Origin of the sequence: Nostoc sp. DedQUE05 (assembly GCF_034530955.1) — a bacterium.
Taxonomy (GTDB): domain Bacteria; phylum Cyanobacteriota; class Cyanobacteriia; order Cyanobacteriales; family Nostocaceae; genus Nostoc.
The window spans coordinates 1-57,225 of sequence record NZ_JAVRCB010000034.1 but is presented as its reverse complement, the minus strand read 5'-3'; the positions used below and the strand labels follow the sequence as shown (position 1 = coordinate 57,225).

Sequence of the window (57,225 nt, the reverse complement as noted above, 5' to 3'; positions counted from 1 at the left end):
TAGTGCCATTATTTGGATACTGCTGGGTTCCGGTAGTACCATTATTTGTTCCACTAGTGCCATTATTTGGATACTGCTGGGTTCCGGTAGTACCATTATTTGTTCCACTGCTGCCATTATTTGGATACTGCTGGGTTCCAGTGCCATTATTTGGGTACTGCTGTGTTCCAGTACCATTATTTATTCCACTAGTGCCATTATTTGGATACTGCTGTGTCCCACTAGTACCAGTTCCACTACCACTAGTGCCATTATTTGGATACTGCTGTGTCCCACTAGTACCAGTTCCACTACCACTAGTACCATTATTTGGATACTGCTGCGTTCCAGTGGTAGAATCACCTCCTGTAGATTGCCCTGCTTGAGAGTACAATCTATTACCTATGGGGGCTTGACTAGTCTCCAAATTTCTAGAGATGGGTTGGGGCAGAGCGTATACTGGAAGACTTATTAAAGCACCAGTACTAGCAACTCCCACGAGGCTAGCAAGCATTTTGAGCAAATTTTTACTGTGGTTTAAGTTCATTGGTATCTCCTGAGCCTGAGTTTGAAGTTAAATGGTTCTTATGCTACTGTTTCTAAGCAATTTGTTGAAATATAGAAGAAGTTTTTCTATTTTTCAACTCCAAGCAAGGATCTAAATCAAAAGTATTGAGCCGATAAGTTGTTATTTAATTAACTAAGTTAGCTGAATTTATTTTCTTAACCTTCTGCCTAAAGTATGGTCTGGTATTAAATTAATTTGTGATGTTCTAGACAGTATTTGTTTAGTTAATTATTAATTAATCTCTTTCTTTAGATATATGTTTAATTTACTAGTTTGCTTACTAAAAAATAATGTTTTAAATTTCATATAGCCTTTCCTAATCTAGCGAGCCTTAACCTCACTCCTAACCTCTCTCTTTGGTAAAGCTATCTATTACCCGAATCGTGAGTTTTTATTTTTACTAAAGAGTTATATATTTTAAAATAAGCTAATTAATATTTTCCGAAAAAATCGGATTTTTTTTGTTTATAATCTCATCAATTTTGACAGTTATCGAAAAAGGCAGAGGGCAGAATGAATAGTGTCTTCTGCTCTCTGCCTCATGCCTTCTTCAATTAGATAACTTGAGAATCCTTTTTATTTTTTATTAGTAAATAAAATGCGTTTGCCCTGCCACTAACTCTAGATAAATTGTTATTGTTGTTTATTGTCTTTTTGAAATAAATGTGCGGAGACGTTGTAATACTACGCCTCTACATCAGCCGTGCAAATTATCTTATCTAAATCGTATTGGTTTTTAGTTAGCTGGTGAATAAACACGTCAATTATTTTCAAATCTAGTCGAACAACCTAACACAAGTAATTTCTTCTGCTTACGCTTCTTCTTATTTTTGAGAGTAATCAAATAATTATCAACGTAGCGAAAAGCAGCTGCACCGTCGTAATCAGCAATGGCTATAGCTTGCAAGAAAACCTTTGAGGGAATTTCAAACCCTAAATATTTTTCTGTTAAGATTAATAAATCTTCATCTGTGGCAGGAAAGGTAGTTTCTTCTGTATCTTCAGAATCAGAAAATATATCATCAATTAATGCTTTATACACTTTGTACCTCCCCAAAAGCATAAGATGCAAAGCCTGTAATGAAATTTAGCTGCTGATCGCGAGTTTGTAAGTTAACTGGGAGTTCAGTACCAGCACATCCGATTTCCCGTAAAATTTCCAAACAATAAGCACCGAGTTGAGTGTATGGAGCTTGCTCTAATTCTTGAGCTACTTCTAGAGCCATCTCCAGATTGACTTGGATAACCGTCTTTACAGGGTTGGTCATAAATCCGCCCTCATAAACTGGATGCTCTAAGTTTTGATCGCAAACACAAATAGCGTAACGGTGTTTTTGCGGAATTTATGAAGAGGGAAAATTAAAGTATCAGCGCATTTGCGGTAATGTACCCAAAATTATGCAAACCAGACCCAGAGTAGGCAATTTCTATCTAAGTGCGATCGCCTGCCATAATACGTATAAATATCTACAATTATTCTCAGATTATTGCCAATATACTTACTTTTTGTGGGGTAAGCCACAAAACCCACCCCACAATATTGGATAATTTATTTGTTATAAATCCCTGATATCTAGTCTTGCACAGTAGTTTAACAAGAAAGGCAAAAGTCAGTGTTTCAACTCCTGCCTTCTTCAGGCTTTGACCTTAGCTTTAGACCAGACACCATTTTCATCTTCTTCATATTGTTGGTGAATAGTCTCCCAAGCAGCTTGTTCGGCTGTGAACTCGTCACTTTTTTCATTGAGTACAGCATTATATCGTTCAATGAATGTACTCTGAGCTTCATCAGAAAGATGAGCGCGAACTTCAAAAGACAAGTCTGCTGGACTGTTGCACTGTCCAGAACAAGAACGATCCAGAGTTTTCTCAATCGTGTTAATTTCTTCGCCACCAGCACTTTCGAGCAGCAATTGAAATTCGCCAGTGCGATCGCTTGGGACTTCTGCCATCACGAAAAATTCGCCAGCTTGTAAGCGAGTTTGGTAGATAGCCGCTTTATCTTCTGGCATTCCCAAAGTAGTCAGAACCGATACTAGACCGGCACCTGCACTACCTGCGATCGCTCCACTAGCAGCCCCCAAGAGCACTGCACTAGACAGATTCCCCAGTATACATAAATGAACCAGCCGCGTAGGCGGAATTTCCGACTTGAGCGGACTGGCGTTAAGTGGGATTGGCGCATGAACCAATTTTCAATTCCCAAATTGGCAAGGTGAATGAGTAGATCCAGGCAGATTAATTCTTTCACATCAATTGAGGGAGGAATCGCTCCTCCCTCAATTGATTTCACATACAGCCTTCCTGAACTCAGATGTTATGAGCTATACACCTACGGGAGTCTTAGCCCCTGCTGCTGGCTGTCTGCCATCTGCATCTAGTGCCTCGCCTTCAATAAATGAACGCAGCATCCAAGCTATTTCTTCATGCTGTTCGAGTAGTCCAGTCAAAAAGTCAGCAGTTCCTTGATCGTGGAAGTTTTCACTAGACTGATCTACATGGTCTCTCAAATTACGAATAACCTGCTCGTGATCGTCCACTAAATTAGCTACCATCCCTGTTGCTGTGGGCACATTACCACCATGTTCCTTGAGGGTAGCAAGATTGAGAAATCCTTCCAATGTACCAACTGGATAACCGCCCAAAGCGCGAACCCGCTCTGCCAAAGCATCAATATTTAGAGTCAGCGTTTGGTAGTGTTCTTCCCAAAGCTGGTGCAAAGAGCGGAACTGAGGGCCAACGACATCCCAGTGATACTTTTTGGTTTTCACCAGCAGTAAATAGGCATCTGCTAAATCCTGATTCAACAGATTAATTACACCTTGACGCTGTTCGTCTGTCAAACCAATGTTTATCGCACGCATTATTTTCCATCCCTAAGCAAACTTATTTATTAACTTGCCAAATTTTCCATATAATCCGCATCAACCAAAGGAAACATTATTGAGTTTAGATTAATCATCACATTTCATAGCTATACTTACACCTTAATAGGGATGAACATATTTTTATATTTAATTTCAGTTGCGATCGTCACATTAAAAAGTAGTAATGGGTCATTGCATGAAAGCCGTGACCCATTACTACCAAAAAATTACCAAGGTATTAACTCTGTTACTTACCTGTAACTTTTTCTAAGAAACTCTTTGCTTTTTCTTCTACAGAGGTAGCACCCTGTGAATTTTCTGGACGCTTCTGCTTGTCGATATCAGCGGCTCCCTGAACCTCATTAAGTCCTTCGTTAGTCTCCTTTTGAGTCTTTTCCAATCCTATCGGTGGTTCTTTACCGGCTTCGTCAGTTTTGCGCTGAATGTCAAGCAGTTGTGTAGTACCTTCTGTGGGATTACTTTGGTAGCTATCGATTGCAAAAGCAGGAAAAGCATTAGAGAATAATACTAGAGCACAAGTAAAAGCTACTACTAAAAAACGTACTGGACGGAAAATAGATAAAACAGAAGTAATCATCTTCATTTGAAATCCTCGATAACAGCTTTAACAACGCAGAACTTTTAGTGAAGGAGCGAAGCATATACCTTTACTTACTCAGCAATTTTAAGCAATAATAAAACTGCAAAGCTCCGCTTCAATTTAGAAGTTCTTGAAAAACGAACCTGACGAAGAGATTTTTTGTATTTCTGCATCGAATTAGTAAGGGATAATAAGCAAATACCACCTTAATTCTTTAGCAAAATTATTAGATTTCATAATTGAAATCCTTCATTTCAGTTCCCTGTTTACACTTGTACTTTGAAAAAGCTAGGGTATGCATCAATCTCTAGAATGAAGTTTACTACATCTTTAGTTATAATAAAATCAGTCTCTAGGTATATCGACTTAATCTAGTTTTTTCAAGCTAATGGCTATACTATTTATGTTCAGTTAGCTGGACTTTATCAAATTAAAGTAATTGAAGGAAGATGCACCTTAGAGGACATTTGTAAAGTATCAATTTATATAAATACTGTGCTTAATCCCCTTTAATAAGTAAAAGGAGAAAAATAAATCTTTTTTTTAAATTTGATAAGTCTGCCTTATAACCTCTTCTATTGAATTTACGTGATGAAATATTTCTATTAATTCATGGGATCTTGTTTTTCGCTTTTCCAGCAGCATTTTTAAGGGCGTTAAATAACGAACATCTGGGTCATCTCCTAAAGCAACTTCGGCTGCTTGGAAGATTTTTGTCGCATTTTCAAAAATATCTTCGTTTTCAAACGCTTCTTTTGCAGAAAGTTGGTGTAACGCTGCATCGGGTACAGTTGCTCTACCCAGTAAGGTTTTATCTAACACCAAACCTTTCAATAATACCAGCAAAGCCGCATAGATTAAAAAATTATCACAACTATCACAAGCCTTAAATTCGATGCGTCCCACTTCCGCCGGAATCCGAGCAATTTTTGTTAAGGCAGGTATGCTATTAATAAGTTGTTCTTCTTTTTGGACAAAAACCAGAGTAGCCGGTCTTTTGCCAGTTCTGATAAATGTTCGTACCGATAGTCCATCCCATAAACCTCCATTATAAAAGGGAGAGCTATAACTAAAAGGAACGATATAGGGACTGTAATAAGTTAACTTTCTGCCAATATCAATTACATCTTCAGTTGGCAAATCTGCCACAGAAATATTTAAATCTGGCCCATAAGATACCATGTGAATATTAGCAGTTTGTTCCTCAGGATAAGCTTCTAGCTGTTTAATTTCATAATTGTTTAATGGGGGTTGAGGCTCAAAAGCTGGATGGTAGGGATTAAAACTCACCAAAACTGGTGATAAGCCAAAGTCAGCGGCAACCTGACGTAGCAAGTTAAAACTTTCTGATAATTCAGTAATAGCGCCTAGAATATTAGAATGGATAGTTGTTCTAATTTCAATACCTTTAACATGACAGTCTATGACTTCATCAGAATCCGCAAATCTTTCAAATCCCTCAATGTACCATCTCTTCATCTTAATACCCGCATCGCCAACGCGGAGTTGAGGATAATCACTAGGGTATGTAGGTAGCCTTGCAATAATTTGATTGAAATCAGCAAATTTTGTGTGGGAGAAATCAGCAAATTTTCCCTCATTGTTCAAAAACGCAACTTCATGTTCAATGCCAAAGAAAAACATTATATACCTTAATTTTTTAGAGTTAACCTAATTTCACTAATGCCAAGCGATCGCAATTCCATAGAGAAGCAAGTAACATCAGTAAACGATTCATTAGAGAAAAGCGTCGGCGATATTTAGCTGGCAGATTCGCATACTTAGAAAACTCCATGATTCTGTAGCGTAAATTACAGTCTTTAACCTGATAAATATTTGAGATACTCCAATTAAATTTACTTTAAGTAGAAAAATTCTCAATAATGGTACAAATGAATTTTACCTTAAGACCGACTATTGCGATTTGAAAACTTCTCTGATTTATTTTTCTGTGCTGCTTCCACTATCTTCATAGTCACTGGTTAGGGTAGCGTAGTAGTGACTGAGGAAAGCTTGAGACATAGAGTTTATGACAAGTACCGTTCAATCCCCATACAGCAGCGAACAGATTGCCGCTTGGTTGCGTGGACTGCTTACTATTGCTTGGGCTGATGGTAATTTTGACGATCGAGAACAGGAATTAATTGCCAGCATCACCGAAAATGAATTAGCTCCTAAGATTAAATTTGACTCACTAGAGGTAATTACGCCAGAGGAATTAGCCGCAGCGTTGGGTAAAGGTACACCAGCTGCCGAAAATTTCTTAAGGACAGCGATAATGGTAGCGATCGCAGATGGTACTTATTCTCCCAGCGAAGATGAGGTTCTGCAACAGTTCTGTCAAGCTTTGGAACAGCCAGAGAAGTTACTCGAAGCCCTTCGCCCCACTCTGGAATACCCAGAGCAAATTACCCCCACTATCGCCAGCACAGGGCTGACAAAGCGTCAAATCAATGCCCTACACTCTCTGCAAGACTGGCTTGATGGGCTAGATATCCAAGACCCAAGAGTAGCCCGCTTTTTGTGTAAAATGATTCCCGCCCAGTGTCCCTTTGAACGGGATGTCACCCTATTTGGACGCAAGATTGTGCATATTCCACCGATGTGTAAAATTAACCCGTTATATGAGCAACTGGTAGGCTTACGTTTCCGCGCCCTCTCCTATTTAGCAGATAAATGCGGTGAAGATGTATCGCCATATATTTGAGTAGGGAGTGAGAGTGGGAGTGGGGAGCAGGGGACAAGGGGGCAGGGGAGCAGGGGAGCAGGGGAGCAGGGGACAAGGGGGAGAATAAAAAATTACCTCTTTCTCCTCTGCCCAATGCCCAATGCCCAATGCCCAATGCCCAATGCCCAATGCCCAATGCCCAATACTTCGACTCCGCTCAGTACAAGTGCCCAATGCCCAATACTTCGACTCCGCTCAGTACAAGTGCCCAATGCCTAATAAATAGTTCTGTAGTTGAGTGAAAAATCTAACTCTGCTTTTGGGAATACTTGATTTATTCACCTGACTAATCTAGAACTCAGGCATTATCAATATGAAAGGGATTAAACCATCTCTATATTTTGTACCCTTTTCCTTACCTTTGTATTTGCTTTCTGCTTTAACAGCACAGGTACAAGCTCAGTCGTACCATGCCAATAAAACTTGGCAAATTAGTCAAACATTTAAACCACCACAGCGGGGAAAACTTCCCGCAAGTGCTGGTGGTTCTACCCGTGGTAGCTCTTGCCTAAAAGGCAAACAACTAATAACTCCCTTAATACCTCCAGATAAATTAGGGCTGACATTTGCTCAACATCCAACATTTTTCTGGTATATACCTCCATCTCAACTCAAAACAGCCAAGTTTCTGCTCTTGACTGAAGACCAGAACGTATTTTATGAAACCTCTTTTACACTTCCAAATAAATCGGGAATTATTAGCTTTAAACTTCCTGACAGTGCCCCTGCACTCGCTGTAGGTAAAACTTATCATTGGTATCTAACAATTATTTGTGATAATCAAGACAAGAGTGAAAATCCGACTGTAGATGGTTGGGTGGAACGCACTCAACCAGGAGCAACTTTGTCAGAGGCATTAGCAAAGGCGAATTTGTACAAATTGCCCACTATCTATGCAGAAGCTGGAATTTGGCATGAAGCGCTGACTAGTTTGGTGCAGCTACGCCGGACTGAGCCGAATAATTTCAAAGCGAGGTTGGATTGGAAACAATTTTTCAAGTCTGTAGGTTTGAGTGCGATCGCTTCCGAACCATTGATTGATTGTTGCACATTTACGAAACAAGGGCACGGCGCATTGGGCAGAGGGCATTAAGCTGAGGAAAAATTCTTAACTCCTAACTCCTAACTCCTAACTCCTAACTCAGCACTCAGCACTTAGCACTCAGCACTAAATATTATGTGGACAAAGCTGAAACCGCACATTTGGCAATGGCGGGGTGTTTTACTTGCTGTTCCCAATATTACAGCCCTGGTGATTGCAATACGCTTGACTGGATTACTGCAATTGTTGGAATTGGCAGCACTAGATCAATTTTTTCTCCTTCGTCCAGGAGAGTCGGCTGATACCCGCATTGTCATAGTTGAGATTAATGAGGCAGATGTCCGCAAGCAGGGACAGTGGCCTATGCCTGATGGAAAACTTGCTAGTTTGTTAGAAAAAATCAAACAGCAAAAACCCAGAGCGATTGGTTTAGATATTTATCGTGATTTACCTGTAAATCCCGGTCATCAAGACTTACTTAAGGTGTTTAAGTCTACTCCTAATTTGATTGGAGTCCAAAAAGTCTCTGATACTATTGATAGTTCGGCGGTTGATTCATCTCCAGAACTGAAGAAACTTAATCAAATTGGGTCGAATGATTTACCCATAGATGGAGATGGCAAAATTCGACGAGCATTATTGTACGTAAATTTAAATAATGACGAGATTCTGGAAAGTTTTGGGTTAAAACTGGCATTGTTGTACTTGAAACCTGAAGGTATTACTGCCAAGCCATCGGCAACTAACTCTAATTACTTGCAGTTAAATCGGGGTATTTTCCCGATTTTTGAAGCTAATGATGGAGGTTACGTCCGAGCTGATGCCGGGAGTTATCAAGTGCTGTTGAACTACCGAGGACGGATACAGCAGTTTACTAAAGTATCTCTTACCGAAGTGCAAGAGAATCTTATTCCAAGAGATTTAATGCGAAATAAGGTGGTATTAATTGGTGCTACTGCTGAGAGTTTGAAGGATCTATTCTATACACCTTACAGCAGTAATGTCTTGACTGACCCAGAACGAATGGCGGGTGTGACAATTCATGCTAATTTGATTAGTCAAATTTTAAGTACGGCGATGGAAGGCCGTCCATTGATTAAGTGTTTACCTGAGCCGCTAGAATGGCTATTAATTTTAATCTGGTCAATGATTGGTGCTAGCTTGTGTTGGCTGCAACGCCACAGTAGCAACCAGAAAACCCTCATGGCTATTAGTGTTTTGTTGGCAGGTGGCGGTTTAATTGGTGGTAGTTTTCTGGCGTTTTTGCTTGGTTGGTGGATTCCCGTTATACCTTCATTGCTGGCTTTTGGAGGTTCTGCGATCGCACTTACTCAGTATATTGCCCAAAGTGCTACCGAGATGCGAAAAACCCTCGGCCGCTATCTAACTGATGAAATCGTCGCCAATATCTTAGAAACTCCATCTGGGTTAAAGCTAGGAGGAGAACGCCGAAAGGTTACAGTTCTCGTATCTGATTTAAGAGGATTCTCGGCTATTTCTGAACAATTGCCCCCGGAAGAAGTAGTAAAGATTTTGAATCTTTATCTGGGAACAATGACAGATGTGATTAACCAGTATAAAGGCACGATTAATGAGTTTATGGGTGATGGGATTTTTGTGATATTTGGTGCGCCAATTAGTCGCAAGGATGATTCTGAACGAGCGATCGCTTGTGCGATTGCGATGCAATTAGCAATGCAGCAAGTGAATGAACAAAATCAGCAAATGAATTTTCCAATTCTGGAAATGGGAATCGGTATTAATACAGGCGAAGCCGTAGCGGGAAATGTTGGTTCTCAAAAACGCGCTCAATATACAGTTATTGGCAGTCATGTTAATTTGGCTGCTCGAATTGAATCTTATACAGTGGGAGGACAAATTTTAATTTCCGAAAATACCTGTAAGGATGCCAATATTGACTTACAAATTGCTGGGCAATTACAAATAGAACCCAAAGGCATAAAACACCCTGTGACAATTTGTGAAATTCGTGGCATTGGTGGTAAATATAATTTATTCTTGCCTAAACATGATGAAGAAACGATCGTTCTTACTCAAAAAGTACCTGTAAAATACTCCATTTTGCAGGGAAAACATGCAGTTGGAACAGTATTTATGGGGGAATTGATTAGCCTCTCAGAAAAAGGAGCGCAGCTGCGATCGCCACATTCTTTAGAACTCTTGAGTAATCTCAAACTCCAGTTATTGATTGAGGCAGAAATGGCTACAGAAGAAGATATCTATGCCAAGACGATCGAACAGTCTAATGTTGACGAGCATCTTTTTCTGCTTCGGTTTACAGCAGTTCCCCCAAAAGCTGACGCAATTCTCAATGCACTGCGTCAGCTAGGGTGAGATTAAAGCATCAATCTTGAAATGGTAACAAATGGAGGTGTATCTAAATAGGGTAAACCGAAAAAGTAAGTAGTTTAGCTTTTTCTAAAACAGTAACAATTGTTGCTGATACAACCAAGCGATCGCGGTAAGATTTTGGACTTAAGCCCGATCCAACTCCAATAACTCATAATTTTCAACGAATAATTAATAATTCGTAATTTCTGCTATGTAGCAACTCACTTGAGTTCTGGAGTTCAAAATATGATTTCTTCTAAAACTGAGATTCAATTACATCCTAAGAACAAATGACAAACGGAAACAAATTTCAAAGATTAGTAGAACTTGCAAATGATTATGGAATTATTTGCGAACCAACACCTGAAGAATGTTTGATTGCATCTTTGCCTGGAGACGATGATTTCTTATTAGCTTTTACTTGGTCTGGTACAGTTGAGGGAGAGCCGCCAGAGCATGAATTAATCGCAGTTAGCGTACAAGATATAGTCAAAGAAGTTACCGTTGCAGCTTGGCAGATTCCTTTTTATTTATTCGGAAACGTTTTAAGGCAAGCTCAGATGCTTGTCGCTGCCCATAAAGATTTTGTTAGCTAAAAGACAAGCTACATCTCAAAACTGCTATCCCTGTCAACTGTTTGTGGCAGGGATTTTTATTTCAACTACTGCTTTAAAGATTTATAAAATATTTTCTGTTGAAAGCTTAAAAAGATCGCTCAAAGTGTACCTGATTATAATGCGATCGTGCGCTTGGAAAAAAATGCGACAAATAAAGCATTTGTAGAGACGCGATGAATCGCGTCTTTACCCAAGGATGTGTTCCAATCATTACAATCATTAATTGAGTTCGTATAATCAAGCGGACTTGATAAAATTTGCATCAAAACTACCGCAAAGATGAGCATCTCTGCGGTAGTTCTAAGTTAAGGTCTATTAAAGTAAAGCAAAAATAGCCAAGTCTAGCTTAATTTGGTACTTTGAGTTATCCTTAATTCTAGAAAGTTTGAGAGTTGTTGGACTTGACTAACCCATTGTTTCCACTACACTCAACATGAAATTAATCCGTTGCTCAAACTCTAGATTTTTAATCAACGCGACAAATTCATCCGTTTCACCAGGTAGTTGATAGTCAGAGGGCACTTGAATTATGCTTCCATCCTCCATTCCTTGTGCCAGCAGAAACCAAACGTCTAATTTGGCATTGGGACTTAGACTATTATAGGTTTGGCTGATATCGTTAGCTGCACCATTAATAATGTCGCGTTGTGCTTGCAGTTGCTCTTCTTTTGACAAATCCAGGAATTTGTCAAACACTGCTTTAGCAGGCGCTTCAACGCTTGGAGGAGGTGCTGGTTGTAGCTGCTCTTTAAGATCGAGATAACCGAACCAAAGTAGGGCTAGTTGAGTATCTACATCAAAGCGTTGAAAAGTTTCTAAAGCTGGTCTTGTTGCTTCATCAATTGTGTAAGTCATAAAAACTCCAACTAAGTTAAAAGTATTCTGCTTTCAATACTTCATACAACTTAACGAACAAATATAGATAGATAACCCTACTTAGGGTAGGTATAGGACTTATTACATAAGACAGATAGAGATAACTGAAATTGCTAGTTACAAAAATGCCTGTTTCGATGTATGTAAAAGCTAAGTAACGTCTGTGACTTTAAGAGGATGTCTAAAAAGTTTTTTTGTATACACCTACCTTTGGAGATCCCCCTAAATCCCTCGATAAATTGGGGGATTTTAAAACTATTATTCTCCCTTTTTTAAAGGAATTAGGGGGAATCAACAAATATTTGAGACTTCTTAGGCACCCTCCAAGCGATCGCTTGAAGGGGTTCTTGATTATGTAGTATAAGATGTAGCAATGAATATTTGCGTCATACTGTAGTGCGATGGCGTACCCGCCCTTTCCGGTGGCGACATCAAAGGAAAACAAACAATCATGTTAGATTTGCTGATTCAAAACGGGTTAATTTTCGATGGCTTAGGCTCTCCACCTGTTCGCAGAGATATCGGCATTCAAAACGGCCACATTGTCACCCTCACACCCTCCTTAACTACCCCAGCGCGTGAAGTGGTTGATGCTTCTGGGTTATGGGTGACACCTGGATTTATCGACATTCATACTCATTACGATTTAGAGTTAGAAATTGCACCAGGATTGAGCGAATCAGTGCGTCATGGTGTTACCAGCGTTGTTATTGGTAACTGTAGCTTGTCTGTTGCGATCGCCCAACCCCAAATCCTAGCTGATATTTTTCAGAGGGTAGAGACACTTTCCCATCGACTGATTGCAAAATGGCTACAAAAGTCGGTTTCCTGGCAGACACCAGCAGAATATTTACAGCATTTGCAACAGTTACCCCTTGGCCCCAATGTTGCCCCAATGTTTGGACACAGTGCTTTACGCGCTTATGTGATGGGATTAGAACGCAGTTTAACCGTTCAGCCGACAAAATTTGAACTAAAACTTATGCAGCGCATAGCCAGAGATGCAATAGATGCTGGTTTTATTGGCATCTCTATTGATATGTTTCCTTGGCATCGGATGAGTGGAGAATGGCAAGGTTGTACAATTCCCTCTCAACACGCCAAATTTAAAGAATATGCAATGTTAGCAGATTTATGTCGGCATAGCCAACGTGTTTTTCAAGTCACGCCCAACTTACAACGACTTGCTTCCTTTGTAGAAATTCTGCGTATGGGTTCAGGAATTGGACAAAAACCACTGCGGCTAACTGTCCTCTCAGCCTTAGATGCCGTACACGATCGCAAACTATGGCGAATATTTTCCCCACTACTTTTTATTTGGAATCGGCTTCTAAATGGGAATGTCCGCTTTCAAACCTTAACGGAACCCTTCACCATTTACTCTGATGGATCTGTGACTCCCTTATTTGAAGAATTCTCCACAGGCGCACAACTCAATGGCTGTCAGTCACGAGAAGAAAGACAACAACTATGGGCATCGGAAATGTTTCGTCGTCAGTTTCGCCAAGAATGGCTGAGTAAACGGCGTAAATCATTCCATCGTCAGTTAGATTTGATCGAAGTTATTCACTGTCCCGAAGCAAGTTGGCAAGGGTTAAGTTTTGCCCAAATTGCTCGTCAAAAGCAACAAGAACCAGTGGATTTATTTATCCACGCATTACAAAAATATGATACAGATTTACGCTGGGTGGCGACAGGAGCGAACGATCGCCTAAAACCCCGTTTAGCGATGATGCAGCATCCGCATATTTTGCCTGGTTTTACCGATGCTGGCGCTCATGTTCGTAACCTGGGCTACTATGATGGAGCTTTATCTTTGCTCAAACAAGCAGTTGTAACGAAATTCCTTTCACCGGAAGCTGCGATTTGCCGCGTTACCGGAGAACCTGCTGGTTGGTTTCGTCTTGATACGGGAGTTATCAAAGTTGGTGCGAAAGCGGATATAGTTTTACTCGATCCTAATGCTTTAAATCAGCCAATTAGCCCGCAGGTGCAGATATCAGATCCAGTTTTAGATGGTGAACCTCGGATGGTTAAGCGTGGTTCGGATGAGATTGTGCAAGCTGTTTATATTAATGGGGTTCGGGTTGTTTGTCGGGGGAAAGTGAGCGATCGCTTGGGGCGTGAAAAGTTGGGAACTGTTTTGTTTCCTTGTTGAATTATCTCACGCAGAGACGCAGAGGCGTAAAGAGAGGTTTGAGACTTTAGCATTGAATTGCTTTTATTTGACATCAGCAATGACTTGCCCAATATCTTGTACATTGAATGTCATTAATAGCATTAAGTGACAAAGAAGGAAATTAGATAATATTTTTTACTTGGTAAGATAATGCTATTCACTAGCAAAGAACATATTATGAGTTATTCCAGAGGATCTTTTGACCTTGTTGGTCACAATATTATCTTTATTCCAGAGGGATATATTGATCATCTACCACCAATTAATAACATTATCATTAAAGCCACTCATCCAGAAGAACAATGGATTGAAGATGTTACTGAGCAAATTGGCGATTGGCGAGCAAAACTTAGAAGTACTTACATTCGTTGGTCTTTAGCAATCAATGGTTTACATGTAGCAGCAGAAAAATATGCTGATCCAGAGTGGGCAAAGCAACATAGATTTGTTGTGGAATCTCTACGTCCAGATGATAGCGTGATTGCTAACTGGGATGGTCAAACTGCTTCAGAGGCACACCGTAAAACAGTACCTATGTTGACAGCATTTGGAATTATTGACTTATATGCAAATCTTGAAGAAGTAATTTTTTCTCTGTACCGTACATATCTCAACTACCATCCCAACAAAATTCTTGAAGGTGATGATTTTAAAGAGCTTCGGCAGTTGCAACGACAAGCAAAGACAGATGCTTCACAGCGTGCAGTTTGGGAAAAGGCTTGGCAAGAACAACTCAATAGGTGGCACAGAAAGAAGCTTTATGATGGACTTGGTAAAGTATTTAAGGCATTTTGTAACAGCGCAGCTATTAAGGCTCCATCAACTTATGAACACACAACAGTTGAAACGTGGGCAGAGTTTATTGAAATCATAGCGCTTTTACGTAATGCACTTATTCATGGTGCAACTACTGTTTCTGAAGAATTGGCTGCTGTATGTGCTAGACCGTATGCAAGTACGTTTGATTTTACAGAGGGAAAACCTCTAGTAATTAATCTTTACCATCTTCAAGGAGTAGACTTATTTTGTGAGCAATTATTGACTGCCCTCAATCTTTCACTACTCGAACTTGTTTATGGATCTGTAGGGAAAAATTACTATACCTACGGTGGGTAAAGCGATCGAGTAATGACTTGTAAATTTAAACCGTGAAAAATTATTCTATTCTTATGAATTTAAAACTCCAGACCGACGACAATGACAAGCTACAGGAAAGCACTAGTATAAACATAAATAAAGAAACAGAAAAGGAAAAAGTTCTATGTTATCATTGTCAGCGCACTGCTACGAATGGTATTAAATGTAAGGGTATTTGTGTAGCTGATAATGACTATTAAGGTATAAATTTTATGTCTTGGCTAAGTTGAGTAAGCTAGGATATAACAAAATCTTTACTTTACAAGCTAGGCTACAAATGATGGACGAAAAAAAAGGTATCCCAATATATCTAGATGAAGCTAAACGTAAATTTGCCGAATCGACCTTAGAGGAAGTAGAAGTCACTGCTTGGCATCCATCCAATCCTCCAGCAATACACCTTTGGCGATGCTTTGAGACGCTGAAGGATATTGAGAACTTGCTGAAAGGGACTGCTATCCTTACCAGTGAGGAAGAACGCCGACGGCGTATCAAAATACTAGTGACACCTCTATATTCACTTTGTATAGCTATACGAGATATTTGCAACTATTTAAACTCATCTCAAGAGATGAGAAGTCAATTTAATAAAGCTCAAAGAGCAGAGATTAGTAAACTTCTCAATAATTTTCTAAAAGTTGTTCCACTTGACGAAACGAGTGCTATTCGAGGTGTGCGAGATCAACTATCAGCTCATGTAGACAAATTGATGCCTTATGAAGCTAAAAGTATTTTTGATAAAGCTAGAAATCATGAGATTGGCACTTGGTTACATGAATGTATTATTACGTTGAGTCAATTACTACCTCTTGAAGTCTTTGGATGGACTACAGATGACTGTCCTGAAGGTTACTTCCGTGTGATGAGTGTAGAACCTTGGTTAGTTACCTTCAAACTTGAGAATGGTGAGCCAAGTATGATTGCTGGGCTTCATATTGCTACATCACCTAAAAAATTAGTCTTAGAAACCTGCGATGAAGTTGTAAAAAGCTCACAGTGGATGTTTCGTGCGGAAGATCCGCGTCTTATTTCTCTTAAAGAAGAGTTTAGTGATTCCTCTGAATCCTTATAACAAGTGCGTTGCACAGAAATAAAGGAACTTATTTGTACTTAGTTTAATGTTATTTATATCCTATTAATACGATGGCTATCTGTGTTAACACTGAGTTATTGATAGAGCGATCAAAATCTTCGTACTAAAACAAGGATTAATTCTAAAAGGTTTTGATATGAGTTATAATCCTCAACAAGATTTGAAAAATCGGATTAATAATAAAATTAAAGATCATCCTTTTACAGACTATTGGGATATTTTTATTCTTAAACATCAACATCCAATTAATATTACTCTACACATTCTAGGAATATTATTTTTTTACAGTTTACTCTTTTATACTTGGAAATTGCAAAATTTTTGGTTACTCTTAGGATTACCGTTAACTCAATTATTGGGATTATCTGGACATTTTTTATTTGAGCGTAGCCATATTGATTTACAAGATGCTGTATTTTCTTGGCGGGCATCTTATTGTTTAGGTAAAATGTTATTTAGGATTTTGACGGGTAAATATCGAGATGATATTCGCCAGCGACAGGAAATATTAAATAATTATTTATCAAACAATTATGAAATTATTCAATAATTGGGATGTAATTGCTAAGGGTTGGTATATTGCCTGTGCTAGTCATGAAATCCCTAAAAAAACAGCAAAATCTGTAGAAGTATGCGGTCAAAAAATTGCCATTTTTAGAGGTGAAGATGGACAAGTACGGGCTTTGGATGCTTCTTGTCCTCATTTGGGGACAGATTTAGGAATTGGGAAGGTTGATGGTAATTGGATTCGCTGTGCATTTCATCATTGGGCATTTGATGAAACAGGGCTTTGTCAAAATATTCCCTGTCAATCAGAAATTCCTACTCAAGCTAAATTACAAGCTTATGCAACAGAGGAAAAGTATGGATTTATCTGGATTTACCCAGATGCTAAAGCACCAGAGGGAGTGGCTGATTTTGATGAATTGAAGGGAAAAGAAATTGTTGCACAAGCTGATATTGCATTTGCCAGAAGTTGCCATCATCATATTTGTATGATGAATGGGATTGATGCTCAACATTTAAAAACAATTCATCATTTAGATATCAAAATGGATTTGTCGCTACATCGCAGCGAATTAGGCACACAAATAGACTTTACAATGCGGGGACAATTCCCTCAAACTACTTGGAGAGAAAAGTTAGGTCAAAGATTTCTTGGTTCTACATATCAATATTCAATGCGTTATGCTCATGGTTGCATTGGTTTGTTAACAATGATGAAAGATGTCAGGCTTTTTCCCCCACTGTATATGATATATGCTTATACTCCAATTTCATCTGGAAAAACGATAATTCAACCGATTTATGTAACTGAAAAACGTCAAGGTATTCTAGGGTATCTGCAAAGTCAATTTTTGTTATTCTGTACTCGGTTAGCTTACTATATGCTCAGAGATGAGGATGGCAAAATTTACGATAATATTCGCTTTAATCCGAAGTTGCTCCTTAGTATCGATCGGCCATTAGCTGAATATATGGAGTATGTAAATCAGCTAGAACCGTCTCGATGGTCAAAAAATAGGGGTGTAAAATAGTAGACTGGGTTAGCGATCGCTTAACTCAACAAAAGCTTTGATAATGTTGCGTTTTGTTTCTCAATCTAAATACATCTTAATTATTTTGTAGAGTAGGCGATTTCCATTAACTCTTATTGAGAGGGTGCAAGATGTGAATACGGAATTATAACGTAAATAACCATTCTGGAATCTGTCACATTACACCGTAAATTTACCATAATGGTCGATAAAGTTTTAATTAAATATAATACAAATCGAATTTAAGTAATTTACGAGTAATGAAGAGTTTGCTGATTCCTGTTCAAAATTTGCAGCGAAGCGATCGCACCGCCATGTATGCGTTGCTGCAAAATCACTTTCAAGGTATAACCTGGGATGGCTTTAAAATCGATCTAGAGCGCAAAAACTGGGTTTTGTTGTTAAGAGATGAAACATCTAATATACTCAAAGGATTTTCAACTTTGATGTTATGTCAAAAGACTTTTTTGGGAGAAAAAATTAGTGTGGTATATTCCGGCGACACTATCGTTGATCCTAGTGCTTGGTCGAGTACAACACTACCACGTAGTTGGATTGCCGCTATTAATTTTCTTCGTCAACACTATGCAGAAAATAAACTTTACTGGCTGCTAATTTGCTCTGGTTTTCGCACTTATCGTTTTCTCCCTACTTTTTGGCAAGATTTCTATCCGCGTTATGATGTTACAACACCTGCCGATGTTACAAATCTGATGGTGAGTTTAGCACGCGAATACTATGGTAGTTTATACCAAGAATCAACTGGTATCGTCAATTTTCCGCATCCCCAAATTCTCTGTGAGGAGTTAATTGAAATCCCCACAGGAAGACAGATTAACCCCCATATCCAGTTTTTTGAAGACAAAAACCCCGGCTATAGATTAGGTGATGAATTAGTTTGTTTAACTGAAATTAACTATGACAATCTCACTCGTGCTGGAAAACGGATGTGGGAGTCAAAATCATCGTTACAAGTTGTGCAAGATTGTGTCGTCATTTAACTTTTATGGTATCTAAAAACCCACAATCAAACTTTAACAACCCAACACAATTTATAGAGGGATGGTACTGGGCATTAGCATCCAAAAAATTAAAAATTGGCAAGGTAAAAGCTATAACTTTGCTAGGTAGAAATCTGGCAATTTATCGGGGAGTTAGCGATCGGGTAGTAGCTATAGATGCTTATTGTCCACACATGGGCGCTCATTTAGCAGAAGGTAAGGTAGAAGGTGATGGAATTCGCTGCTTTTTTCATAATTGGAAGTATGACAGTCGCGGAATTTGTGTAGATGTTCCTTCTCTGGGAAAACCGCTACCTGTGTGTATTAAAACTTGGCATACAGCGGAAAAGTACGGCATGATTTGGGTTTGGGTAGGAGAAGAAAAGCCAAGTTCGCTGCCTTTTGTACCAGAACTAGAACAAACAGATTGCGATTACATATTGGGGACTAAATTTGTCAAAAACTGCCATCCCAATGTCTTACTAATTAATGCAATTGATGCTCACCATTTCAATACAGTACACAATTTACCTTTAGAAATTGTATTTGATTCTCAAAACCTCAACCCTAGCGCTATTACCTTCAGTAACACTACACGCGGAGGGGATGATTCCTGGTTAATTCGCCTGATTCGTCCTCTATATCGCAACGAAGTTACTTATAGTATGTGTTACTGGTATGGCAGTACTGGCACTGTGACGCTAGGCCCGGATTTCCTGCACTTCTACATTATATTTACACTGCGAATGATAGAAGGTGGTAAAACTGAAGGGCAAACAATTCTTGTCACTCCTAAGCGTCCAGGATTTTGGGGATGGATTTTAAATCGTGGTTTATTATGGTTAACTCAGCAAGTTGGTAATTACTTTGCCAAAGGGGATACACAGGTATTTCAGACAATTCAGTTTGATTTAAAGACTCCCACTAAAGCAGATCAATCTATTCTGGAATTTATTCAGCACGTTAATCACCAGAAAGCTTTAACCTGGGGAACTTGGGAAACTGTTAATTATCCAAATATTCAAACCCTATCAATACCTAATAGTAATTCGCTATGAAGATGCAATTAATTATTAAACGAACCGCCAAGTACGCCAAGAGAGAGAAGGAGTAATTATTAAGTGTAAACTTACGGAGAATTAGTATAACCCTGAATTCACTTTAATTGAACAAAAAAAATGGATTTAAAATATAATATTGTTGGTTTTGACCTACCACACACAGATTCTGATGACCGTTTGCGACGGATATTGACAGCAGCATTACCCAATCAGAATAATTATGATAATTATCCACAATTAAATTATTGGAATGCTGATTTTTTTAACTTACATCAAGTCAAAATTTTTCAACAATCTAATATTACTGAACAATCTGCTATTCTAGAACTTGCCAACCGCAGCCTGTTAGAAGAATCATATTTCATCGAGAAAGCAGGGGTTGGCTACATGGCAAAAATGGTACTGTTAGCAGAAACAGTTGAAGAACGAATGCTTTATGGATTGTTTACGGCTGATGAAGCTACCCACCTTCACCAAATTAGCCATTTTTTACCAGAAATGGAAGTAACTAATACGGACGATCCGTTTTTGCGCTTACTATCAGAAGTGGTTGAAAGTGCAGATAAAACAGTTTTATTGTTTGTCCTGCAAGTTGTTTTAGAAGGATGGGGTTTAAGCCATTATCGGCGTTTAGCTAAGGAATGTCGCCATCCAGCTTTAGCAGAACTTTTTTCCAGTTTTTTACAATCTGAATCCCGTCATCATGCTACGGGAACCACCTTGTTTAATCAAATTACTGTTTCAGCATTCAGTCAAACAACAATTCTTGATGTATTGGCACAGTTTTTGTTTATGGTACAGGTGGGGCCGCAAAGTTTACTTATAGCAATCGAACAAGTGAAAGGACATCTGACGCGATCGCAAAAAATCCAAGTTTTAGAAGAACTAGATACAGAAACCCACAGTGGAACGCGATTACAAATATTGCGATCGCTCATGGGGGGAACATCAGCCCAGTCTATCCTGCAAAATTTAGAAGAACGCGGAGCTTTTGAACCACTCCCCGCCCATCAATGCGTGTAATAAATATCAATCTTATCTCTGCGTTAAATAAAAACGGATATGGAAAAAACTATTCATCGCAAATTACAAATCAACCACACCCGCAACAAACAGCAAGATCATACTGCTTTAATGGATGAAGCAGTCACCAAGTTTCGCTACGAAGATTGTCAAAACGAGTATTGGAATCCAGAGGAATTTTCCCTGCTATATGGTACACCTTTATGGGAACAGTCTACTCAACATCAGCGTATAATTTTGAACCAACTTTACTGGGTAGCTTACTACTCACAAATTGTTTCTGCCGAAATTGCAACTATATTTTTCAATCAAACCAGTGCAGCCGGACTTTACGCTCAAGAAGATTTTCGCTTAATCTGCGATACATTAGATTTGGAGTCTTCCCAAGAGCGATCGCACATTAACGCTTTCCGCACAATTGCCAAACAGGTTGAACAAGCGTTGTTTGGGGAACTTATCTTTACCTACCCCATGCGCGGCCCCTTTACAGAAACGATGGTTTATGCTGACACCAATGCTCTAAAAACTTGGTGGAAAAAAATTCAACTTCAATACTTTGGGCTGATTTCTGCGAATAATACTTTTTTGGCTTGTCAGTATTTTACAGTCCGGGGAGTGCGGACACTAAACGGCAAGTTAGTACAGCACAAACTCAGCAATTATTATCAAAAACATCCTCATCCTGAAGCTGCTCCAATCTCTGCTAAAGTCTCCTATTATCACTTTATGGATGAAAGTTTTCATTTCAATAGTTCGACAATTATATCTCACGATGTTGTCACTTGTCTGAAGCCACCGACTGCATTTGAGCGACTGGTAGCTAATTTAGGATTGCTGGGATGTCAACGCGATCATTTTCATTTTTCGGCTGCGATTAACGGGATATTTTGGTACGATCCGGCGCTGTATAATAAGATTTATCGGGTGTTGCGATCGCCTATTTTTGAGATGAGTGACAAAGATGCTAAAGAAATGATGCGGCGTTGTTTTACGCAGGAGTCGGAAGGATTACAGCGCAGTTTTTCAACTCATCAGGAGGCAATGAAATCTTATCAAGTGTATGTTGAAAAGCTCGATTATCTTTGGCAACCTAATCGGGATATGTCACTGATGGCTACTAATTCAATTTCTCGATATTTGGCAACTCAACAAAGGGCTTTTCAAAGTTTTGAACAGCAAGGGGATTTATTTTTAGCTCACGCAAAGACGCAGAGCCACAGAGAAGAATGGGAGAGTGTTGTTTAGGTAAAAATGTTGCGTATTATGGCTGATTTATGTAAGATATCGTTTCCGGGAAGTGATTTTGTTCCTATCACTTTGAAATGTCATCAAAGTTTATCTGAACATCTCACGATTCAGAATTCACCTGTTTTGTTTGGTTGTCGGACTGGTATTTGTGGCACTTGTTTGGTTGAGGTTATTGGTGATATTCCCCCTCCTCAACCTGATGAACAGGAAATGTTGGAGACTTTAACAGCTAATAATCCTGATGCGCGGTTAGCTTGTCAGCTTGATATTACAGATAATGTTGAAATTCGGAAGATGGAAGGATGAATTAGTTAAACTTAGTTTAAAGACTTAGTTTAATAAAATTATGGAAACTGTAAAAGTTACTTTATTATTTCTTCTAAAATCTCTACAGCTTTTTTGACATTCTTATACCAAGTCGATACATTATTGTAGCTCATACCGACACTTTTACCATGAGCTATTTTGTGACGATTAATAACTACACTATCTATAGAGTTTTTTATTTCATCAACAATTTTACTCTCAGCTTGAATTTTGTTAGTGAATTCGCTTTCCCAAGTAGGGCTAAATTTGCCTAATATTTCTGTAATTCTACTTGTTTTACAGTTTGTTATATCTTGTATCTGTTTTGTCACAAATTTTTGAATGTTTGGTGAAGCTTTGTTTTCACAATATTTTTCTAATAAAACTCTCAAAGATTCTTCAATGAATCCTGATATCAAGATACATAGATACTTTGACCATTCACTTTGAATCTCTGGTTCTGTGAAAGAAGCAAATTTTTTAAAGAGATTATCTATTTTCTGACGATGAGCTAATATAGATTGATTCATAACTGCGTATTTCTATAAAGCTCTTCAACATACTCCAGCCTCGTCATTAGATTTTTTCTACTTGTGGTAGAAGGTTTAGCAAATGACCAGAAATGCTTGTCATTAATCAGCAATTCATAAAACTTTTTAAATTTTGAACATTCCAAACCTTTATCTAACTCTTGAGCAGTTATCACCATCACGCTATCAAAAAGAATTTGGAATTTGTTTCTCTCATAAAAAACTTTAGAGCCTATACAATTTTTAAGAAAATATATTGTATTTAAAAATATATTTTTTATCTCAGTTTCAGTAATTATATTTAAATCTTTATTTTTCAACATAAATTGATTGAGGAAATTGGTCATATTGCCTGAATAATTTTCTCCATCGAAATGTAGAGATAAAAATCTTAATATATGCTCTTGTTCATCAGCCCGAATATCATCCTTTCCATAAAGCTCTTTCCAGGTTTTATTTTTTGATAAATCTTGAAGCAATTCACTAAAAGAACCATGATAGAGAGCATTCCGAATCTCCTGTGGTTTTAAGGCAGTTCCAGTAGTATTAAGTCGTTTAAATAGATAAAATATTCCACGTGGATCATAATTTTCAGATATGATTATGCAGTGGATTATTGCATTATTAAGCTCACGACGCTCCGATAAAGGTAATGTGGAATAAGTTAAGCCTTCTAACTGTGAGACAACACCTTTAAGCTTAAATACTTTCCCATTTGGAAAAGATTCTTGAAAGAAATACTGTAAAGTTCTCAACCTCTGCTGTCCATCTATAACAAGATATTTTTTGGAAAACTTATCTTTAGCAAGAAAGAGTGCAGGGCTAGGAAGACCAAGTAGCAAGGTTTCAATAAAGCGTGATGCTTCTCCTTCTTCCCAAACATACTTTCTTTGAAACCCTGGAATAATAAATTCTTCTTCTTCCATGCGTTTCACTAATGTATCCACAGGAAAGTCAGCACCGTAATACTCTACTTCAAGCCTTGGGCTTTCGGTTGTTTCCATATCGTAGTTCATAAGTTATTTACACATTTATGCTAATTAGATTAGTGCCTTGGTTGCACATACTCTTAGATCGTAGCTTACCTGCCAGTTTATAAGCTGTTTTCATTTAAGATTCCCTGAAAATCTTACTACAAGGTAAAACCATCTAACTATTTGTATCAATTAAAATTCGCATTATTAACATTTTTCAGGCAGATAGTTAATATAATCCACTTCTATATTTTCACTTGATATTTCTGTACCTTTTGCAATCCCTCGCAGTCGAGACAAGTTACCCTTTTTAAATTCAGAACTAGTTTCTTGCTGTAGCGACTCTAACAGGGTTTGCATTAATACCCAGCGATCGCTAATTGGTAACTCTAATACCTGCTTTTGCAATTGTTCTAATGTCACGATCGTTTCCTCGTCTTAGGTTATCTCATTTTTAATTGTAAATTAGCTCTTTTGGAATTCGATAGTTACAGAAATGCTGTTCTACTCAAGACATTGCCATAATTTAAATACGATCGCTCCCACCCACTATGCAATTTGCAGATTTCTGGTACATTGTCGCACTCAGCGAACAGTTACAACCTAACAAAGTATTATCACGCACCGTTTTAGGAGAATGGTTAGCGATATTTCGCGGTGAAGATGGACAACCCGTAGCTTTGCGCGATCGCTGTTTACACCGCAATAGCCGTCTATCATCAGGTAAAATCTGTAACGGTGCTTTACAATGTCCCTATCATGGTTGGGTATATAACGCGGTTGGAAATGTTATTGCTGTTCCAGCCGAAGGAGATGATTTCAAACCTTCCCCACAACGTCGAGCCAAGTGTTACGCTACCAAAGAACAGGATGGCTATGTTTATGTGCGGTTAGCCGATACCCCAAATGTTAATCTTGAACCATTTTCTATGCCTCACTACGGACAAACGGGATGGGAGACGGTGCGGGTAATTAACCGTTTTGCTAACAATGTTACTAATTGTGCGGAGAACTTTATTGATATTCCCCATACGGCTTTTGTTCATCCTGGTGTTTTCCGTACTTCCCGCCAACAAAAGTTAGAGATGACTGTAGAACGCTGTCATGGTTCGGTTTTGGTGGAGTATCGCAACGAAAATAATAATTTGGGATGGTACAGCCGTTTTCTGAATTTGCAGGGTGCAGAGATTAAACATAGCGATCGCTTTTATATGCCAAATATTACCTCTGTGGAATATAAAATGGCACAGAATCGCCATTTGTTCATTACCAGTCAATCTATTCCAGAAACCGATAATTCAACTCTGGTTTACACCGATGTCACCTATAACTACGGTATTTGGAATAAGTTAGCGCGTCCCTTTGTGCGGTGGACTGCTCAACACATTATCCGCCAAGACGTGGAAATTTTGGGTATTCAGGGGGAAGCGATCGCTAAATACGGGACACAATTTTATAATACGCCTGCGGACACAATTCATATATTTGTCGAGTCAATTATGGCAGCTATATCTTGTGGAGAAGATCCGCGTCTCTTGCCAAATCAATCAGTAAAAGTTACATTTTGGGTTTAAAAAATAATATCATCTTCGCATAAATTAGTTATGATTTCTCCAGTCATTTTTCCTTGTTCAATCCATCACAGCTAACACAGCTTTTGGCAATAACTTATCTTTAAACCAAACAATTCTGGCGGGGACATCATTTAATTTTACTCCCGCTTTTTCTAAATTAAGTCGCTCGGAAATTGCCAAAATCAAATCATCACGTCCAGCCCGCCGCACCTGAGAAAACTTCTTTTGTAAATATTCTGGTCGCCAATAACCAACAATTTCTAACAAGAAAGTGCGTCCATCAGGATGCACCAAGCGAAAATCAGGAATCATTACACTACCAGGAATTGGAATCAAATCAACTTCTCGCTCTAGTGCCCAACCACTTTTCAATGCATCCCATTTATCAGCAAAAGATGCTTCTAACATACTATCGTAGGGCTTACCTGGTGGATAGTGGGATACCAAACCACATTCAGAATTGAGAGTAAAACGTCCAGTTTTCCAGGTATTTGTATAAGCGTCACGGGTTTGAAGAATCGAAGAAAGACTCCATTTAGTAACGTGAAGTAAAGCCGGAATAAGTTTAGCGATCGCTAACCCATATCGCGTACTAGGATTAAACAAACTCGTCGGCCCATCAATGGTAATTGTAAACCCGTGGTCAGCATCACCTTCAATATAAGCCATCAATTGAAACAACTTTAAATAGCGAAATAACAACTTATATTCTCCCGGAACATTCCGGTGAGCATTTAACACCAGTTGACTGGCCTTATAAAACACACCCTGTACTTGAGATAAGTTATATCGATTTAACAAATCTGGCGCTGTTGGTGCATCAAACACTGTCAAAATCTTATTTTCAGATAAATCAGCATATAGTCCATTCCGAACCTGTTCTAACAAAACTTCCCGCTCAAGTTCTTGAGTTAACTCATCAGCAATTTTACTCAAAGTAACTTGGGTTGATTCCCGACTAGCAACAGACTTTGCAGCCAACGAAAATACCCGTTCTCTTAACATTTGTGGTTCCAACGGACTAACTACCTCAAAAGTACAAAAACTGCTTTTGAGAATATAAGCTAATCCTCGCTTCACCCGATAATCTGTAGAATCTCCTTCAAAATCAGTCAGTTGTCGCTCAAGCATACCTTGAGTCTTCCCCACTGCTGATTGAAAATAATTAATTAACTCAATCGCCAACTCCGAAGTTGCTCGATCAATCTTCAGTCTCTTCGGGATGATCTCCTCCCCGTTTTGGCGATGCATCAGTAAATCTGTTGGTAACATCTGCTGAATTTTGGATTTTAGATACTTCGACTACTTCGACTTCGCTCAGTACAAGTTCGCTCAGTACAAGTTTTGGATTTTGGACTGAATAATTAATTTCTAACTGTTCCGCCGCCTTCAAACTCCTTTCCTTCCCACTTCCATACACAACCTGTAACTTCCCTTTCCTCTCTTTTTCTTCCCCTGCTCCCCCTGCTCTTCTCTCCCCTCTCCGTCTAGCCGAAGTCCCCTCCTCACTCGTATCCTCCGCCACCACCTCATACAAAATCGCCTGCTTATTCTCAATATTCCCCTTCCGTAAAACCCTACCCAACCGCTGAGTATACTCCCTAGCCGAACCAGTCCCCGATAAAATAATTGCAACAGTTGCCGCAGGTACATCAACACCTTCATTTAACACATGAGAAGCAACCAAAGTATTATATTTACCCTCTCGGAACTTGGTTAATATCTCATGCCGTTCTTTCACAGGAGTTTGATGAGTAATTGCCGGAATTAGTAACTCTTGAGAAATGCGGTAAACCGTCGCATTATCCGCAGTAAAAATCAAAATTCGTGATGGATAATGTTCTGCTAATAAATTAATCAGAATTCGCAACTTTCCATCAGTACCCAAAGCGATATCTTTCGCTTCTCGATGCGCTAACATTGCCCTACGCCCAGATTGCGATCGCGCACTCATTTGCACGAACATTTGCCAACCTTGCAAACTCCCCAAAGAAATCTTTGATTGCTTCAAAAAGTCGTTGCGGGTTTGAATTAACTGGTTGTATCTTTCCCGTTCAAGTTGCGATAACTTTACCTTAATTTGGACAATTTCATGCTCTGCTAATGCCTTCCCTGCCAAATCTTCAGCGCGTTTGCGATATACTTCTTGACCAATGAGGATATTTAAGTCAGCGTGCTTGCCATCAGTACGTTCCGGTGTCGCGGAGAGTCCCAGGCGATAAGGTGCGATCGCATATTCTGCAATTACTCGATTAAAATCTGTTGGTAAATGATGACATTCGTCAAAAACAATCAACGCATATTGATTTCCCAACGTCTCAGCATGAATTGCGGCACTATCATAAGTTGCAACTAAAATTGCTGTTCGATCCCGCGAACCACCTCCTAGTAATCCCACCTCAGCATCGGGGAAAGCCGCTACTAAATGTGCATACCACTGATGCATCAAATCCAAAGTTGGTACTACAATCAGCGTCGTGCGCGGCGTTGACTGCATCGCCATTTGCGCCAAATAAGTCTTTCCCGCCGCTGTGGGAAGCACAACTACTCCCTGCCTACCCGCCAGTTTCCAAGCTGCTAGCGCCTCAGTCTGGTGAGAATAAGGTTCCATTTCCAGAGTAGGAACCAAATCTACAGGATAAAATTGCTTGGCCTCATCGATAAAATTCACATCTTCCGCTTGTAGTGCTTCCACTAGCGATCGGTATCTAATTGCTGGGATGCGGAATTTTTCAACTCTATCATCCCACGTAGCATAGTCCATCCAACCTTTACCGCGTGGTGGTGGATGCAAAATTAATGTGCCACGATCAAAATTTAATGTAGGGGTACGAGCCATTTTGGGGATTAGGGACTGGGGATTAGGGACTGGGGATGGGAAAGTTTTTCCTAGTCCTCAGTACTTGGTATCTAGTATCTAGTATCTAGTATCTAGTCCCCAGTCCCCAGTCCCCAGTCCTCATTCCCTAGTCTATTGATTACTAATAACGCAAAAAGTGCATGATTCATCCAACTAACTCCGACAAAACCCAACTAGATGCGCTCATTAGTCATGGAATGTCCTATCGACAAACCAACAATAACCTGTCTGAATTTTACAAAGAACAGCGACAGAGCTTTTTGCTGAAACATCTGTAATTGCAGGCGCAGATTATATTAATAGCTGGGTTGACTTTTATTACTTTTTTTCTTTGGGTAAATTCACAATTAGAAGGCAAAATATATGCTTTTAAAATTGTCTATGACGGGCTACGCCTACGCATTTTCTAGCTGATTTTGGGAATAATCTTTTAGCTAGCTGCATAAAAGGAGAAGCCACATTGAAAGGAACACGTTCTCTTCTAGCGCCTTATGCTGTGGCACTATTGGCTGTTGGTAGCGTATTGCTATTAACACTATTGCTACAGCCACTACTAAAACCAAGTATTTTTCTGCTATTTTTTGCTGCTGTGGCGGTTAGTGCCTGGTATGGCGGTATGGAAGCAGGGTTACTGGCTACTGCTTTGTCTACTTTAGCCGTCAGCTACTTTTTCTTAGAACCAGTGTTTTCGCTCTTGGTTGTAAGTCTTGACAACATACTGCGCTTATGCTTGTTTGTGCTGGTGACAACAATTATTAACTTGCTGAACTCAGAATTACGCACTGCCAAACAACATCTTCAAACGAGTTTGCAGAAACTACAGGTGAGCGAAGCCAGATTTAAAAGGTTGGTAGAGTCCAACATTATTGGGGTAATTGTAGCCAATATGGACGGGGCGATTGCAGAAGCTAATGATGCTTTTTTACGAATGGTAGGTTATTCTCAGGAGGATTTGCTAGCAGGACGAGTCAGATGGCACGACATGATCCCACCAGAATATATTGAAACTAACAACAGTGCAATCGCAGAACTCAAAACTAAAGGCGTGTGTCAGCCTTTTGAAAACGAATACATCCGCAAAGATAACAGCCGCGTTCCTATTCTGTTAGGTTCTGCTTTATTAGAAAATAACCAAAATCATATTATTTCTTTTGTGATTGATTTAAGCAAACGCAAACAAACAGAACTTGCCCTTTCCCAAAGCGAAGAACGCTACCGCACTTTTTTAGAGCAGAGTTCAGAAGGTATTTGGTGCATCGAACTGGAAGTACCAATTTCGCTAGATTGTCCAGAAGATGAACAAATTCAACATTTTTACCAATATGTTTACTTGGCAGAATGCAATAATGTTATGGCACAGATGTATGGCTGTTCTCGTGCCGAAGAAATTATCGGTGTCAGATTAGGAGACTTTCTTGTTGCCTCCGATCCACATAATATTGCATACCTGCGTAACTTTATCCGTTCTAACTACCGACTAATTGATGCCGAGTCTCATGAAATAGATAAGCAAGGTAATTCTAAATATTTTTTGAATAATCTAGTGGGAATTGTCGAAAATGGGTTTTTAGTGAGAGCGTGGGGAACTCAACGCGACATTACAGAACGCAAACGAGCAGAAGCAGCACTCCGTCAACGAGAAGATGAACTGCGCCTAATTACTAATGCTGTGCCCGTCAAGATTTCTTATGTTGATAGCGAGCAGCGTTATCGCTTTAATAATAAAGAATATGAAGACTGGTATGAGCTTCCTGCTTCCGAAATTTCTGGTAAACATATTAGAGAAATTTTGGGAGAGTCGGTTTATCAGTCTATTCTTCCTTATGTAGAAGCAGTACTTTCAGGAGAGCAAGTAACTTACGAAACCCAATTACCCGATAAAGATGGCACAAACCGTTACGTGAATGTCACTTACATTCCCCAGTTCAGTCAGGAGGGGAAAGTTGCAGGATTTGTTGCCCTTGTCACAGATATTACACTTCACAAGTTAGCAGAAGCAGCTCTCAAACAAAGCGAGAAACGGTTAAAGATGCTGACTGAAAAAGTCCGCGTGATTCCTTGGGAGGTAAATGCTAATACTGGGAATTTTACTTACGTAGGGCCGCAAACTGTTGAGATTCTAGGCTATCCATTATCAGACTGGTACACCGATAATTTCTGGGAAAAAAATATGCATCCAGAAGATGGGAAGTGGGCTATTCAGTATTGCCAAGAATCTTCTTTATCACTAAATAATTACGAATTTGAATACAGAATGTTAGCTGCTGATGGCAGAGTTGTCTGGCTATATGACATTGTAAATGTAGTGCGGGATGAAAATGGCCCACAGTTACTGCATGGATTCATGATTGATATTAGCGATCGCAAGCAAGCAGAGCAAGAACGCGAAGAACTGCTGAAACGCGAACAAGCAGCACGCGCCGATGCCGAAACTGCAAACCGGATGAAGGATGAGTTTCTCGCCACACTCTCCCACGAACTCCGTACACCCCTCAATGCTATACTGGGCTGGACACAGCTACTTATAACTCGAAACTTCGATCGAGCTACTACTGGCCGGGCACTAGAGACAATTGAACGGAATACTAGATCCCTGACACAACTAATTGAAGATGTTCTCGATGTATCACGAATTATTAGAGGCACACTCCATTTAAAGAGGGAGCAGGTTGAACTTGTATCGCTTGTAGAGGCGGCAATTGATACTGTGTATCCAGCAGCCCAGGCTAAAGAGATTAGCATCAAATGTAAATTCGACCCGAAAGTGGAGATAGTTGTGGGCGATGCCAACCGCTTGCAACAGGTTGTGTGGAATTTGCTCTCCAACGCCGTCAAGTTTACACCCAAGGGCGGCAGGGTTGATGTGCAATTAGAGTGTATTGAATCTTACGTGCAAATTCGGGTGAGTGATACGGGAGCGGGAATTGCTGCCGAATTCCTACCCCATGTATTTGAACGCTTTCGTCAAGCTGACAGTTCCAGCACGCGATCGCATGGCGGACTAGGATTAGGGTTAGCGATCGTCCGTCACTTAGTAGAATTACACGGTGGTACAGTGTTAGCCGAAAGTCCAGGAATTGGACAGGGGGCGACATTCGTTGTCAGTCTGTCAATGAAGGCTATTTAGGATGGAGGCAGGGGGCAAGAGGCAGAAGTTCTTTTATTTTGAATTTTGAATTTTGAATTTTGAATTGATTTCTCCCCTGCCTTCCTTCGGTAATGTCAATTTAAATCATTCTCAAGTCTTATACCACTTTGAAAAAAGAATGCAACAGATACATACGGACATACCTTTGTTGTGTCTGGCTTTCTTAATTTTGAATTTTGAATTTTGAATTTTGAATTGGTATTAGTGTTTCCCAATCTAAATCTGATGCTATTTGAGCAAGTTTATCTAAATCAGTCAGGTTATCTAGATAGGGTAAGCAGCCTAAAACTGGCGTGTTAGTGAGTGATTGAATCAATTGAGATGGTGTCCAGTCGGCTATTTCTGCATCCGTTCGTCTTTGTACGCAGTTCAAAACAATGCCTTTGAGATTGACGCGCGATTGTCTAGCTAATGCTACATTCGCCACTGCTTGAGCGATCGCACCCAATCTCACTGGTACTACCAATACTGTTGGTAAACGCCATTCCCCCGCTAAATCAGCTACCGTTAATTCTTCAGTTATTGGCGAACCTAACCCTCCCAAGGCTTCTACAAGTACAAAATCACGCTGCGATCGCAACTTAGACAAAGCTTGCCAAACTACTGCTAAATCTACTTGGCGATTTTCCTTTGCTGCTGCTATGGGAGGAGCCAGAGGTGCTTGAAAGTATAAAGGTGTAATTTCTTCAGCAGATTGTTCTAGCACGAATAGCTTTTGATACCACTCGCGATCGCCAATCCCCGATTGAATCGGTTTCATAATTCCCCAGTGATGCTGCGGGTAATATTTTTGCCAATAAGCTGCTAACGCTGTTGTTAAAACAGTTTTACCAGCTTCCGTATCAGTTCCAGTAATCAGTAGTGTGTTTAACATTAATTTCTTTGGCCAGAAAATGGTTGGGTTCCATCAGTCGGCGGCAAAGTCGGCGCTTCAGTAATGGTCGGAAGTGGCAAGGGTGTTTCTGTGGGAATTGGCAAGGGTGTTTCTGTAGGAAGTGGCAAAGGTGTCTCTGTAGGAAGTGGCAAGGGTGTTTCTGTGGGAATTGGCAAGGGTGTTTCTGTGGGAATTGGCAAAGGTGTCTCTGTGGGAATTGGTTTGACTGGTTTTTCTAATGCAACATTGAGATTGTAATTGCTTTCGGCAACACCTGAAAGCAGAGTTAACTCAATAGTATATCTACCAGTAACCAACAATGTGCCTTGATAAAATGTGACTTGTTGGGCAGTATTCTCAATTGGTTGTCCATTGGGACTTAAGACTGTTAGCAAAATGCTGCTTCCTGGGTCAATAGACGTATTTAATTTAGTACCTTCTCGTCCAAAAAAGCTGTATTGGATAATTTGATTTGCTTTGAGAGTACCTTCAACCGCGATCGGGTTAGATGTTGTAAGGTTGAGGCGCTTAGTAGATATAACAGGGCGATCGTTAGTAGGTGTGGATGTTGGTGTTAATGTCGGTGTTGGTGTCAGTGTGGGTATAGATGTCGGTGTCGGTGTGAATGTAGTACCACCAGAAATTACTGGTGAAGGGAAATTTTGTGGAAGCGTCTCATCTGATGTTTTTGACTGACTGCGGATGGAACTGACTATTGCCCAAGAACCAAATCCTGCTACGATCACTACACCAATGGCAATTGCGACGATCGCTAACGGATTATCCAAAATTGAGTTAGTGGGACTTGGTGGAATCACAGGATCGGTTTTCTTGGGCGAAGCTGCTGGTGCTACTAAGTCAGGACGGCGACTAACTGCCATTGTCTGCAAGTTAGACACATTTACATTCGGAAGACTGACTTCATGTAAAGGTTGTAGTGCTTGAGATACACTAGTAGCACTTTGATAGCGATCGCTCGGTATATGATTCAACATTCGATTCAACACTAGAGCAAATCGCGGGTTCACTTTTACCCACCGCTGCCAATTCCAAGTTAGTTGGTTTTGATCGAATAGATCCTTTGGTTCTTTACCAGTCAGCAAAACAATCGCGCTTACCGCTAATGCATACAAATCACTACTAGGATAAGCTCCTCCTGTTTGCATTTGTTCGCTGGGAGAGTAGCCTAATTTTCCCACGGTGGTTTCTGGCAGGGGATTATTTGGCGATTGTAAACGCGTTGCCAGTTCCTTCACTACCCCAAAGTCAATTAACACAGGTTTCGCATCACTATCTCGCAAAATAATGTTTTCTGGCGAGATATCCCGGTGAATAATGCCTCGACTGTGAATATGCTCTAAAACAGGCAACAACAACTCTATTAGCTGCAATACTTCAGCCTCTGTGAAAGTTTTACCCACAGCTTGACGTTCAGCCAGCAGAGTGCGGTAAGTCTGACCTGCAACGTAGTCCTCCACCAAAAATAAGCGTTGGTCTTGCTCAAATCTTTCCCGAAATTTCGGCACTTGTGGGTGTTCGATTTGATATAAAATGGCAGCTTCTCGGTGAAAAAGCTCTTGTGCCCTCTCCCAATCCAAAGCCGACCTTGCTGTTGAATTCAATTCTTTGATCGCGCAAAGTTCGTTAAAGCGCCTCTGGTCTTCTGCCAGATAGGTTCTACCAAATCCTCCTTGTCCGAGAATTTGAATTATGCGGTAACGGTTTTGCAAGACAGTGCCAACTGTAATCGGTGGTTGCATGATCGGTTGATTGAGTGTAGTAGCAACTGAGGAGATCGCCCACAAAGATTAAGTCCAAGAGGCGACGGACAGTTACCTGCGGCAATATTCTACTATACTCAACAAGTAGACTCTACCAGAGCAAGGTTGTTTCCTACTGCATAACTCCTCAATTCAATTTCTCTGCCTGAGAAAACGATAAATTTTGAAATATTCAAAATTAACTTGAGAATCGAAGTTATACAAATCACTCATCTCTTTTTCAATCAATCCTGTGGAAAAATAAAAATTGCAATCGGCTAACTGTGCTTGTGTAAGCCAAGCTTCTGCACAATAAAATAGCTAGCGATCGTCTTTATAAAGAATAGTGTTATAGCGTTTCCTAGTCTGCTGAGGTACAAATCTCTGAGTACTTCTGCGCTTTACTTTGCGTCCCTTTGCGTTTCAAAATATTATCTATACCTCACGTAACTGGTAATCGCTATATCTCACTCAATAATGATTTATTTAGCACTACAAATCTTGATTTTGTCAATTCTTATTTAAGCTAGATGGCGTTTCTCTTCGATCCCAGATTTGGGCTACTGCATCAAAAAATTTTAAAATTTTTCATCTGCAAAGTTCTCAAAATTCTGCCATTGGGCTATTTACCGAATTTATTCGCTCGGCGATCGCCCCAACATCCAAAATTACGATTCGTTTGAATCGCTGGGCAGAGGCAGTTCTCGCTGCACCCAAGTAGAGCGATCGCAACCACTCAAAAATCAGGCATACCCAAAAGTCCTAATTTTATCTCAGCAATAATACGGTCACTAACTAGTTCAGATGTGATTCGTCGCTTCTACTTGACAGGATGTTCGCAAACAAATTCAATATCAATGATATTCAACAATTTTTCTATATTCAACTAAAATCTTTTAAGTAAAAATATTTACAATAAATTACTTAGATTAAATTACTTGTGTTAAGTAAGATTAAGTATCAAAAAAACATCTTTATTTAATCTTTATCTAAAAACTTGCTAGTGCGTGGATAAATTTTGTCCACTGCCAGCTTTTTTTAGGCTTTATAATAACTGTCACTTTTGTCAATGCGTAGGTTATAGAGTAATAAGCTACTCTTTGACTACTTAGTTACAAGTGCTATACTGTGTGAGAACAAACTTTTTAATATCAACTAAAGTTGTCAATGCTTTACTGTCAGCTATCAATGAGGTAATTAGAAGAACTTAGCACACCAATAATGTTTAAGCAATTAGGCTTATTTACCTCAACCAAAAAATTGAACTATAGACCTAGTGCATCGACTTGATGTCAGTTAAGCTATGAATAGCTTGTTTGCCAAGAAGACTAGATAAGTAGCGAATAATAATTTCATGGAAAAATGTTTAAATTTTGTATGGAAGCTTCAATAAAACTTACAGATGTTTTTTTAGGCTATTTCTTGGTTAAATCTATTAAATCTCTAATGATAATATTACTATGAATGCACATAGAGGATCTGCTGTGCTCAGTTCTGCAACTTTCAAAGTGCAACCATCTGCAACAGGACTGAACGATAATCATCGCCTGCGGCTGTTTTCTGGCTCTGCCAATTTACAACTGTCTCAAGAAGTCGCTCGTTATCTGGGTATGGACTTGGGGCCAATGATTCGCAAAAGATTTGCGGATGGAGAACTTTACGTTCAAATCCAAGAATCGATTCGAGGTTGTGATGTTTATTTAATCCAGCCATGTTGTCAACCCGTCAACGATCATTTGATGGAATTATTGATTATGGTTGACGCCTGTCGTCGAGCTTCTGCGCGACAGGTAACGGCAGTAATTCCCTACTATGGTTATGCTCGTGCCGATCGCAAAACGGCAGGACGAGAGTCAATAACCGCTAAACTGGTTGCTAACTTGATCGTGGAAGCAGGTGCCAACCGCGTTCTAGCAATGGATTTACACTCGGCTCAAATTCAAGGCTATTTCGATATCCCCTTTGACCATGTTTACGGTTCGCCAGTATTGCTGGATTATCTAGCAAGCAAAGAACTGCCCGATCTTGTGGTTGTTTCCCCCGATGTTGGCGGTGTAGCGCGTGCCAGAGCATTTGCCAAAAAACTGGATGATGCTCCACTGGCAATTATTGACAAACGTCGTCAGGCACATAATGTTGCTGAAGTGTTAAATATCATCGGCGATGTTAAAGGCAAAACGGCAGTGTTAGTAGATGACATGATCGACACTGGGGGAACGATCGCAGAAGGAGCGCGATTACTGCGTGAAGAAGGAGCGCGTCAGGTATATGCCTGTGCAACTCATGCAGTATTCTCTCCACCAGCGATGGAGCGGTTGTCTAGTGGCTTGTTTGAGGAAGTCATTGTCACCAATACTATTCCCATACCAGAAAACAATCGTTTTCCACAACTTGTGGTGTTGTCAGTAGCTAATCTGTTGGGAGAAACTATCTGGCGAATTCATGAAGATACTTCAGTTAGTAGTATGTTTCGCTAAGATTGCCATTAGTGTTATAGGCATAAATTACCCACACTGTACCCGTTTGGGGGGTCAGTGTGGGCTTTTAGTTATTACGCTCCTGTTTCAGTCGAAAGGAGCTTTTTCATGTGTGGAGTAAAATAAATGCAGCAGTGTCAAATTAGAATACTTTGATTCAGTTTGAACAATTTGGGTAAAGAGGACAAAGGAATGGTTACAACTCCTAAAAAAGTCATTTCAGTTTTACCTTTGGAAAATGGCGATGGCTTATCTCGCTACGAATTTGAGCGGCGCTATCAGGCAATGCCACATTTAAGAAAAGCTGAACTGGTTGAGGGAGTTGTGTATATCACGGCATCGCCACTGAGAATTAAAAGTCATGGCGAACCACATGGAGACTTGATCGGGTGGTTATGGAACTATAAAACTGCAACCCCTGGCGTTATTTTGGGAATTGAACCCACAGTGCGTTTAGATCCAGATAATGAACCACAGCCTGACGCGGTACTATTCATTCCCGGCAGACAGGCATCGATTAGTGAAGATGATTATATCCAAGGCGCACCCGAACTGGTGATAGAAGTAGCAGCAAGCAGTGCAGCCATTGATTTACATGACAAAAAACGCACCTATCGACGCAATGGAGTACAGGAGTATATTGTCTGGCGAACATTAGATAATCAATTAGATTGGTTTAGGCTGCAAGCGGACGAGTATGTTTCGCTACCAATTGATGACCAGGGAATTATTCGCTCTCAAGTGTTTCCGGGGTTGTGGTTAGCAGTACCTGCCTTGTTGTCAGGAGAAATGGCAACGGTGTTATCTGTCCTGCAAGCAGGTTTAGCTGCCACTGAACAGCAGGAATTTATGCAAAAGTTAAAATAATTCGTAATTCGTAATCAAGTTTTGTAACGGGGATTTGCTCTGCATGGGAACGAGAGACTCTCTACTTCCTTAACGATATAGCCAAACCCGAAGTAGTGAAAGCAACTGCTCGGTATCTACAGGTTTGGTGATGTAGTCAGAGGCTCCAGCTTCAATGCACTTTTCTTTGTCACCTGGCATAGCTTTGGCAGTTAAAGCAATGATTGGTAGTGAGCGAAACTGTTGTTGTTGGCGGATGGCGCGGGTGGTTTCGTAACCATCCATTTCTGGCATCATGATATCCATCAAAACTATATTAATCTCAGGATTAGCTTGCAGCCTCTCTATGCCATCTCTGCCATTTTCGGCAAATAGCACTTGCATTTGATAGCTTTCTAAAAAGCTAGTCAAGGCAAAAATATTTCTGAGGTCATCATCTACAATCAAAATTTTCCGATTAGCCAGCACTGGGTCAGTTTGATGTAGTTGCTCTAACATTTGCCGCTTTGGTGTGGGCAAATTTGCTTGCACCCGATGCAAAAATAGGGCAGTTTCGTCTAACAACCGCTCTGGCGATCGCACATTTTTAATAATAATTGTTTCTGCTAGTCCCCGCAGCTGGGTTTCTTCTTGTCGGCTGAGTTCTTTACCGGTGTAAACAATTATTGGCAGTTTCAAAAGTTTGGGTTCAAGTTTTATCTGCTCAATTAAGGCAAACCCGCTCATATCGGGCAGACCGAGATCGAGTACCATACAATCAAAGTGATGCGATCGCAAAATCGAGAGAGCTTCTGCCCCTGTACCGACTGCTGTACTCTGGACATCGCCGTTACCAATCAGTTCGATAATACTTTGGGCTTGTACGGGGTCATCTTCTACAATTAGGAGATTTCTTACCTGACGCTCAATAAAGCCTTTAATCTCAGTCAATACCTGAGTTAGCGCTTCTGGAGACACGGGTTTTTGGAGATAAGTAATTGCTCCTAGCTGTAATCCCCGTTGTTGTCTTTCATCAACAGAAAGTATGTGTACTGGTATATGTCTGGTATCTGGTTTATGTTTGAGACGATCCAGCACCGTCCAACCATCCATCTCTGGCATGTGGATATCTAGCATAATCGCATTAGGTTTAAACTGTTCTGCCAGTGCTAGACCTTGTTTGCTTTGTAAAGCAACAATAGTTTTAAAACCCTGCTGACGTGCCATATCTAGTAAGATGCGGGCGAATTTATCGTCATCTTCGATAATTAGCAAAATGCGATCGCCCGGTTGAATTATTTCTCGGTCATCTGGAATATCGTGGGGTAAGCTGGGAAGTACTTTCACTGATGGAGAGATGTCTACAGTTGGGGGTCTGTTTTCCACCATTGGCAATTCTTTTATGGTCGATGCTGTGCGGCTTGGGGTGGTTGGCTCAAGGATTGGTGTGGTGATATTTTGACCGTGCTTTTCCTGTTGTTTGGGCAAGTAAAGGGTGAAGGTGCTTCCCTGTCCTGGCTGGCTGAGTAGTTCAATTCTCCCTCCCAACAGTTGAGCTAATTCACGGCTAATGGATAAGCCCAAGCCAGTTCCGCCGTACTTGCGGCTAGTTGTGCCATCTACTTGCTGAAATGCCTCGAAAATAATCTTCTGCTTTTCGGCTGGAATGCCTATGCCCGTGTCGCTGACGGCAAAAGCGATCGTAGAATTATCAACTTGGAATATTTGTAACTTCACGCCTCCCTGTTCTGTAAATTTAAAGGCGTTAGCGAGGAGATTTTTCAGGACTTGTTGCAGACGTTTGGAGTCGTTATAAATTGTCGGGGGTAACTTCTCATCCCGTTCAATAGTAAAACTGATTTCTTTATTATGGGCAACTTGCCGGAAAGTCTGCTCTAGAGATGTTTCCAAATCTGCAAGAGCAATTTGCTCAATATCGAGCGACATAGTACCGGACTCAATTTTTGCCAAATCTAGAATGTCATTGATCAATTCCAGCAAGTCAGTTCCAGCCGAGTAAATAGTCCGACTGTACTCTACCTGTTTGTCGGTCAAGTTGTTAAGAGAGTTATCTGCCAGTAGCCTTGCTAAAATTAATAGGCTATTTAACGGTGTCCGCAATTCGTGAGACATATTCGCCAGAAATTCTGACTTATATTTGGAAGACAGAGCCAGTTGTGCAGCTTTTTCTTCCAAAGACTTCCTCGCTCGCTCGACTTCCTGGTTCTTGCGGCCCACTTCCCGATTTTGAACTTCTAACAATTCTGCTTTTTCTTCTAGCTCCTCATTTAGTTGTTGCAATTCTTCGTTAGATTGCTTGACAAGGAATTGTGATTCTTCTAACTCGTGCGCCTGTTCTTCCAAGCGTTGATTGCTTTGCTGTAGTTCTTCTTGCTGGGTTTGCAGTTCCTCTGTTAAAGCAACAGACTCTTCAAGTAGTTGCTGTGTTTGCAATTGTGAAGCGATGTTATTTAAAAATACACCCAGATTTTCACTCAATTGTTCTAAAAATGTTAGGTGCAACTGGTTAAAAGGCCCAAAAGAGGCAAGTTCAATTACAGCATTTACCTGTTCCTCAAATAGTATGGGCAAGACAATAATATTTAGTGGTGGTGCTTCTCCCAAGCCGGAAGTGATGCGGATATAGTCACTGGGAACTTCTGTGAGGAGGATTCTTTGTTTTTCTAGGGCACATTGTCCCACCAATCCCTCACCCAAACGAAACTGATTTGCTAGGTTTTTTCGCTCTTTATAAGCATAACCACTCAGCAACTTCAGCACAGGCTGGTCGTTTATGGAGTCCATCAGATAAAAAACGCCCTGTGATGCTCCAACTAGTGGTGCTAAATTCGACAATATCAGACTAGACACGCTTTCCAGATTTCGCTGCCCTTGGAGCATCTGAGTAAATTCAGCTAAGTTAGATTTGAGCCAGTTTTGCTCCTCATTTTTTTGAGTTGTGTTTCGCAGATTAACGATCATCTCGTTGAAGGTGCGCGTCAACACACCAATTTCATCTTGGCGATCGCTATCTGGTAAACTTACCGATAAATCCCCATCCGCCATTTTTTCTGCCAAATCAGAAACTCGCTTCAGCGGTACCGAGATATGTCTGGTCAAGGCGAATCCAATCAAAGCTAAGAGCAAAGAAAATAAGGGAATACTATAGAAAATGCTGGCGAGCGTTTGCCGACCAGCTGCTTGTGCCTTCTCAGAGCGCTGTTTTAGCAGTGTATTCTCTTCATTTTTCATCGCCTGGATAACTTTCTGGATATTATCCATCAGTTGTTTACCCTGGTCTGTCAGAACAGCTTTTTGAGAAGCTTCTAAGCCCTGGCTTTGCCGTAGCTCTATGACATCTTTCATTACAGCCATTCTCTCGGTTAGTAGTGGCTGTAAAATATCAAGCCGATTTTGTTGGTTGGGGTTATCTGCCGTTAACCTTTGAAGTTCTTTAACTTTTTGATTCAGTACTTGAATAGCAGCGTTATAAGGTTCTAAATACCGCTGTTCTCCAGTAATAATGTAACCGCGTTGGCCTGTCTCAGCATTTGTCAGTTGCAAGTTGAGGTCTTCTAGCTGACTTAACACCTGGTAAGTATGGCTTTCTTTGCGCGAAGTTTGAATAAGCTCATTGGTGCTTTGGTAGGAGATGAAACCAATGGTGGTCAGAGTTGCCAAACTCAAGGCAAAACTCACTCCAATCTTGGGTCCAATCTTCAAACGGTTTAACATTACTCCAGGCACGTATTCAAATTATTTCTGTTTTTGAGACTATTTTGATTATGTTTTGGCTGTGCAAAATCAATGGGGGATATTTAGTTTATCTAGGATATACCTAATTTTTTGCACCCTAACTATTATCATTTGTATCCTAACTTTTTACAAATGTAAGGCACTTAAATAAGTATATAACTAAATACTAATATTTTTATCTAAGATTTTGACAAGAAGCCATTCAATAGTATAACTTCTTTCAAAAGAAGCAATTACTTGATTATATTTTTAATTTAATATTGCCGGGGATAGGTAAAAATTTTTGCTTAGATTCTAAATTTAACATTAGCTAAAAATGATATCTTTAAAGTTATATTGTAATGGTTCAATAAATTTGAAATTAATAAAAAGACTGGATAGTAAAATTAAACAGCCTAATCGGTAAAATTCAATTAATTAAAACGTAATTTATCTAGACACTAGATATAGTGTATTTCGCAATTGCATATGACATCTATGCCATTATACATCAATCTACACAAACCGTAACCTTAGCGATCGCCAGCAGCATCCATTCCACAACAAAGTCAAGGTTTCAATAGAAGTATATAATTTATAGTACAAAAGTATTTTTAGGAACATGCACGCACAATCATGGCGTGTCGAAAAATCTGTTGATATCAACTTAATATTTAACTAGAAGTTATTAATCACCTGGCGATCGCTTCTAGCTGCATCAAGCTCGGATTGACTATAAATACTAAAATGTTGAACTTTGTTACTCTCTAAAATAGCTCTTGCACCTGCTACATAGATATCAGTGCCTTTTAGTACTAATAAGTAATGGCCAAGAGTCAGATGATGCTCATAATATTTAGTTAGCTCATCAGAAATTCCTAAAGTAGTATATTTATCTTGGGAACTGCTGATATTCACCCCAGAAATATCACCCAGATTGCTTGTATTTTTAACAACTATTGATATTTGACTCATTGGGAAGCCGGCGGTTTTCAATTCAGTAACCGCTGCTTGTGCATCTTGATGTCGGTAAAAAATACCAAGTGCATATTTGTAGCGATTATTTGGGGTCGAGTATGGCTCAAAGACTCCCCATTGTTGAATATCGCGGCGATTAAAAATCCTCTTGGCAAGACGAAGTTCTATGTCTATACCGGTTACTATCACCAAATAGTAACCTTTACAGACAAGATCGCTATAACCCTGTGCTTGTTTTTCAGTAATTCCTAAACTTAGGAACAAACTGGATAAACCACCTGCTAAAGTGGTAGCGATCGCTGTTACTTCCGCTCCGGCTAAGATGACTGGGCCTATACCAGGAATTACCAAGAGGACTAGATCGACTGATAAATCAGCAATATTTCCTAAATAATCACTAGCAACAGCTCCAGCAGCATCTTTTAAGGATGTATTGCCAGTGTTTTCGATGATTCTAACACCAGCAATATCACTTTCTTCTGTATTCCGTGCAATAACAGAAACTTTGTCCATTGGAAAATTAGAAGCTTTTAGTTCCTGAAGTACCAATTGTGCATCGGAATACCCAGCGAAAACTCCTATAGTTCTTCGCTCTTTCTCTAATGTCATTTTATCGGTTTATTGCAGTTAGAAGTGATTCCCAAGATTGTTACCTCAATTTGAGGTAATTACACAGCGCGACGAGTCAGTAAACCCCAAAGGAAAATTAGTATCATTGCACCAATAACAGCAAATAAAATACTTCCTAGAGATAAAGCTCCGGCAGATGCAGCTGCTGCCGAACCACTTCCTAGTAATACTTGACCCAAATAACCACCGAATACGGCTCCAAGGATTCCTAATATAATTGTAGAGATAATACCGCCACCTTGGGTTCCAGGATAAAATAACTTAGCTAACGCACCTGCGATTAAACCCAAAACCAACCAAGCAATAATGTTAGTCATCGAATTTCTCCTTCACTAAAAATCTGCTTTATTTGCATTTGACTATTTCATATTAAAGTTTGCTTCTAAAATTTCCGATCTATCTAAAGAACTAATATCATAAATCTTTAGATATCATTTGAATATTCGCCAAGTCATCTTTGAGGATGAATATACAAATTAGTCACATTCTGTACATTCAACTATTTATATAGTAATCCTATTTGACATCATACAAGATGTAGATAAGGAAGCTAACCGCATTCTATATGAGACACTAGTGTAGCTTGCTTCCCTGTATGGGTAAGCATAGGACTTATTACAGAAGTGGGTTAAAGGGTAACGGTATGGAATTTTACTTTCCCTTTAACATGCACCCCAACCGTAAAGCAAAAGTTACTTTTCAAGAATCTGTAGTATTTCGCAGAGAAGGACAGAAAAGGAAGAAAAAATAAATAAATATAGACATTTAACATCTAGATTTTTAATTTTCCAAAAAGCGATATTAGCCGTTCAAGGCTCAGGACTGGAGACTATAGAAAGAGCTAGTTGATATAGTTGGCGACGGGGAAGGGAAGTAAATTTTGCTAACTGACGGCTAGCTTGCGATCGCGATATTCCTTGACTAATTAACTGTTTCAACTCGGCTATCAATTCTGCTTCTGTCAGTTGGGGCTGACTGGCTGGAATTCCGGCTACAACTAATGTATATTCACCTTGGGGTTCTCGTTGAGTGTAGTAAGCGATCGCTTCGGCAATTGTCCCCCGCCAAAATTCTTCATACAATTTAGTTAACTCCCGTCCTAGCACAATTTGGCGATCGCTTCCCCAAACAAGAGCTAAGTCTTGCAAAGTATCTCGCAAACGGTGCGGCGATTCATAGAAAATCAAAGTGCGAGATTCTGTTTGTAGAGATTCTAAATGTTCTTGTCTCTGTTGGGTTTTCGCTGGGAGAAAGCCTTCAAAGACAAACCGATCTGTTGGTAATCCAGCTGCACTCAAAGCGGTAATTGCTGCACTAGCGCCAGGAATGGGAACTACAGGAATTCCCGCTTCAATACAAGCTTTCACTAGTTCATATCCAGGATCGGAAATACCTGGCATTCCCGCATCGCTCACCAGAGCGATCGCTTTATTATTAACTAAATGCTCTAATAATTCTGGAATACGGCTGGTACGATTGTGTTCGTGGTAACTCACTTGGGGTGTTTTAACTTGAAAATGCTGTAGCAGTTTCCCCGTATGACGCGTGTCTTCCGCAGCAATGATATCCACAGTTTGCAAAATTCGTACCGCCCGAAAGGTGATATCTTCCAGGTTGCCAATTGGTGTGCCGACAACGTAAAGTGTTCCTGGTTTTGGATCGGTTTGCATGAGCAAGAGTTAAGAGTTAACAGTTAGGAGTTAAGAGTTAAGAAGTCAAAATAATAATTTACGTCTAATACGAATTGAGTATTGGTAACACTCCATACTCAAATTTTGTTTTTTGACCCGATGAGAGTTTCTAATATCATGTCCGCCAAATTACCCATAATAAAAGAACCCCACCCCCAACCCCTCCCCGCCTGCGGGGAGGGGAGACAAAGCACAGCTTTGGCGGGGTGGGGTTCTTCGGGTTTAATAAGCAATCAAGCGGACATGATATAATTCATCAATTTCAGTGATTTTGGGTATTTCTGGTCTTTGAAGACGCGATAAATCGCGTCTCTAAAACTGGCTTTTGGGCTTATATTGCGTCCTATCTTATTTCAATAATCTTAGTCCACTGAGGGTAACTAATACTGTGGAACCTTCATGGCCAATGACGCCGATGGGTAGGTTAATATTTCCGAGAAAGTTGCCGACTAAAAGCAACATAATGAAACTCAACGCTACAACTATATTTTGTTTTACTATGGCTTGCGATCGCCTGCCTAAATCTATCGCTACAGCAATTTTTTCTAACCTATCTGCCATCAGTACGATATCTGCGGTTTCTAATGCCACATCACTACCGGATACTCCCATTGCTATACCCACAGATGCTTGCGCTAAAGCTGGCGCATCATTAATGCCATCGCCTACCATTGCCACAGTTTGATATTGTTGCTGTAAACGGCGGATAATATTCAGCTTATCTTCTGGTAGAAGTTGGGCATATACCCGATCGATTCCTACTGCTTTGGCGACACTGTGAGCAGTTTCCTGATTATCGCCGGTTAACATGACAATTTGTTCAACTCCCAATTTCTTCAAGCGGGTAATGGTTACGGCTGCTTCCGCTCTTACTTCATCTGCAAGAGCAATTACACCCATCACCTCTGCTCCCCTCCTCGCTTGCAGGGAGGGGTTGGGGGTGGGGTTCTTCGCTACCCAAACCACAGTTTTACCTTCTTGCTCCCAAGATTGAGCCATTTTTCGCAGTTCTTCAGGTAAATTTGTGACATACTGCTGTACAAAAACAGCATTACCCACAATTATTTGTTGTTCTTGAGCAATTCCCACAATTCCTTGTCCCGGTATGGCTTGCACTTGGATTGCATCAACCAAATCCAAATCGCCCTTCGGGTTCAACAGTTTCGACTCGACGGGAACCGCCTTTCCTTCTCTTCGAGAGGCTGCGCCAACGGAACGCTCCGCGTTCGCGGAGCGTCTCGCAGAGAAGACTCGAACTGTTTCACTAGCCGCTTGTACAATTGCCTTACCGATGGAATGTTCTGAATATGATTCCACACTAGCTGCGGCTTTTAACACATCTTGTTGCGTGTATTCACTAATTGAAAATACTTGGAATACCTGCACCTGTCCTGTTGTCAGAGTACCAGTTTTATCAAATGCGATCGCTCGGACTTTGCCAATCTTCTCCAACTGCGCCCCATTTTTAAACAAAATTCCCTGTCTTGCACCATTGGCGATTCCTGAAAGCAGGGTAGGCATAATTGCAGCCATCAGCGCGCAGGGAGAAGCTACCACAAGGAAAGTAAGCGCCCGATAAATTGTTGTTTCCCAATCCCATCCCCAAAGAAATGGCGGTAAAGTTGCCAGTAATATTCCGGCTACTACAATGACTTTGGCATATCCTTTTTCAAAGCGATCGATAAACTCTTGCGAAGGAGGTGCTTCTGTCTTTGCTTGTTCTACTAAACGAATTACACGCTGGATTAAACTGCTTTGGGCTGGTTTGTGTACCTTAATCTGCAATGCACCATAGCCGTTGAGCGTGCCGGCAAATACTTCTGCGCCCACTGTTTTCTCTACAGGTAAAGACTCGCCTGTAATTGCAGCTTGATTGAGGGTACTGTAACCAGATAAAATTATCCCATCAGTAGGAATTAGCTCTCCAGGTTTGACAACAATCTCATCACCCACCTTTAACTGACCGATCGGAATTTCTTCTTCTCTTCCCTGAAGTAAAACCCTTGCTGTATCTGGTGTTAAACTCATCAAACTGCGGATACTCCGCTCAGTTCGCTGCATTGCATAGCCTTCTAATGCGCCACTGATAGCAAAGATCAAAATCAAAATTGCCCCATCAATAATTAGATGATATTCTCTTCGCCATAAGCCAAGACTAGCAGCACCTATGGCGGCGACAATCATCAGCAAATCTACATCGAGTTCTTTTTCTTTGAAGAGGGTAGTCAATCCTTCCCGCGCACTTTCATAACCGCCAATTATATAAGCGGCGGGTAGTAGCAGGAACGCCAATCCCAACCAACCGAGATGCAAGGCGAACCATCCGAGAAATAATAGAAATCCACACAAAAGGGCGGCTACGGTATCTGCGTGTTCTCTGGTGAATTGGCCCAAACGTTGGGGGTAGAACATGAGAGGTGATATTAATAAGGACTCTCTCACGCTAAACCTTGACATTGATGTTAATGTCAAGCTTGATAATGATTTTGAAACGCAAAGGGTCGCTGAGGGAAGCGCAGAGGTACGCAGAGTAAATCTTTATCTTTGTTGTTTTGGAGTAAATTTATGAATGCTGGTTGCTTAACTATTAAGGAACTTACGGAAGCGGTTGGTGGAGGTTTAACTCCGCGGATGGTGCGCCATTACCATCAGTTGGGACTGCTACCGCAACCAGTGCGATCGCCAAGCAATTACCGTCTCTATACCAAAAAAGATGTTCTCCGGTTGCAACGGATTGTCGCACTCAAACAGCAGGGGTTTCAGCTAAACCATATTCGCAATATTTTGGAAGTGGAACCAGAAGCCGACACAACGGTTAACCTCATGGGACAACTTCAGCAGCAATATCGCGCGGTGATGCAACAAATTTCTCAACTGCGACAAACTGCATCAGCATTAGAAGGATTATTGGGGCGCGATCGCCATTGTCAAATTATCCAGGCGGAAGTTTTGGCGCAACTGAAGTTACTCGATGTTGAAACTCAAGCTGGATTGGGAGGATTGGAAAATCTCTGGAGTGGTTTGGATGCCGAAATTCATACCCACTCGGAAGCTTTTACTGAATCGCTACAACGCTTACTACCTGATTTGTCTCACCGTTCGGAAATTGAACAGCATTTAATTTCTCAGTTGGTTTTGGCTTGTGGCGATGTCAGTTTAGTATCCTTTGTGAAATTGAGTCGAGAGGCGATCGCAGCTAGTCGAGAAGCTTTATCTGCAAGTTGTGAAATTGTTGTCGATACTCAAACGGTTGCTGCTGCTTTAGATCAAACCCGATTACTTCACTTGGGATGCCGCACCGAAACCTTGATTGATAACCCCCATATTACCACCGCCACTGAAGCAGAACTCGCCTTTTGGCAGCATCGAGAATGGCGAACAAAATTGCAGCAAGTAAGTCAGGGTTGTGTGTTGATAGTTGGTTATGCTCCCTCAGTACTTCTGGAAGCTTGTGAGGCGATAGCTAACCAAAAAATTCAGCCTGCATTAGTAATTGGAATGCCCATTGGCTTTAGTCATGCTCCCGCAGCCAAGCGACAACTGATGCAACAAGGGATACCTTATATTACAGTTGAAGGCACTTTGGGAGGTGGCGCATTAGCTGCGACTGCCCTAAATGCTTTGGTGGAGTCACTAATAGATAAGCCAGATTGTCATTGTTATCTCAAATAAGTGCTGAACAATAAGTATTCATTTAAGACAGTCTCAATGAAACGAGTTTCAAAAGCCTTGCATGAAAAAGCACTCAACACTTAGCATACAGAACTCATAACTCAGCACTCATAACTCATAACTCATAACTCAGACTCAGCACTACTGAAAATAATATTGTTAAATAATATTGAATTTGCTACACTTTACCAGTTTTAGTAATTCAATAATTCATAATCGCGGTCATAAACTACCAACTTGTGTATGAGAGGATGTTTGAAAAGTCATGATTGATGTATTAAATATTTTTTACCCCACCCTAACCCTCCCCTTGTAAAGGGGAGGGAACTGGATTTTTGGTTTCCCCCAATGTATCGGGGGGATTAAGGGGGGTAATTTTAATCACAGCCAACCACTTTTCAAACAACCTCTAAGTTGCAATATAACTTAGAAGAATTTATAGTAAACAGACTTTGGCAATTAGAGTATAAATTATCATGCTATCCAAGCTAGAGCGAAGTATAAATCAGCATAAGTGCTTTGAAGTAATTAGAACTAAAGATAACTCAGATGTATAATTAGCCCGTCTCCTCCATAATCTTTATAAAGATCGCGATTTAGGACTGGCAGGCTTTCTATTTTTTACTTTAATTAAGGGGCTTATGTGGCAACAAGAAAAAAAAGATACTTCGATAGTCAGACTGTTATTATGGGTTGCCTTAGCTACAACCCCGATGGCAGCATCTCTGGTGGTATCAGCTCCGATGCTGGCACAATCTACACCTGAAGCTACCTCTTCGCCACTGCCACAAACAGTGCAGAATGAACCGATAGTGCGGATTGACGGTTCCAGTAGCTTGAGTGCAATCAACCAAAGCCTGAAAGAAAGTTTTGAAAAACAGTTTGTCGGTAAAAAGGTTGAAGTTGCTGCTAACGGCACTGAGAAAGCGCTGAAAGATTTGCTAGATGGCAAAATCGATATAGTCGCGATGGGGCGCGGGTTAACGCCAGCAGAAAAAGCTCAAGGACTAGAACAAGTTCGTTTGCAGCGTGAGAAGATTGCGATCGTGGTTGGTGCAGAGAATCCTTTTAAAGGAAGCTTGACTAATAGGCAATTTGCTCGGATTTTTCGGGGACAAATTACAAATTGGTCACAACTAGGAGGGCCTTCAGCCAAGATTCGATTCATCGATCGCCCAAACACGAGTGAAACTCGCAATACTTTTCGTACTTATCCAGCCTTCAAAACTGCTGAATTTGCTACAGGGGCTAATGCTACCCAAGTAAGTGACGATAATACCGCAGAAATCATCAAACAACTGGGCAAAGACGGTATCAGCTATGTGTTAGCTAATCAGGTATCGAAGTTGAAAGATGTGCGAGTTCTGCAATTACATCAAGCCTTGCCAGCTGATGCGAGATATCCCTTCTCACAACCTTTAGTTTACGTTTACAAAAAAGATCAGAGTTTAACCACAGTAGATTTTCTTGGCTTTACCCTAGCACCCGCAGGACAGCAGGCTATAGAAAAAGGTAGAACTGCCGAAGCCGAGGCGATCGCAGCCAGCGTCTTACAACCTGTTGCAGCTGCTCCAGGTGTCCAAACGACACCAGCGCCTACACCTTCCCCTAGTGCCACTAGTTCTGCATTTGGCGAACAGCCCTTTGTGGCTGCACCTACACAAAGCGCTCCAATTGTAAATAAAGAAACACCATTGTGGTTGCTGCTACCTGTCTTTTTTATAACTGTAGGTGGCTCTGTACTATGGTGGATTCTCAAAAAACCCCCATTGCCCCCTGAGGAAACAGACAATTTACCAGAATCAAATCCTCATCCACCCAATGGAGAAACGGCGGCGCTCGATCCCAGCACAGTTTCCTCCCTGAATGGAACGACGCTGGAGGAACAAGCAGTACCGGACTTTCAAGAGCAAGAAAACCCCGATCGCACTCCTTTCAACATCTACGCTCAAACACAATCCGATCTGGATCAAAATGCTACTCAGCAGACAGCAAATTTAGTCCAAGAGACAAGTAATGGTACTTCTAACCTCTATGAAGGTGCGACATCGAGCGTAGCGAATGGCTCAGAAAATAACAATTTGGGAGCCGCAGCTTTAGGTGGTGCGGCTATAGCAACAGGTATCGGGGCGGCTACCTGGTCTACCTTTAACAACAAAGAAAGAGAACCAAATGCAACTGATGAGACATCCGAACTAAATAATTATACGGAGACATACACTCCTGAGTCTGATGAAATTGCATGGGATATCGAAGCTCCGGCGGCTGTAGTAAATACTTCATATCCTTACCCAGGTAATATTCCAGAAGAGTTGTCTGATGTGGAACTGCCTTCATCTGAGGTGACAGCCCCACTCCCGGAATTACCAGATGTGCCACAAGCATCATCTGATTTTGGATACTGGGACACAGCAATTAGTGAAGATCGGGCAGACGAGGAACTTCAGGCAGAATTGAATTGGCTAGAGAGTATCACCTCAACTGAGGATACAGCCTCAGTTGATGAATTGCCTTTAGTGGAATCTGACGAAACGACAGCCGATGTGGAAGCATCAGAGACAGATACATCCTCACTGCTCGATTTACCGGAATTTCCAGAAGATGTATTGAGTAAAGATGCATTGAATGTGGTAGCGGACGCAGCCGAACCCACTTTAAGTTGGCCAGAGTCAGAACTTCCTGCCGAGCCGACTGTTGAAGAAGCTAACTCCACAGATTTGGGCGCAGCCGCAGCTTTAGCAGCAGGCGCGGGAGTTGGCGCTTGGGCTAGCACTTTCGGAGCGGATACTCCAAATGAGACGATCGCAGCCGAAACAGCTAGTGGTTTGATTGATGCTGATGAAGAAAGTAGTATTGTGCTCACACCGCATACTTATACATCGGCTCATGTCTCTTGGGAGATTTCCCCAGCCAAGAAAGCAGAACTGTGGCAACAAGGCGGTACTCAATTGGCAGTGCGGCTGTATGATGTGACTGGCATTGATTTGAGTTATCAAACTCCGCAGCTGGTGAAGCAGTATGAATGTGCAGAGACAGCACACGATCGCGTTGTCGAAATTCCCCAGAGCGATCGCGACTACATCGCTGAAATTGGCTATCTCGCTTATGGCGAACACTGGTTACTCATCGCCCGTTCTGCAATTGTTCGTGTCTTCAGTCCTGTGAATCCAGAACCCATAGTTGATGATGTGGCAATGGCAGGCGAAACAGCTATTGGTTTGGCAGATACTCAAGAAGAAAGCAGTATTGTCCTCACACCAGATACTGATGGATCGGCTCATGTCGCTTGGAAGATTCCTGAAGCCAAGAAAGCAGCCCTGCGGCAACAAGGCGGCTCTCAATTAATCGTGCGACTGTATGATGTAACTGGCATTGACTTGAGTTATCAAACTCCGCAGCTGGTAAAGCTGTATGAATCTGAAGAAACAGAAAACGACGGATTGGTGGACATTCCCCAGAGCGATCGCGACTACATAGCTGAAATTGGCTATCTTGCTGATGGCGATCGCTGGTTATTCATCGCCCGTTCTGCGATCCTTCATGTCTTCGGCCCTGTGAATCCAGATCCCGTAGTTGATGATGTCGCAATTGCGGATAAAACAGATGTTGATTTGGTAGATACTCAAGAAGAAAGCAGTATTGTCCTCACACCCCGCACTTTCCAATGGGCTGAAGTCTCTTGGGAGATTTCCGAAGCCAAAAAAGCAGCACTGCAACAACAGGGCGGCTCTCAATTGGTAGTGCGGCTATATGATGTGACTGGCATTGATTTGAGTTATCAAACTCCGCACCTGTTACAGCAGTATGAATGTGAAGAGACAGCACACGATCGCTTTGTAGAAATTCCCATCAGCGATCGCGATTACATAGCTGAAATTGGCTATGTCGCTGATGGCGATCGCTGGTTATTCATTGCCCGTTCTGCGATCGTTCGTGTCTTTAGTCCAGTGCCTACAGAGCCGACAACAGATTCCACTGTTGAAAATGTTGTACCATTAGTCAGCGAAACCGCTATTGGCTGGGCAAATGTAGAAGCAGAAACTACCCCAGAAGAAAGTAGTATTGTCCTCACACCCCGCACTCCCAAGTGGGCTTATGTCTCTTGGCACATCTCCAAAGCTCAGTCTGAAGCACTACAACAACAGGGCGGTTCTCAATTAGCAGTGCGGCTCTATGATGTGACTGGCATTGACTTGAGTTATCAAAGTCCCCAACTTGTCCAGCAGTATGAATCTGAAGAAGTAGCACGCGATCGCTTTGTGGCGATTCCCGTCAGCGATCGCGATTACATGGTTGAAATTGGCTATATTGCTGATGGCGATGCCTACGGCGGTGAACTACGTTGGTTACTCATCGCCCGTTCCGCTAACGTCCGGGTTTTCAGTCGTCCCCACGGAGATTTTTGGTTCGTGGCTGATGCTGAGTTAATTATTCACGGAGCAACTCAACCAAATACCAACGTAAACATTGGCGGTCATGCCATCAAAATCAAACCCGATGGTACTTTCCACCTACGTCTTCCCTTTTCAGATGGTTTAATGGACTATCTCATAACGGTAGCTGCTGATGGGGAATCCACAAGAACTATTCATAAGAAGTTCTCTCAGGAAACTTCCGAAAGCTAATAAGCTAAACCACATCTAGTTTGCATAATCTGAAATTGTACATTTATTGTGGGGTGGGCGTCTCGCCCGCCCAATATATGCAAGTTAAATGTGGAACAGCTTATTACCTTGAGTTATCTCCTCTAACCCGAATGGCACTAACAAAAGCCCAAAAGCTTATGTCGTCTTGTTCCCTGCCTAGAGGCTTGAGAATGTATCTAAAGTGGGCTTCTGCCTCTTGTCAAGCTACTGGAGGCAAAGCCTCACAGAATGGGTTAAGAGCCTAGAGGCTCTTAACCAGTTAGAGCAAGGGCTGTATATTTATTAGTGCCATTCTCCTCTAAACCAATTCTCCCTTTTCAGGGGTGTAGGAAGGGGGGATTTTATTATGCCAACTTTCGTTTTCATCCCTGTTAGGGGAAATGATTATAATACGATTCGATTAAGGTTTTTTGATGAAAATTATAGATCGCAAAAATGTGATAAATCATCACAAAGACACGATTCATCGCGTATTGTAGAGACGGCGATTCATCGCGTCTGTATATCAAAACGGCGATTCATCGCGTCTTTTGCTCTAGAAAAATTTCTTGAGCTAGACATTTCCTAAATGCTAACGTCTACAGGTGACACAGGATTTGGAGCGTTTTTTTAACTATGAAACATAGACATAAAGTAGCTTTTAGCTTAACATCGCTGATTGGTCTTAATTTAATCTCTAGTTTAGTTGTATTTGATGAGGCGATGGCTGCGCCAACGTCTTCGACGAACGCCACACCACCCAGAACGCCAGACAAAAGTGTAAATTGCGAGATTTTAGTTGTGGGTGGTGGACTTTCTGGTGTCGCCACAGCTTATGAGGGTTTGCTAGCAGGGCGAACAGTTTGTCTGACGGAAATTACAGACTGGCTGGGAGGGCAAATTTCTGCTCAAGGAACATCTGCGTTAGACGAACGCCCAACTCAACGAGCTTTGAAATTCTATTCTCGCGGCTATCTGGAATTACGAAATCGGATTGGACGTAAATACGGTAAGCTTAACCCAGGTGACTGCTGGGTAAGTGAATCGTGTTTTCTTCCGCATGATGCTCACGCCATTTTGACCCAGATGCTTAAAGATGCGGAAAAGCAGGGCAAAGGGAAATTGCAATGGTTTCCCAACACAGTAATTAAGGATTTGGAAATCGCTGCTGATGGCAAAATAATTAATAGTGCGATCGCAATTCAACATCAACCACCAAAAGGCGCACCACCTCTCAATACTTTTACGTTATCTCAAAGCATTGAAGATGCTTATCGCTACGAAAACTCGTCTCGGTTTACCAAAACGATTGTCCGTTTCATCCCCAAAGCAACGAAAGAGGATGCTTCTAAATGGTATGTCGTAGACGCTAGCGAAACAGGAGAAATTATCGCTCTTGCTGATGTTCCTTACCGATTAGGCATTGATGCCCGTTCTTACCTAGAACCTTCTGCTTCCAGCGCTAATAACGACCCCTATTGCCCTCAAGGTTTTACCTACACCTTTGCAATGGAGTCCACCAAGGAACCGCAACCGCAGACAATGCCTGCATTTTATCCCCAATATGCGCCATATTTCAGCTATGAATTAACGCGATTGGCTAGCTTTGATTTAGTTTTTACCTATCGTCGCATCTGGAGTCCAAATAAAGGGAAACCAGCAAAATTCGGCGGTGTAAGTTTTGATGCTCCTACACCAGGGGATATCTCGATGCAAAACTGGACTTGGGGTAATGACTACCGCCCCGGAACAGCCCAAGATAACCTAATTTATACCCGCCAACAATTACAAAGTACTGGACAGTTAGAACCAGGGGGTTGGATGGGAGGACTGCGGACAGAAACTCTCCGCAAGGCTGAGGAAAATGCTTTATCTTTTTATTACTGGCTGGTAGCTGGGACTACAGATTCTCAACTAGGGGATGGTGTCAAGAAGCCGCAAACTAATAACCGCTTTGTTTCCGGTTTAAATTCACCAATGGGGACAGCGCATGGTTTATCAAAATATCCCTATATGCGAGAAGGACGGCGGATTATTGGCCGCCCCAGTTGGGGACAAGCCGAAGGCTTTGGGATTGGAGAAATTGATATTTCCCGCCGAGATTATAACGATGAGTATTACTCAAAGACTCTGCCAGCAGATATGTATCGTCGGCTACGAGCAGCAGTTGCAGGTTTAGAAGCAATATCAGTAATTGACGGTAAAATTCCACCAGACAAAGCAATGCGACGGACTCGTTCTACCATTTTCCCCGATGCTGTGGGTATTGGTCACTACGCCATAGATTTCCATCCTTGCATGGTGAATAGTCCCGCAGAAGCCCCTGGAAACACAGAACGTCCCGGCGAAAGACGTGGCGCAGGTCAAGCTTACCCCTTCCAAATTGCTTTGAGGGCAATGATTCCCCAGAAAATTGATAATTTGCTCGTAGGTGGCAAAAGTATTGCAACTAGTCATATTGCTGCTGCTGCCTATCGAGTACACTCATTTGAATGGTCGGCCGGCGCAGCTGCGGGAACTGTAGCTAGTTTTGCACTCAAAAATGCGATCGCACCTTACCAACTAGTTGATGATTTACCTAAACAAGAGCCACAACTAGAAGCACTCAAACGGCTTTTGCAACAAAATGGCAATCCTACAGCCTTCCCAGATACATCTATTTTTAACGAAAACTGGGATAATTGGAAATAGATTGTCATTGGTCATTTGTCATTGGGCATTGGGCATTGGGCATTGGGCATTGGTCATTGGTCATTTGTCATTGGTCATTTGTCATTGGTCATTGGTCATATCAAGTCCGGTTAATTACTCATTACCGAATCTGTGCAAAACAAAAGCCTCTTCCCCCAGCAAGAACTGCGGTATAAATGATAAGTCCTTAGCCGGACACGATATCATTGGTCATTGATTAAAGACAAAGGACAAATGACAAATGACAACGGACAAATGACAACAGACTACTAAACAATGAACTAAACTAATTACTTGTAGTGTAGTTTTGTAAAATTATCTTGACCAATTGTTTTATGGTTATGACACTTTCAGCAGATGTTTACGGGATGTCCACAGCACCAACTATAGCTCCTGAACGGTCTAATCAAGTTATCCGTAAGACTTATCCAAATTACAAAGTGATTGTATTAAACGATGATTTTAATACATTCCAACATGTGTCTGAATGTTTGATGAAATATATTCCGGGAATGACTGGCGATCGCGCGTGGGATCTGACTAATCAGGTACACTATGAAGGTCAAGCGATCGTCTGGGTCGGGCCCCAAGAACCTGCGGAACTCTATCACCAGCAACTGCGCCGAGCAGGTTTGACAATGGCACCTCTAGAAGCAGCTTAATTATTATGGGCAAACCCTCCGTAGATCCCCTGCGCACGGCTTCTCTACGAGACGCTACGCGAACACAAAAAGCTGCCAGACTGGTATGGAATCACTCAACACACCTTTCTGGTCTTATCCCCATTTTAGAACGTCTTTGTCAGCAGGATGGTATCCAAACTGTGACGCCGGGAGTGATTGGACGATCGAAGGGTCACAGTCCAAAAATGCAACTACGCATCTCAGTACCTATTCGCGGCGGCTATAAAGTCATTGCGCGGCAGGGGAAAACGGTACAAGAGGTGTTTATTTTAACAACTTTGTCCCAAGATCAACTAGAAGCTGCATTAGCGATCGCTATGAGATGTTAATCATACCCAATGCCCCATGCCCCATGCCCCATACCCAATAACTATTCCTCAACTCGATGTACTGCAAATTTGTGTAGTGGTAGACTAACAATACAAGAAAAAGTTAAGAAATATGACAGAGCCGTAGTTATTTTCAAAGTCATGACTACAGATTCCCAGCCAGGTAAAACTATTTTTTCGATGCCAAAAGCTACACAGTAAACTAGCCAGTAACTAAAGCTCATTCTAAACAGAATTCGCTCTGTTTCTTCCATCTCATTTGTTTGCTGCTTACCATCCCACAGTAACAACAGTCCAATAATGCAAGCGACAAAGGAAACAGCAACTACAGATTCGTGACAAAATATATTTAACGAATGCATTTGTGTTTATTCCTACATTTTTTCAATTGAAACTCAGTCTAAAGGAATATTCCTTGCAGATATACAAATTATTTACAAACCTCAATAGAATAAAAACTGCTGAGTGAAAAATCTAACTTGCAACTCAGCACTCGTAACTCGATTAACCTGCAACCCTAGTTGCCAAAATTGAAGCATTTGCAACAATTGCTCTTTCATGTATAAGAAAGGTTTAAGTCTTTCTAAGAAATATATAAGCAATTGCTGGAAAGGTTTAATACTTTGCAACAATCGTTCCTTCATATATAAGAAAGGTTTAAGTATTTCCAAGAAATATATAAGCAATTTCTGGAAAGGTTTAATACTTTGCAACAATTATTCCTCCATATATAAGAAAGGTTTAAATGATTGCAGCAATTGTTGTAATTAACTTATAAATTAATCTTACTTAAAAAATCAATCAAAATCTTTTAAGTAAAATTAACTGCCCTCATCCCCCAACCCCTTCTCTCGTTCCCAGTCTCCGACTGGGAACGAGGAAAATTACCCCACCCTAACCCTCCCCTTATAAAGGGGAGGGAACTAGATTTTCTTGTTTCCCCCCTTGTAAAG

The 57,225-nt window shown here is 40.9% G+C and carries 44 protein-coding genes and 2 pseudogenes; 23 read left to right on the top strand and 23 right to left on the bottom strand.

Annotation, left to right across the window (positions count from 1 at the left end):
• The 8 genes and pseudogenes from RMZ42_RS23455 to RMZ42_RS23420 all read right to left on the bottom strand — a co-directional run.
• A pseudogene (locus RMZ42_RS23455) lies at positions 1-526 on the bottom strand (hypothetical protein); the annotation flags it as partial.
• A 781-nt stretch (positions 527-1,307) separates the two neighbouring features.
• Positions 1,308-1,589: a hypothetical protein gene (locus RMZ42_RS23450; RefSeq protein WP_322673676.1), complete on the bottom strand. Its 282-nt coding sequence runs from the start codon at positions 1,587-1,589 to the stop codon at positions 1,308-1,310.
• Entirely contained in the window at positions 1,582-1,815 is a 234-nt protein-coding gene (locus RMZ42_RS23445) for a hypothetical protein (RefSeq protein ID WP_094352841.1), read from the bottom strand. Before RMZ42_RS23445 ends, RMZ42_RS23450 begins: the two co-directional genes overlap by 8 nt.
• 366 nt (positions 1,816-2,181) lie before the next feature.
• A pseudogene (locus RMZ42_RS23440) lies at positions 2,182-2,640 on the bottom strand (ChaB family protein); the annotation flags it as partial.
• Between the two features lie 231 nt (positions 2,641-2,871).
• Positions 2,872-3,411 (bottom strand): Dps family protein, encoded by a 540-nt coding sequence (locus tag RMZ42_RS23435; RefSeq protein ID WP_322673675.1) that lies wholly within the window; start codon positions 3,409-3,411, stop codon positions 2,872-2,874.
• Positions 3,412-3,661: 250 nt separating this feature from the next.
• Positions 3,662-4,018 carry a hypothetical protein gene (locus RMZ42_RS23430; protein WP_322673674.1) on the bottom strand — a complete coding sequence of 119 codons (357 nt, stop codon included), beginning with the start codon at positions 4,016-4,018 and terminating at the stop codon, positions 3,662-3,664.
• Between the two features lie 540 nt (positions 4,019-4,558).
• Positions 4,559-5,659, bottom strand: a complete 1,101-nt coding sequence (locus tag RMZ42_RS23425) for a glutamate-cysteine ligase family protein (RefSeq protein ID WP_322673673.1) — start codon at positions 5,657-5,659, stop codon at positions 4,559-4,561.
• A 22-nt stretch (positions 5,660-5,681) separates the two neighbouring features.
• On the bottom strand, positions 5,682-5,810 hold the full coding sequence (locus tag RMZ42_RS23420; RefSeq protein ID WP_322673672.1) for a hypothetical protein: 129 nt from the start codon (positions 5,808-5,810) through the stop codon (positions 5,682-5,684).
• Positions 5,811-6,044: 234 nt separating this feature from the next.
• On the opposite strand from RMZ42_RS23420, the gene RMZ42_RS23415 reads away from it, so the two are divergent.
• From RMZ42_RS23415 to RMZ42_RS23400, 4 genes are all read left to right on the top strand, one after another.
• A complete protein-coding gene (locus RMZ42_RS23415; RefSeq protein ID WP_322673671.1) occupies positions 6,045-6,722 on the top strand; it encodes a Mo-dependent nitrogenase C-terminal domain-containing protein in 678 nt (225 codons plus the stop codon).
• A gap of 334 nt (positions 6,723-7,056) precedes the next feature.
• Complete coding sequence (locus RMZ42_RS23410; RefSeq protein ID WP_322673670.1) at positions 7,057-7,836, top strand: DUF928 domain-containing protein; 780 nt, start codon at positions 7,057-7,059, stop codon at positions 7,834-7,836.
• Between the two features lie 84 nt (positions 7,837-7,920).
• Entirely contained in the window at positions 7,921-10,140 is a 2,220-nt protein-coding gene (locus RMZ42_RS23405) for an adenylate/guanylate cyclase domain-containing protein (protein WP_322673669.1), read from the top strand.
• A 287-nt stretch (positions 10,141-10,427) separates the two neighbouring features.
• On the top strand, positions 10,428-10,733 hold the full coding sequence (locus tag RMZ42_RS23400; RefSeq protein WP_322673668.1) for a hypothetical protein: 306 nt from the start codon (positions 10,428-10,430) through the stop codon (positions 10,731-10,733).
• A 426-nt stretch (positions 10,734-11,159) separates the two neighbouring features.
• Here the strand turns inward: RMZ42_RS23400 and RMZ42_RS23395 are convergent, their stop codons facing one another.
• Positions 11,160-11,609: an orange carotenoid protein N-terminal domain-containing protein gene (locus RMZ42_RS23395; protein WP_322673667.1), complete on the bottom strand. Its 450-nt coding sequence runs from the start codon at positions 11,607-11,609 to the stop codon at positions 11,160-11,162.
• Between the two features lie 472 nt (positions 11,610-12,081).
• Here RMZ42_RS23395 and RMZ42_RS23390 point away from each other — a divergent pair, with 472 nt between their 5' ends.
• From RMZ42_RS23390 to RMZ42_RS23345, 10 genes are all read left to right on the top strand, one after another.
• On the top strand, positions 12,082-13,788 hold the full coding sequence (locus RMZ42_RS23390; protein ID WP_322673666.1) for a D-aminoacylase: 1,707 nt from the start codon (positions 12,082-12,084) through the stop codon (positions 13,786-13,788).
• Between the two features lie 198 nt (positions 13,789-13,986).
• A complete protein-coding gene (locus RMZ42_RS23385; protein ID WP_322673665.1) occupies positions 13,987-14,925 on the top strand; it encodes a hypothetical protein in 939 nt (312 codons plus the stop codon).
• A 298-nt stretch (positions 14,926-15,223) separates the two neighbouring features.
• Positions 15,224-16,018, top strand: coding sequence for a hypothetical protein (locus RMZ42_RS23380; RefSeq protein WP_322673664.1), 795 nt, complete (start codon positions 15,224-15,226; stop codon positions 16,016-16,018).
• Positions 16,019-16,175: 157 nt separating this feature from the next.
• Positions 16,176-16,589, top strand: coding sequence for an Mpo1-like protein (locus RMZ42_RS23375; protein WP_322673663.1), 414 nt, complete (start codon positions 16,176-16,178; stop codon positions 16,587-16,589).
• Positions 16,573-17,577 carry an aromatic ring-hydroxylating dioxygenase subunit alpha gene (locus tag RMZ42_RS23370; protein ID WP_322673662.1) on the top strand — a complete coding sequence of 335 codons (1,005 nt, stop codon included), beginning with the start codon at positions 16,573-16,575 and terminating at the stop codon, positions 17,575-17,577. The genes RMZ42_RS23375 and RMZ42_RS23370 overlap by 17 nt, the downstream gene beginning before the upstream one ends.
• A 260-nt stretch (positions 17,578-17,837) precedes the next feature.
• Positions 17,838-18,578, top strand: coding sequence for a hypothetical protein (locus RMZ42_RS23365; protein ID WP_322673661.1), 741 nt, complete (start codon positions 17,838-17,840; stop codon positions 18,576-18,578).
• Between the two features lie 5 nt (positions 18,579-18,583).
• Positions 18,584-19,636: an aromatic ring-hydroxylating dioxygenase subunit alpha gene (locus RMZ42_RS23360; RefSeq protein WP_322673660.1), complete on the top strand. Its 1,053-nt coding sequence runs from the start codon at positions 18,584-18,586 to the stop codon at positions 19,634-19,636.
• Between the two features lie 120 nt (positions 19,637-19,756).
• On the top strand, positions 19,757-20,662 hold the full coding sequence (locus RMZ42_RS23355) for a ferritin-like domain-containing protein (RefSeq protein WP_322673659.1): 906 nt from the start codon (positions 19,757-19,759) through the stop codon (positions 20,660-20,662).
• Between the two features lie 39 nt (positions 20,663-20,701).
• Complete coding sequence (locus RMZ42_RS23350) at positions 20,702-21,907, top strand: P-aminobenzoate N-oxygenase AurF (protein WP_322673658.1); 1,206 nt, start codon at positions 20,702-20,704, stop codon at positions 21,905-21,907.
• Positions 21,908-21,913: 6 nt separating this feature from the next.
• Complete coding sequence (locus tag RMZ42_RS23345) at positions 21,914-22,216, top strand: 2Fe-2S iron-sulfur cluster binding domain-containing protein (protein WP_322673657.1); 303 nt, start codon at positions 21,914-21,916, stop codon at positions 22,214-22,216.
• Between the two features lie 56 nt (positions 22,217-22,272).
• Here the strand turns inward: RMZ42_RS23345 and RMZ42_RS23340 are convergent, their stop codons facing one another.
• The 3 genes from RMZ42_RS23340 to RMZ42_RS23330 all read right to left on the bottom strand — a co-directional run bounded on the left by RMZ42_RS23340 (position 22,273) and on the right by RMZ42_RS23330 (position 24,143).
• Positions 22,273-22,746, bottom strand: coding sequence for a HEPN domain-containing protein (locus RMZ42_RS23340; RefSeq protein ID WP_322673656.1), 474 nt, complete (start codon positions 22,744-22,746; stop codon positions 22,273-22,275).
• Positions 22,743-23,750, bottom strand: coding sequence for a DUF262 domain-containing protein (locus RMZ42_RS23335; RefSeq protein WP_322673655.1), 1,008 nt, complete (start codon positions 23,748-23,750; stop codon positions 22,743-22,745). Before RMZ42_RS23335 ends, RMZ42_RS23340 begins: the two co-directional genes overlap by 4 nt.
• A gap of 177 nt (positions 23,751-23,927) precedes the next feature.
• On the bottom strand, positions 23,928-24,143 hold the full coding sequence (locus tag RMZ42_RS23330; protein WP_322673654.1) for a hypothetical protein: 216 nt from the start codon (positions 24,141-24,143) through the stop codon (positions 23,928-23,930).
• A 128-nt stretch (positions 24,144-24,271) separates the two neighbouring features.
• On the opposite strand from RMZ42_RS23330, the gene RMZ42_RS23325 reads away from it, so the two are divergent.
• On the top strand, positions 24,272-25,294 hold the full coding sequence (locus RMZ42_RS23325) for an aromatic ring-hydroxylating dioxygenase subunit alpha (protein ID WP_322673653.1): 1,023 nt from the start codon (positions 24,272-24,274) through the stop codon (positions 25,292-25,294).
• A 57-nt stretch (positions 25,295-25,351) separates the two neighbouring features.
• Here the strand turns inward: RMZ42_RS23325 and RMZ42_RS23320 are convergent, their stop codons facing one another.
• The gene (locus RMZ42_RS23320; protein ID WP_322673652.1) at positions 25,352-26,566 is read right to left on the bottom strand and encodes a DUF790 family protein; all 1,215 of its coding nucleotides are present in this window, start codon (positions 26,564-26,566) and stop codon (positions 25,352-25,354) included.
• On the bottom strand, positions 26,496-28,133 hold the full coding sequence (locus RMZ42_RS23315) for a DEAD/DEAH box helicase (protein WP_322673651.1): 1,638 nt from the start codon (positions 28,131-28,133) through the stop codon (positions 26,496-26,498). Before RMZ42_RS23315 ends, RMZ42_RS23320 begins: the two co-directional genes overlap by 71 nt.
• A gap of 481 nt (positions 28,134-28,614) precedes the next feature.
• Between RMZ42_RS23315 and RMZ42_RS23310 the strand changes: the two genes are divergently transcribed.
• Positions 28,615-31,281 carry a PAS domain S-box protein gene (locus RMZ42_RS23310; protein ID WP_322673650.1) on the top strand — a complete coding sequence of 889 codons (2,667 nt, stop codon included), beginning with the start codon at positions 28,615-28,617 and terminating at the stop codon, positions 31,279-31,281.
• 184 nt (positions 31,282-31,465) lie between these two features.
• On the opposite strand, the gene bioD is transcribed toward RMZ42_RS23310, so the two are convergent.
• From bioD to RMZ42_RS23295, 3 genes are all read right to left on the bottom strand, one after another.
• Positions 31,466-32,176 (bottom strand): dethiobiotin synthase, encoded by a 711-nt coding sequence (gene bioD, locus RMZ42_RS23305; protein ID WP_322673649.1) that lies wholly within the window; start codon positions 32,174-32,176, stop codon positions 31,466-31,468.
• Positions 32,176-33,936 carry a protein kinase domain-containing protein gene (locus tag RMZ42_RS23300; protein WP_322673648.1) on the bottom strand — a complete coding sequence of 587 codons (1,761 nt, stop codon included), beginning with the start codon at positions 33,934-33,936 and terminating at the stop codon, positions 32,176-32,178. The genes bioD and RMZ42_RS23300 overlap by 1 nt, the downstream gene beginning before the upstream one ends.
• A 603-nt stretch (positions 33,937-34,539) precedes the next feature.
• Positions 34,540-34,668, bottom strand: coding sequence for a hypothetical protein (locus RMZ42_RS23295; protein WP_322673647.1), 129 nt, complete (start codon positions 34,666-34,668; stop codon positions 34,540-34,542).
• Positions 34,669-35,396: 728 nt separating this feature from the next.
• On the opposite strand from RMZ42_RS23295, the gene RMZ42_RS23290 reads away from it, so the two are divergent.
• Both RMZ42_RS23290 and RMZ42_RS23285 read left to right on the top strand, forming a co-directional pair.
• Positions 35,397-36,413 carry a ribose-phosphate pyrophosphokinase gene (locus RMZ42_RS23290; RefSeq protein WP_322673646.1) on the top strand — a complete coding sequence of 339 codons (1,017 nt, stop codon included), beginning with the start codon at positions 35,397-35,399 and terminating at the stop codon, positions 36,411-36,413.
• A gap of 192 nt (positions 36,414-36,605) precedes the next feature.
• Positions 36,606-37,280 (top strand): Uma2 family endonuclease, encoded by a 675-nt coding sequence (locus tag RMZ42_RS23285; protein WP_322673645.1) that lies wholly within the window; start codon positions 36,606-36,608, stop codon positions 37,278-37,280.
• A 69-nt stretch (positions 37,281-37,349) separates the two neighbouring features.
• Here RMZ42_RS23285 and RMZ42_RS23280 read toward each other — a convergent pair whose 3' ends face one another.
• The 5 genes from RMZ42_RS23280 to RMZ42_RS23260 form a co-directional block, all read right to left on the bottom strand.
• Positions 37,350-40,973, bottom strand: coding sequence for a response regulator (locus tag RMZ42_RS23280; protein ID WP_322673644.1), 3,624 nt, complete (start codon positions 40,971-40,973; stop codon positions 37,350-37,352).
• A gap of 678 nt (positions 40,974-41,651) precedes the next feature.
• Positions 41,652-42,560, bottom strand: a complete 909-nt coding sequence (locus RMZ42_RS23275; RefSeq protein WP_322673643.1) for a hypothetical protein — start codon at positions 42,558-42,560, stop codon at positions 41,652-41,654.
• Between the two features lie 59 nt (positions 42,561-42,619).
• Complete coding sequence (locus RMZ42_RS23270; protein WP_322673642.1) at positions 42,620-42,898, bottom strand: GlsB/YeaQ/YmgE family stress response membrane protein; 279 nt, start codon at positions 42,896-42,898, stop codon at positions 42,620-42,622.
• 492 nt (positions 42,899-43,390) lie between these two features.
• On the bottom strand, positions 43,391-44,251 hold the full coding sequence (gene rsmI / locus RMZ42_RS23265) for a 16S rRNA (cytidine(1402)-2'-O)-methyltransferase (RefSeq protein WP_322673641.1): 861 nt from the start codon (positions 44,249-44,251) through the stop codon (positions 43,391-43,393).
• Positions 44,252-44,620: 369 nt separating this feature from the next.
• Positions 44,621-46,684, bottom strand: coding sequence for a heavy metal translocating P-type ATPase (locus tag RMZ42_RS23260; RefSeq protein ID WP_322673640.1), 2,064 nt, complete (start codon positions 46,682-46,684; stop codon positions 44,621-44,623).
• A 153-nt stretch (positions 46,685-46,837) separates the two neighbouring features.
• On the opposite strand from RMZ42_RS23260, the gene RMZ42_RS23255 reads away from it, so the two are divergent.
• The 5 genes from RMZ42_RS23255 to RMZ42_RS23235 all read left to right on the top strand — a co-directional run bounded on the left by RMZ42_RS23255 (position 46,838) and on the right by RMZ42_RS23235 (position 56,272).
• The gene (locus RMZ42_RS23255; RefSeq protein ID WP_322673639.1) at positions 46,838-47,944 is read left to right on the top strand and encodes a precorrin-8X methylmutase; all 1,107 of its coding nucleotides are present in this window, start codon (positions 46,838-46,840) and stop codon (positions 47,942-47,944) included.
• A 641-nt stretch (positions 47,945-48,585) separates the two neighbouring features.
• Positions 48,586-52,569, top strand: coding sequence for a DUF4912 domain-containing protein (locus RMZ42_RS23250; protein WP_322673638.1), 3,984 nt, complete (start codon positions 48,586-48,588; stop codon positions 52,567-52,569).
• A 636-nt stretch (positions 52,570-53,205) separates the two neighbouring features.
• Entirely contained in the window at positions 53,206-55,260 is a 2,055-nt protein-coding gene (locus RMZ42_RS23245) for an FAD-dependent oxidoreductase (protein ID WP_322673637.1), read from the top strand.
• A 335-nt stretch (positions 55,261-55,595) separates the two neighbouring features.
• Positions 55,596-55,922 carry an ATP-dependent Clp protease adapter ClpS gene (gene clpS, locus RMZ42_RS23240; RefSeq protein ID WP_322673636.1) on the top strand — a complete coding sequence of 109 codons (327 nt, stop codon included), beginning with the start codon at positions 55,596-55,598 and terminating at the stop codon, positions 55,920-55,922.
• A 5-nt stretch (positions 55,923-55,927) separates the two neighbouring features.
• The gene (locus tag RMZ42_RS23235) at positions 55,928-56,272 is read left to right on the top strand and encodes a DUF2103 domain-containing protein (RefSeq protein ID WP_322673635.1); all 345 of its coding nucleotides are present in this window, start codon (positions 55,928-55,930) and stop codon (positions 56,270-56,272) included.
• 41 nt (positions 56,273-56,313) lie between these two features.
• Here the strand turns inward: RMZ42_RS23235 and RMZ42_RS23230 are convergent, their stop codons facing one another.
• Positions 56,314-56,634: a hypothetical protein gene (locus tag RMZ42_RS23230; protein WP_322673634.1), complete on the bottom strand. Its 321-nt coding sequence runs from the start codon at positions 56,632-56,634 to the stop codon at positions 56,314-56,316.
• Between the last annotated feature and the right edge of the window lie 591 nt (positions 56,635-57,225).

What these genes read in the sequence shown, in the direction of transcription:
- RMZ42_RS23405 (WP_322673669.1), top strand. Translation starts at nt 7,921, where the DNA reads ATGTGGACAAAGCTGAAACCGCACATTTGGCAATGGCGGGGTGTTTTA.
- RMZ42_RS23390 (WP_322673666.1), top strand. Translation starts at nt 12,082, where the DNA reads ATGTTAGATTTGCTGATTCAAAACGGGTTAATTTTCGATGGCTTAGGC.
- RMZ42_RS23320 (WP_322673652.1), bottom strand. Translation starts at nt 26,566, where the DNA reads ATGTTACCAACAGATTTACTGATGCATCGCCAAAACGGGGAGGAGATC.
- RMZ42_RS23425 (WP_322673673.1), bottom strand. Translation starts at nt 5,659, where the DNA reads ATGTTTTTCTTTGGCATTGAACATGAAGTTGCGTTTTTGAACAATGAG.
- RMZ42_RS23255 (WP_322673639.1), top strand. Translation starts at nt 46,838, where the DNA reads ATGAATGCTGGTTGCTTAACTATTAAGGAACTTACGGAAGCGGTTGGT.
- RMZ42_RS23345 (WP_322673657.1), top strand. Translation starts at nt 21,914, where the DNA reads ATGTTGCGTATTATGGCTGATTTATGTAAGATATCGTTTCCGGGAAGT.
- RMZ42_RS23370 (WP_322673662.1), top strand. Translation starts at nt 16,573, where the DNA reads ATGAAATTATTCAATAATTGGGATGTAATTGCTAAGGGTTGGTATATT.
- RMZ42_RS23360 (WP_322673660.1), top strand. Translation starts at nt 18,584, where the DNA reads ATGGTATCTAAAAACCCACAATCAAACTTTAACAACCCAACACAATTT.
- RMZ42_RS23415 (WP_322673671.1), top strand. Translation starts at nt 6,045, where the DNA reads ATGACAAGTACCGTTCAATCCCCATACAGCAGCGAACAGATTGCCGCT.
- RMZ42_RS23325 (WP_322673653.1), top strand. Translation starts at nt 24,272, where the DNA reads ATGCAATTTGCAGATTTCTGGTACATTGTCGCACTCAGCGAACAGTTA.
- RMZ42_RS23315 (WP_322673651.1), bottom strand. Translation starts at nt 28,133, where the DNA reads ATGGCTCGTACCCCTACATTAAATTTTGATCGTGGCACATTAATTTTG.
- RMZ42_RS23445 (WP_094352841.1), bottom strand. Translation starts at nt 1,815, where the DNA reads ATGACCAACCCTGTAAAGACGGTTATCCAAGTCAATCTGGAGATGGCT.
- RMZ42_RS23245 (WP_322673637.1), top strand. Translation starts at nt 53,206, where the DNA reads ATGAAACATAGACATAAAGTAGCTTTTAGCTTAACATCGCTGATTGGT.
- RMZ42_RS23290 (WP_322673646.1), top strand. Translation starts at nt 35,397, where the DNA reads ATGAATGCACATAGAGGATCTGCTGTGCTCAGTTCTGCAACTTTCAAA.
- RMZ42_RS23250 (WP_322673638.1), top strand. Translation starts at nt 48,586, where the DNA reads ATGTGGCAACAAGAAAAAAAAGATACTTCGATAGTCAGACTGTTATTA.
- RMZ42_RS23410 (WP_322673670.1), top strand. Translation starts at nt 7,057, where the DNA reads ATGAAAGGGATTAAACCATCTCTATATTTTGTACCCTTTTCCTTACCT.
- RMZ42_RS23275 (WP_322673643.1), bottom strand. Translation starts at nt 42,560, where the DNA reads ATGACATTAGAGAAAGAGCGAAGAACTATAGGAGTTTTCGCTGGGTAT.
- RMZ42_RS23335 (WP_322673655.1), bottom strand. Translation starts at nt 23,750, where the DNA reads ATGGAAACAACCGAAAGCCCAAGGCTTGAAGTAGAGTATTACGGTGCT.
- RMZ42_RS23375 (WP_322673663.1), top strand. Translation starts at nt 16,176, where the DNA reads ATGAGTTATAATCCTCAACAAGATTTGAAAAATCGGATTAATAATAAA.
- RMZ42_RS23300 (WP_322673648.1), bottom strand. Translation starts at nt 33,936, where the DNA reads ATGCAACCACCGATTACAGTTGGCACTGTCTTGCAAAACCGTTACCGC.
- RMZ42_RS23270 (WP_322673642.1), bottom strand. Translation starts at nt 42,898, where the DNA reads ATGACTAACATTATTGCTTGGTTGGTTTTGGGTTTAATCGCAGGTGCG.
- RMZ42_RS23420 (WP_322673672.1), bottom strand. Translation starts at nt 5,810, where the DNA reads ATGGAGTTTTCTAAGTATGCGAATCTGCCAGCTAAATATCGCCGACGC.
- RMZ42_RS23385 (WP_322673665.1), top strand. Translation starts at nt 13,987, where the DNA reads ATGAGTTATTCCAGAGGATCTTTTGACCTTGTTGGTCACAATATTATC.
- bioD (WP_322673649.1), bottom strand. Translation starts at nt 32,176, where the DNA reads ATGTTAAACACACTACTGATTACTGGAACTGATACGGAAGCTGGTAAA.
- RMZ42_RS23280 (WP_322673644.1), bottom strand. Translation starts at nt 40,973, where the DNA reads ATGTTAAACCGTTTGAAGATTGGACCCAAGATTGGAGTGAGTTTTGCC.
- RMZ42_RS23365 (WP_322673661.1), top strand. Translation starts at nt 17,838, where the DNA reads ATGAAGAGTTTGCTGATTCCTGTTCAAAATTTGCAGCGAAGCGATCGC.
- clpS (WP_322673636.1), top strand. Translation starts at nt 55,596, where the DNA reads ATGGTTATGACACTTTCAGCAGATGTTTACGGGATGTCCACAGCACCA.
- RMZ42_RS23395 (WP_322673667.1), bottom strand. Translation starts at nt 11,609, where the DNA reads ATGACTTACACAATTGATGAAGCAACAAGACCAGCTTTAGAAACTTTT.
- rsmI (WP_322673641.1), bottom strand. Translation starts at nt 44,251, where the DNA reads ATGCAAACCGATCCAAAACCAGGAACACTTTACGTTGTCGGCACACCA.
- RMZ42_RS23230 (WP_322673634.1), bottom strand. Translation starts at nt 56,634, where the DNA reads ATGCATTCGTTAAATATATTTTGTCACGAATCTGTAGTTGCTGTTTCC.
- RMZ42_RS23285 (WP_322673645.1), top strand. Translation starts at nt 36,606, where the DNA reads ATGGTTACAACTCCTAAAAAAGTCATTTCAGTTTTACCTTTGGAAAAT.
- RMZ42_RS23435 (WP_322673675.1), bottom strand. Translation starts at nt 3,411, where the DNA reads ATGCGTGCGATAAACATTGGTTTGACAGACGAACAGCGTCAAGGTGTA.
- RMZ42_RS23355 (WP_322673659.1), top strand. Translation starts at nt 19,757, where the DNA reads ATGGATTTAAAATATAATATTGTTGGTTTTGACCTACCACACACAGAT.
- RMZ42_RS23260 (WP_322673640.1), bottom strand. Translation starts at nt 46,684, where the DNA reads ATGTTCTACCCCCAACGTTTGGGCCAATTCACCAGAGAACACGCAGAT.
- RMZ42_RS23340 (WP_322673656.1), bottom strand. Translation starts at nt 22,746, where the DNA reads ATGAATCAATCTATATTAGCTCATCGTCAGAAAATAGATAATCTCTTT.
- RMZ42_RS23380 (WP_322673664.1), top strand. Translation starts at nt 15,224, where the DNA reads ATGATGGACGAAAAAAAAGGTATCCCAATATATCTAGATGAAGCTAAA.
- RMZ42_RS23235 (WP_322673635.1), top strand. Translation starts at nt 55,928, where the DNA reads ATGGGCAAACCCTCCGTAGATCCCCTGCGCACGGCTTCTCTACGAGAC.
- RMZ42_RS23350 (WP_322673658.1), top strand. Translation starts at nt 20,702, where the DNA reads ATGGAAAAAACTATTCATCGCAAATTACAAATCAACCACACCCGCAAC.
- RMZ42_RS23400 (WP_322673668.1), top strand. Translation starts at nt 10,428, where the DNA reads ATGACAAACGGAAACAAATTTCAAAGATTAGTAGAACTTGCAAATGAT.
- RMZ42_RS23430 (WP_322673674.1), bottom strand. Translation starts at nt 4,018, where the DNA reads ATGAAGATGATTACTTCTGTTTTATCTATTTTCCGTCCAGTACGTTTT.